Origin of the sequence: Bacteroides propionicifaciens DSM 19291 = JCM 14649, assembly GCF_000375405.1 — a bacterium.
In the GTDB taxonomy this organism is placed as follows: domain Bacteria; phylum Bacteroidota; class Bacteroidia; order Bacteroidales; family Bacteroidaceae; genus Bacteroides_E; species Bacteroides_E propionicifaciens.
This window is the reverse complement of sequence record NZ_AQWS01000016.1, coordinates 1-57,671: the sequence shown is the minus strand read 5'-3', so window position 1 is coordinate 57,671 and position 57,671 is coordinate 1. Positions and strand designations below refer to the sequence as shown.

At 37.9% G+C, this 57,671-nt stretch carries 53 protein-coding genes, 2 tRNA genes and 1 pseudogene (1 of these 56 running past the window's edge); 21 read left to right on the top strand and 35 right to left on the bottom strand.

All coding sequences use genetic code 11. From position 1 onward, the window contains the following. The 12 genes from rplV to B091_RS0106400 form a co-directional block, all read right to left on the bottom strand. Positions 1–86, bottom strand: the 5' end (the start) of a protein-coding gene (gene rplV, locus B091_RS0106455) for a 50S ribosomal protein L22 (RefSeq protein WP_018109195.1). 325 nt of this gene lie to the left of the window's left edge; the window shows 86 of its 411 coding nt (coding positions 1–86); the start codon lies at positions 84–86; its stop codon lies off the left edge, out of view. 39 nt (positions 87–125) lie between these two features. After that, positions 126–392, bottom strand: coding sequence for a 30S ribosomal protein S19 (gene rpsS, locus B091_RS0106450; RefSeq protein WP_018109194.1), 267 nt, complete (start codon positions 390–392; stop codon positions 126–128). Between the two features lie 23 nt (positions 393–415). Beyond that, on the bottom strand, positions 416–1,237 hold the full coding sequence (gene rplB / locus B091_RS0106445; protein ID WP_018109193.1) for a 50S ribosomal protein L2: 822 nt from the start codon (positions 1,235–1,237) through the stop codon (positions 416–418). Between the two features lie 5 nt (positions 1,238–1,242). Further along, the gene (gene rplW, locus B091_RS0106440) at positions 1,243–1,533 is read right to left on the bottom strand and encodes a 50S ribosomal protein L23 (RefSeq protein WP_018109192.1); all 291 of its coding nucleotides are present in this window, start codon (positions 1,531–1,533) and stop codon (positions 1,243–1,245) included. Between the two features lie 14 nt (positions 1,534–1,547). Next, positions 1,548–2,174 carry a 50S ribosomal protein L4 gene (rplD, locus tag B091_RS0106435; protein WP_018109191.1) on the bottom strand — a complete coding sequence of 209 codons (627 nt, stop codon included), beginning with the start codon at positions 2,172–2,174 and terminating at the stop codon, positions 1,548–1,550. After that, positions 2,174–2,791, bottom strand: a complete 618-nt coding sequence (gene rplC / locus B091_RS0106430) for a 50S ribosomal protein L3 (RefSeq protein ID WP_018109190.1) — start codon at positions 2,789–2,791, stop codon at positions 2,174–2,176. The genes rplD and rplC overlap by 1 nt, the downstream gene beginning before the upstream one ends. Before the next feature lie 20 nt (positions 2,792–2,811). Next, positions 2,812–3,117, bottom strand: coding sequence for a 30S ribosomal protein S10 (gene rpsJ / locus B091_RS0106425; RefSeq protein WP_006743617.1), 306 nt, complete (start codon positions 3,115–3,117; stop codon positions 2,812–2,814). Positions 3,118–3,216: 99 nt separating this feature from the next. Continuing rightward, positions 3,217–5,334 (bottom strand): elongation factor G, encoded by a 2,118-nt coding sequence (fusA, locus tag B091_RS0106420; RefSeq protein ID WP_018109189.1) that lies wholly within the window; start codon positions 5,332–5,334, stop codon positions 3,217–3,219. Between the two features lie 56 nt (positions 5,335–5,390). Continuing rightward, complete coding sequence (gene rpsG, locus B091_RS0106415; protein WP_018109188.1) at positions 5,391–5,867, bottom strand: 30S ribosomal protein S7; 477 nt, start codon at positions 5,865–5,867, stop codon at positions 5,391–5,393. Between the two features lie 169 nt (positions 5,868–6,036). Then, positions 6,037–6,420 (bottom strand): 30S ribosomal protein S12, encoded by a 384-nt coding sequence (gene rpsL / locus B091_RS0106410; RefSeq protein WP_018109187.1) that lies wholly within the window; start codon positions 6,418–6,420, stop codon positions 6,037–6,039. A gap of 118 nt (positions 6,421–6,538) precedes the next feature. Continuing rightward, positions 6,539–6,844: a DUF3467 domain-containing protein gene (locus B091_RS0106405; protein ID WP_018109186.1), complete on the bottom strand. Its 306-nt coding sequence runs from the start codon at positions 6,842–6,844 to the stop codon at positions 6,539–6,541. 133 nt (positions 6,845–6,977) lie between these two features. Beyond that, on the bottom strand, positions 6,978–8,780 hold the full coding sequence (locus B091_RS0106400) for an AMP-dependent synthetase/ligase (RefSeq protein WP_018109185.1): 1,803 nt from the start codon (positions 8,778–8,780) through the stop codon (positions 6,978–6,980). Between the two features lie 162 nt (positions 8,781–8,942). Between B091_RS0106400 and B091_RS0106395 the strand changes: the two genes are divergently transcribed. Next, positions 8,943–10,001 carry a M20/M25/M40 family metallo-hydrolase gene (locus tag B091_RS0106395; protein WP_018109184.1) on the top strand — a complete coding sequence of 353 codons (1,059 nt, stop codon included), beginning with the start codon at positions 8,943–8,945 and terminating at the stop codon, positions 9,999–10,001. A 116-nt stretch (positions 10,002–10,117) separates the two neighbouring features. Here B091_RS0106395 and B091_RS11855 read toward each other — a convergent pair whose 3' ends face one another. From B091_RS11855 to dut, 3 genes are read right to left on the bottom strand one after another with little or no spacing between them, the layout of a single operon-like run. Further along, positions 10,118–10,663 (bottom strand): DUF4292 domain-containing protein, encoded by a 546-nt coding sequence (locus tag B091_RS11855; RefSeq protein WP_025069490.1) that lies wholly within the window; start codon positions 10,661–10,663, stop codon positions 10,118–10,120. 5 nt (positions 10,664–10,668) lie between these two features. Continuing rightward, on the bottom strand, positions 10,669–12,435 hold the full coding sequence (locus B091_RS0106385) for a tetratricopeptide repeat protein (RefSeq protein WP_034525053.1): 1,767 nt from the start codon (positions 12,433–12,435) through the stop codon (positions 10,669–10,671). Between the two features lie 6 nt (positions 12,436–12,441). After that, positions 12,442–12,876, bottom strand: coding sequence for a dUTP diphosphatase (dut, locus tag B091_RS0106380; RefSeq protein WP_018109181.1), 435 nt, complete (start codon positions 12,874–12,876; stop codon positions 12,442–12,444). Positions 12,877–13,001: 125 nt separating this feature from the next. On the opposite strand from dut, the gene B091_RS0106375 reads away from it, so the two are divergent. Next, a complete protein-coding gene (locus B091_RS0106375; RefSeq protein WP_025069489.1) occupies positions 13,002–14,330 on the top strand; it encodes a deoxyguanosinetriphosphate triphosphohydrolase in 1,329 nt (442 codons plus the stop codon). 19 nt (positions 14,331–14,349) lie between these two features. On the opposite strand, the gene glsB is transcribed toward B091_RS0106375, so the two are convergent. After that, positions 14,350–15,336 carry a glycine N(alpha)-acyltransferase GlsB gene (glsB, locus tag B091_RS0106370; protein WP_018109179.1) on the bottom strand — a complete coding sequence of 329 codons (987 nt, stop codon included), beginning with the start codon at positions 15,334–15,336 and terminating at the stop codon, positions 14,350–14,352. 21 nt (positions 15,337–15,357) lie between these two features. Beyond that, positions 15,358–16,179, bottom strand: a complete 822-nt coding sequence (gene glsA, locus B091_RS0106365; RefSeq protein ID WP_018109178.1) for a lyso-glycine lipid O-acyltransferase GlsA — start codon at positions 16,177–16,179, stop codon at positions 15,358–15,360. 365 nt (positions 16,180–16,544) lie between these two features. Here glsA and B091_RS0106360 point away from each other — a divergent pair, with 365 nt between their 5' ends. From B091_RS0106360 to B091_RS0106295, 14 genes are read left to right on the top strand one after another with little or no spacing between them, the layout of a single operon-like run. Beyond that, positions 16,545–17,006 carry a division/cell wall cluster transcriptional repressor MraZ gene (locus tag B091_RS0106360; RefSeq protein ID WP_026166331.1) on the top strand — a complete coding sequence of 154 codons (462 nt, stop codon included), beginning with the start codon at positions 16,545–16,547 and terminating at the stop codon, positions 17,004–17,006. After that, positions 16,999–17,907: a 16S rRNA (cytosine(1402)-N(4))-methyltransferase RsmH gene (gene rsmH / locus B091_RS0106355; protein ID WP_018109176.1), complete on the top strand. Its 909-nt coding sequence runs from the start codon at positions 16,999–17,001 to the stop codon at positions 17,905–17,907. The genes B091_RS0106360 and rsmH overlap by 8 nt, the downstream gene beginning before the upstream one ends. A gap of 5 nt (positions 17,908–17,912) precedes the next feature. Further along, the gene (locus B091_RS0106350) at positions 17,913–18,275 is read left to right on the top strand and encodes an FtsL-like putative cell division protein (RefSeq protein WP_018109175.1); all 363 of its coding nucleotides are present in this window, start codon (positions 17,913–17,915) and stop codon (positions 18,273–18,275) included. Positions 18,276–18,286: 11 nt separating this feature from the next. Then, on the top strand, positions 18,287–20,422 hold the full coding sequence (locus B091_RS0106345; RefSeq protein ID WP_025069488.1) for a penicillin-binding protein: 2,136 nt from the start codon (positions 18,287–18,289) through the stop codon (positions 20,420–20,422). A 14-nt stretch (positions 20,423–20,436) separates the two neighbouring features. Then, complete coding sequence (locus B091_RS0106340) at positions 20,437–21,897, top strand: UDP-N-acetylmuramoyl-L-alanyl-D-glutamate--2,6-diaminopimelate ligase (protein ID WP_018109173.1); 1,461 nt, start codon at positions 20,437–20,439, stop codon at positions 21,895–21,897. 6 nt (positions 21,898–21,903) lie between these two features. Continuing rightward, positions 21,904–23,172 (top strand): phospho-N-acetylmuramoyl-pentapeptide-transferase, encoded by a 1,269-nt coding sequence (gene mraY, locus B091_RS0106335; protein ID WP_018109172.1) that lies wholly within the window; start codon positions 21,904–21,906, stop codon positions 23,170–23,172. Positions 23,173–23,174: 2 nt separating this feature from the next. After that, positions 23,175–24,500 carry a UDP-N-acetylmuramoyl-L-alanine--D-glutamate ligase gene (gene murD, locus B091_RS0106330; protein WP_018109171.1) on the top strand — a complete coding sequence of 442 codons (1,326 nt, stop codon included), beginning with the start codon at positions 23,175–23,177 and terminating at the stop codon, positions 24,498–24,500. Positions 24,501–24,502: 2 nt separating this feature from the next. Beyond that, complete coding sequence (locus B091_RS0106325; RefSeq protein WP_018109170.1) at positions 24,503–25,822, top strand: FtsW/RodA/SpoVE family cell cycle protein; 1,320 nt, start codon at positions 24,503–24,505, stop codon at positions 25,820–25,822. A gap of 4 nt (positions 25,823–25,826) precedes the next feature. Then, positions 25,827–26,933, top strand: coding sequence for an undecaprenyldiphospho-muramoylpentapeptide beta-N-acetylglucosaminyltransferase (murG, locus tag B091_RS0106320; RefSeq protein WP_025069487.1), 1,107 nt, complete (start codon positions 25,827–25,829; stop codon positions 26,931–26,933). A 13-nt stretch (positions 26,934–26,946) separates the two neighbouring features. Further along, a complete protein-coding gene (gene murC / locus B091_RS0106315) occupies positions 26,947–28,323 on the top strand; it encodes a UDP-N-acetylmuramate--L-alanine ligase (RefSeq protein ID WP_018109168.1) in 1,377 nt (458 codons plus the stop codon). Positions 28,324–28,331: 8 nt separating this feature from the next. Further along, entirely contained in the window at positions 28,332–29,075 is a 744-nt protein-coding gene (locus B091_RS0106310) for a cell division protein FtsQ/DivIB (RefSeq protein ID WP_018109167.1), read from the top strand. An 8-nt stretch (positions 29,076–29,083) separates the two neighbouring features. Beyond that, positions 29,084–30,568, top strand: a complete 1,485-nt coding sequence (ftsA, locus tag B091_RS0106305; RefSeq protein WP_018109166.1) for a cell division protein FtsA — start codon at positions 29,084–29,086, stop codon at positions 30,566–30,568. A gap of 11 nt (positions 30,569–30,579) precedes the next feature. Next, a complete protein-coding gene (gene ftsZ, locus B091_RS11850; RefSeq protein WP_034525057.1) occupies positions 30,580–31,914 on the top strand; it encodes a cell division protein FtsZ in 1,335 nt (444 codons plus the stop codon). A gap of 13 nt (positions 31,915–31,927) precedes the next feature. Further along, positions 31,928–32,377, top strand: coding sequence for a GatB/YqeY domain-containing protein (locus B091_RS0106295; RefSeq protein WP_018109164.1), 450 nt, complete (start codon positions 31,928–31,930; stop codon positions 32,375–32,377). A gap of 188 nt (positions 32,378–32,565) precedes the next feature. Here B091_RS0106295 and recO read toward each other — a convergent pair whose 3' ends face one another. Then, positions 32,566–33,294 (bottom strand): DNA repair protein RecO, encoded by a 729-nt coding sequence (gene recO, locus B091_RS0106290; RefSeq protein WP_018109163.1) that lies wholly within the window; start codon positions 33,292–33,294, stop codon positions 32,566–32,568. 285 nt (positions 33,295–33,579) lie between these two features. Here recO and B091_RS0106285 point away from each other — a divergent pair. The 5 genes from B091_RS0106285 (at position 33,580) to gyrB (ending at position 36,708) form a co-directional block, all read left to right on the top strand. After that, positions 33,580–33,651 (top strand) — tRNA-Glu (locus B091_RS0106285). Between the two features lie 37 nt (positions 33,652–33,688). Further along, positions 33,689–33,940 carry a 30S ribosomal protein S20 gene (gene rpsT / locus B091_RS0106280; RefSeq protein ID WP_018109162.1) on the top strand — a complete coding sequence of 84 codons (252 nt, stop codon included), beginning with the start codon at positions 33,689–33,691 and terminating at the stop codon, positions 33,938–33,940. A gap of 196 nt (positions 33,941–34,136) precedes the next feature. Further along, positions 34,137–34,208: transfer RNA gene (locus B091_RS0106275), tRNA-Glu, on the top strand. A 35-nt stretch (positions 34,209–34,243) separates the two neighbouring features. Continuing rightward, on the top strand, positions 34,244–34,501 hold the full coding sequence (gene rpsT, locus B091_RS0106270; RefSeq protein ID WP_018109161.1) for a 30S ribosomal protein S20: 258 nt from the start codon (positions 34,244–34,246) through the stop codon (positions 34,499–34,501). 248 nt (positions 34,502–34,749) lie between these two features. After that, entirely contained in the window at positions 34,750–36,708 is a 1,959-nt protein-coding gene (gene gyrB, locus B091_RS0106265) for a DNA topoisomerase (ATP-hydrolyzing) subunit B (protein ID WP_018109160.1), read from the top strand. A gap of 96 nt (positions 36,709–36,804) precedes the next feature. On the opposite strand, the gene B091_RS0106260 is transcribed toward gyrB, so the two are convergent. The 17 genes and pseudogenes from B091_RS0106260 to B091_RS12760 all read right to left on the bottom strand — a co-directional run. Next, positions 36,805–37,395 carry a DUF3109 family protein gene (locus B091_RS0106260; protein WP_018109159.1) on the bottom strand — a complete coding sequence of 197 codons (591 nt, stop codon included), beginning with the start codon at positions 37,393–37,395 and terminating at the stop codon, positions 36,805–36,807. Between the two features lie 77 nt (positions 37,396–37,472). Then, a complete protein-coding gene (gpmI, locus tag B091_RS0106255; protein ID WP_018109158.1) occupies positions 37,473–38,990 on the bottom strand; it encodes a 2,3-bisphosphoglycerate-independent phosphoglycerate mutase in 1,518 nt (505 codons plus the stop codon). Positions 38,991–39,220: 230 nt separating this feature from the next. Continuing rightward, positions 39,221–40,567, bottom strand: coding sequence for a Fe-S cluster assembly protein SufD (sufD, locus tag B091_RS0106250; RefSeq protein ID WP_018109157.1), 1,347 nt, complete (start codon positions 40,565–40,567; stop codon positions 39,221–39,223). Beyond that, positions 40,567–41,319, bottom strand: coding sequence for a Fe-S cluster assembly ATPase SufC (gene sufC / locus B091_RS0106245; RefSeq protein ID WP_018109156.1), 753 nt, complete (start codon positions 41,317–41,319; stop codon positions 40,567–40,569). Before sufC (B091_RS0106245) ends, sufD (B091_RS0106250) begins: the two co-directional genes overlap by 1 nt. Before the next feature lie 56 nt (positions 41,320–41,375). Further along, positions 41,376–42,812, bottom strand: a complete 1,437-nt coding sequence (sufB, locus tag B091_RS0106240; protein WP_018109155.1) for a Fe-S cluster assembly protein SufB — start codon at positions 42,810–42,812, stop codon at positions 41,376–41,378. A 219-nt stretch (positions 42,813–43,031) separates the two neighbouring features. Beyond that, positions 43,032–43,634 carry a ribonuclease HII gene (locus tag B091_RS0106235; protein WP_018109154.1) on the bottom strand — a complete coding sequence of 201 codons (603 nt, stop codon included), beginning with the start codon at positions 43,632–43,634 and terminating at the stop codon, positions 43,032–43,034. Positions 43,635–43,753: 119 nt separating this feature from the next. Further along, positions 43,754–44,965: an aminotransferase class V-fold PLP-dependent enzyme gene (locus tag B091_RS0106230; RefSeq protein ID WP_018109153.1), complete on the bottom strand. Its 1,212-nt coding sequence runs from the start codon at positions 44,963–44,965 to the stop codon at positions 43,754–43,756. Positions 44,966–44,972: 7 nt separating this feature from the next. Then, complete coding sequence (sufD, locus tag B091_RS0106225; protein WP_025069485.1) at positions 44,973–46,310, bottom strand: Fe-S cluster assembly protein SufD; 1,338 nt, start codon at positions 46,308–46,310, stop codon at positions 44,973–44,975. A gap of 2 nt (positions 46,311–46,312) precedes the next feature. After that, the gene (sufC, locus tag B091_RS0106220; RefSeq protein ID WP_018109151.1) at positions 46,313–47,065 is read right to left on the bottom strand and encodes a Fe-S cluster assembly ATPase SufC; all 753 of its coding nucleotides are present in this window, start codon (positions 47,063–47,065) and stop codon (positions 46,313–46,315) included. A gap of 66 nt (positions 47,066–47,131) precedes the next feature. After that, a complete protein-coding gene (gene sufB, locus B091_RS0106215) occupies positions 47,132–48,580 on the bottom strand; it encodes a Fe-S cluster assembly protein SufB (protein ID WP_018109150.1) in 1,449 nt (482 codons plus the stop codon). A 61-nt stretch (positions 48,581–48,641) separates the two neighbouring features. After that, positions 48,642–49,136, bottom strand: coding sequence for a CvpA family protein (locus B091_RS11845; RefSeq protein WP_018109149.1), 495 nt, complete (start codon positions 49,134–49,136; stop codon positions 48,642–48,644). 111 nt (positions 49,137–49,247) lie between these two features. Next, positions 49,248–52,190, bottom strand: a complete 2,943-nt coding sequence (infB, locus tag B091_RS0106205) for a translation initiation factor IF-2 (RefSeq protein ID WP_018109148.1) — start codon at positions 52,188–52,190, stop codon at positions 49,248–49,250. A 113-nt stretch (positions 52,191–52,303) separates the two neighbouring features. After that, the gene (gene nusA, locus B091_RS0106200) at positions 52,304–53,566 is read right to left on the bottom strand and encodes a transcription termination factor NusA (protein WP_018109147.1); all 1,263 of its coding nucleotides are present in this window, start codon (positions 53,564–53,566) and stop codon (positions 52,304–52,306) included. Positions 53,567–53,568: 2 nt separating this feature from the next. Next, a complete protein-coding gene (gene rimP / locus B091_RS0106195) occupies positions 53,569–54,036 on the bottom strand; it encodes a ribosome assembly cofactor RimP (protein ID WP_018109146.1) in 468 nt (155 codons plus the stop codon). A 185-nt stretch (positions 54,037–54,221) separates the two neighbouring features. After that, complete coding sequence (locus B091_RS0106190) at positions 54,222–55,262, bottom strand: lactonase family protein (RefSeq protein WP_202898301.1); 1,041 nt, start codon at positions 55,260–55,262, stop codon at positions 54,222–54,224. Between the two features lie 90 nt (positions 55,263–55,352). Further along, a complete protein-coding gene (locus tag B091_RS0106185) occupies positions 55,353–56,948 on the bottom strand; it encodes a YfcC family protein (RefSeq protein WP_018109144.1) in 1,596 nt (531 codons plus the stop codon). A gap of 518 nt (positions 56,949–57,466) precedes the next feature. Further along, a pseudogene (locus B091_RS12760) lies at positions 57,467–57,671 on the bottom strand (hypothetical protein); the annotation flags it as partial.

Genomic DNA, 57,671 nt, shown 5'->3' with positions numbered 1-57,671 from the left:
GTAGGAACATTGTTCATCTTCGCAAAATACGTGGTTTTAAGGGCTTCTTTTCTTTTTTCAGCCGATATTCTTTTTCTTGCTCCCATTATAATTTATTACTTTTTTGTTCGATAATAAGAACCTGCTTATCTTCTATTACCTGAGTGGCCTTTGAAGGTACGAGTTGGTGAAAATTCACCAAGCTTGTGCCCAACCATATTCTCAGTAACATAAACAGGAATAAATTTATTTCCATTGTGAACCGCAACAGTATGTCCAACAAAATCTGGAGATATCATTGAGGCTCTAGCCCAGGTTTTCACAACATTCTTCTTGCCTTCTTCATTCATAGCAAGAATCTTTTTTTCAAGTTTAATGTCGATATATGGACCTTTTTTTAATGAACGACTCATAAATTCTTCAATTAATCAGTTTATTACTTTCTTCTCTCGATGATGTACTTAGATGAATGCTTCTTAGGAGCTCTAGTCTTAAGACCTTTAGCATAAAGTCCCTTACGAGATCTTGGATGCCCTCCTGAAGCTTTACCTTCACCACCACCCATTGGGTGATCCACAGGATTCATTACAACACCTCTAGTACGTGGTCTACGTCCCAACCATCTTGAACGACCAGCTTTACCCGATCTCTCAAGAGCGTGATCTGAATTACCAACACTACCAATAGTAGCTTTACAAGCACTCAAGATTTGACGAACCTCGCCTGAAGGCATTTTAATTACACAGTACTTGCCTTCACGAGAAGTAAGCTGAGCATAATTACCTGCTGAACGAGCGAAAGCAGCACCTTGACCTGGACGTAATTCAATGTTATGAATTACAGTACCCACAGGGATATTTGCTAGAGGTAATGCATTACCAACTTCTGGTGCAGCATTCTCGCCTGATAATAGAGTCGCTCCAACTTCTAATCCATTGGGAGCAATAATGTATCTTTTCTCACCATCAGCATAGTATAACAATGCGATACGAGCCGAACGATTTGGATCGTACTCAATTGATTTTACAACTGCTGGAACACCGTCCTTATTTCTCTTGAAGTCGATAAAACGGAGTTTCTGGCGGTGACCGCCTCCGATATAACGCATAGTCATACGACCAATTGCATTTCTACCACCCGATTTTCTCTTACCTGTTACAAGAGATTTTTCTGGTACACGTGCAGTAATCTCCTCGAAAGTACCAATAATTTTATGTCTTTGCCCCGGTGTAGTGGGCTTCATTTTACGTACTGCCATTTTTATTAAATATTGCTATAAAAGTCTATAGTATCTCCTTCTTTCAATGTAACAATAGCTTTCTTAAAAGCATTTGTTTTTCCACTGATAATACCTGCTCTTGTATAACGAGTTTTAGACTTACCCTTATACTTCATTGTATTAACATCAGCTACTGTAACATTGTAAAGGGCTTCAATTTCTCTCTTTATTTGTAGCTTGTTAGCCTCAGGACGAACAACAAAACCAAAACGATTGCTTGTTTCAGTGATGTCTGTCATTTTCTCTGTAACTAACGGTCTAATAATAATTCCCATTATAAGCCTCCTTTTTACATTAAAATATTGTCAATAGCCGACAAAGCGCTTTCAGTAACCACAAGAATTCCAGCATTCAAAACACCATAAGTGTTTAAATGAGAAACTGCGTTCACTTCAGCACCCTTAATATTACGAGCTGACAAATATACATTTTTATTTGCTTCTGTTAAAATCATAAGTAGCTTTTTATCAGAAACTTTAAGATTATTAGTGATTGAGATAAACTCCTTTGTTTTAGGTGTTTCAAAAGCGAAGTCTTCAACAACAATAATCGATAAACCTTGTGCCTTGTAAGACAAAGCCGATCTTCTTGCTAAAGCTTTTGTTTTTTTATTCACTTTGAAAGAGTAATCTCTTGGAGTTGGACCAAATACACGGCCACCACCAACTAATAGTGGAGATTTAATATCACCACGACGAGCACCACCACCACCTTTTTGGCGGCCTAGTTTACGTCTTGAACCGGCGATTTCATTTCTCTCTTTAGTTTTGTGAGTACCTTGACGTTTGTTAGCCATGTGCTGCTTAACATCTAGATAAATAGCATGGTCGTTTGGCTCAATACCGAAGATAGATTCGTTTAACGTAACCTTTCTTCCAGTGTCTTCACCCTTTATGTTTAATACGTTAACTTCCATTATTTTTCAATTAAAACGATTGAACCTTTGCAACCTGGAACCGAACCTTTTACTAATAGTAAATTGTGTTCCGCGATTACTTTTAATACTTGTAAGTTTTGAACAGTAACTCTGTCGCCACCCATTTGGCCACCCATTCTCATTCCTTTGAATACTTTCGCAGGGTAAGAAGCAGCACCAATAGAACCTGGCTTACGTTGTCTGTTATGTTGACCGTGAGTTGATTGTCCAACACCACCGAAGTTGTGTCTTTTAACAACACCTTGGAAGCCCTTACCTTTGGAAGTACCTACAACGTCTACATAAACGGTATCACTTAGGAAATCCACTGTTATAGCATCACCTAAATTCAACTCTTGATTAAAACCCTTGAACTCGGCCAAGTGTCTCTTTGGCGCTACTCCAGCTCTTTTAAAGTGTCCCATCAATGGTTTTGAAGTATGCTTGTCCTTTTGATCCATAAAACCAATTTGAACAGCCTCATAACCATCTTTTTCAAGAGACTTAACCTGAGTAACGACACAAGGACCTACTTCGATAACAGTGCATGGTACATTTTTACCCTCGGCACTGAATACGGATGTCATTCCGATTTTTTTTCCTATTAATCCTGGCATTTCAGTAAATTTTTAATTTATCAAACCTTAATTTCAACCTCAACTCCACTTGGTAACTCTAATTTCATTAAAGCATCAACAGTTTTAGCAGTAGAGCTATAGATGTCGATTAGACGCTTAAATGAACTAAGCTGAAATTGTTCTCTCGATTTTTTATTAACGAAAGTTGAACGGTTAACAGTAAAAATACGCTTGTGAGTTGGTAATGGAATTGGTCCACTAACAATAGCACCAGTCGCCTTCACTGTCTTAACGATCTTCTCAGCTGATTTATCAACTAAGTTGTGGTCGTAAGATTTGAGTTTAATTCTGATTCTTTGACTCATAAATAATTATATAATAAATAAATAAATTTATATTGCATAATATAGAACTACAGAAATTAAGAGTCATTCGCTAATTTCCGTAGTTCTATAGTTTTATAGTTATACTAAATCAACACGACCGTCACACTCTTCTAGTACTTGTTTAGCAATAGAAGAAGACAATGCTGCGTGGTGAGAGTAAACCATTGATGATGTTGCACGTCCTGAAGATATAGTACGTAAAGATGTTACGTAACCAAACATTTCAGCTAGTGGAACAAGAGCTTTAACGATACGAGCACCTGAACGGCTAGACTCCATACCCTCAACTTGACCACGACGTTTATTTAAGTCTCCGATAATATCACCCATGTTTTCTTCAGGTGTTACTACCTCTAATCTCATGATAGGCTCCATCAACACAGGACCTGCTTGAGCAGAAGCTTTTCTATAAGCTTGCATAGCACAAATCTCGAAAGATAATTGGTCAGAGTCAACAGGGTGGAAAGAACCATCAGTAAGAACAACTTTTAATGAATCTAATGGATAACCTGCAAGGACACCATTTTTCATAGCTGTTTGGAAACCTTTTTGAACTGAAGGGATAAATTCTTTAGGAATATTACCACCTTTCACTTCATCTACGAATTGTAAACCACCTAGTGTGAAGTCTTCATCAACTGGTCCCATCTTAACAATGATATCAGCAAATTTACCACGACCACCAGTTTGTTTTTTGTAAGTTTCACGTAAATCAACAGTCTTTGTAATAGCCTCTTTGTAGTTAACTTGAGGACGACCTTGATTACATTCTACTTTAAACTCAGTACGAAGACGCTCAATAAGTACTTCAAGGTGTAACTCACCCATACCCGAGATAACTGTTTGACCAGTTTCTTCGTTAGTTTTAACAGTAAACGTTGGATCTTCTTCAGATAGTTTAGCCAAACCTGTACCAAGCTTATCCATATCTTTTTGAGTTTTAGGCTCAATAGCAATACCGATTACTGGTTCTGGGAAGTCCATTGATTCAAGTACGATTGGGAAATCTTCATCACAAAGTGTATCACCTGTGTGAATATCTTTAAATCCTACTCCTGCACCAATATCACCTGCACCAATTACATCAACTGGATTTTGTTTATTAGAGTGCATTTGGAATAGACGTGAAACACGTTCTTTTTTGTCTGAACGAGTGTTGTAGATATAAGATCCAGCAGCAATTTTACCTGAGTAAACACGGAAGAAAGTCAAACGACCAACATAAGGGTCAGTTGCGATCTTAAATGCTAAAGCACAAGTTTTTTCGCTTTCTGAAGGCTGTCTATCTTCTTCTTCACCAGTTTCTGGATTAGTACCAACAATAGTACCTGTATCAACAGGAGATGGTAAAAATGCACAAGCATAGTCAAGAAGTGTTTGAACACCTTTGTTTTTGAAAGAAGAACCACAAAGCATAGGAACGATATCCATAGTCAAAGTAGCCGCACGAAGTGCACGCATAAGGTCTTCTTCAGTAATTGTAGATGGATCTTCAAAATACTTTTCCATTAAAGCTTCATCAAAGCTAGAAACGTTTTCAAGCATTTTATCTCTCCACTCTTGAGCTTCATCCATAAGATCTGCTGGAATTTCAGCAACATCAAAGTCAGCACCCATAGTTTCATCGTGCCAGTAGATAGCTTTCATTTTGATAAGGTCTACTAAACCTACGAAAGTTTCTTCAGCACCGATAGGAATAACCACTGGACAAGGATTAGATCCAAGAACAGTTTGCATTTGGCGAACAACTTCGAAGAAGTTTGCACCAGAACGGTCCATTTTGTTTACGTAACCAATACGTGGAACGTTATATTTGTCAGCCTGTCTCCAAACTGTTTCTGATTGAGGCTCAACACCACCAACAGCACAATAAGTAGCAACAGCACCATCAAGCACACGAAGAGAACGCTCTACCTCTACAGTAAAGTCAACGTGCCCTGGAGTATCAATCAAGTTGATTTTATACATCTGGTTGTCATACTTCCAAAAAGTAGTAGTAGCAGCAGATGTAATAGTGATACCACGATCTTGTTCTTGTTGCATCCAGTCCATGGTTGCACTACCGTCGTGAGTTTCACCGATTTTGTGAGTTAATCCTGTGTAATACAGAATACGCTCAGAAGTTGTGGTCTTTCCGGCATCAATGTGAGCCATGATACCAATATTTCTTGTAAAGTGTAAATCTTTTTGTGACATTTTCTAATTCTAATTTTTAGGTTTTAAATATATAAAGTAAATCTAGAATGATTGAATTAGAAACGGAAGTGAGCGAATGCTCTGTTGGCTTCAGCCATTCTATGAACTTCTTCTTTACGTTTAAAAGATCCACCTTGCTCGTTATAAGCATCTTGAATTTCAGAAGCAAGCTTTTCAGCCATAGATTTACCTGCTCTTTTACGTGCAAATAGAATCAAGTTTTTCATTGAAATTGACTCTTTTCTAGCAGGGATGATTTCTGTAGGAACTTGGAAAGTAGCACCACCAATACGACGAGATTTAACCTCAACCAAAGGAGTAACATTTTCCAAAGCTTTTTTCCAGATATCCAACGCTGATTTCTCTTCGTTAGTCATTTTTTCAGTAATGATATCTAGTGCAGTGTAAAAAATCTCATAAGAGATATTTTTCTTACCATCATACATTAAGTGGTTAACAAATTTTGTAACCTTACGATCATTAAAACGTGGATCTGGAAGTACAACACGTTTTTTTGGTTTAGCTTTTCTCATTTTTGATGAAATAGTGTTTTGTTTTTGGTTGTATCAATTTGTCTTCAAAACCCACTCTTGGGCATTTACTCAACCTTGAGCTATCCAATAAACTAAAACGATAGTTATTATTATTATAAAATCAAAACAAGAGTCTCTTTAATAAAATAAAGAGGCTCTTAAGTTTTTGTTATTTTTTTCCTGCTTTAGGGCGTTTTGTTCCGTATTTAGAACGTCTTTGCTTACGATCAGCAACACCTGCTGTATCTAAAGTTCCACGTACAATATGGTAACGTACACCTGGAAGGTCTTTTACACGACCACCACGAACTAAAACAATAGAGTGTTCCTGTAAGTTGTGACCTTCACCTGGAATGTAAGAGTTCACCTCTTTTTGGTTAGTCAAACGAACACGAGCCACTTTACGCATCGCAGAGTTTGGTTTTTTAGGAGTAGTAGTATATACTCTCACACAAACGCCACGTCTTTGAGGGCAAGATTCTAGTGCAGGAGAATGACTTTTCTCTTTAAGCACTGAACGACCCTTTCTAACTAATTGTTGAATTGTAGGCATTTCTTAATTTGTTTTTATTATTTATATATTGTTGTTATTGATTTCTAATCAAGTATAATCGGGGTGCAAAATTACAAATAATATTTTAATTATCCACAACCTTATACTTTTTTCTTTATCATGCCTCTCCCCTAACATTTCCTATTGGAGGTAACTGCATTTCTTCCAGAACAATCTCACCACACTCTTGTTCGTATCGGACTATATTATCACGAAGCGTAAACAACAGCCTTTTGGCATGTTCTGGTGCTAAAATAACTCTTGAGTTAACTTTAGCTCTATCCATACCAGGTAAAAGAGAGATAAAATCCATAACAAACTCTGAAGAGGAGTGCGCCACAGATACAAGATTTGCGTAATTACCTACAGCGATATCTTCGGGCAACTGAATCTCTATTTTGGGTTCTTTATCTCTATTACTCATGTTGGGGTATAAATCTTAAACTGGTTCTGATTATCAATTTGCTAAGATAGTAATTTATCTTCTAGCTCATTAGCTTTAAAAGCATAAAAAACATAAGAGGGAGAAATATTTAACTTCTCCCTCTTATTTGAGCTTATTTATACATTTTATCTATGATTTCTTTATAGTTTTTAGCAACTACATTTCTCTTTATTTTCAACGTATTAGTGAGTTCTCCCTTCTGCATACTGAAGGGTTCTTTGAGCAATGTAAAGCTCTTTATTTGCTCGTAAGAAGCAAATTGTTGCTGAAGAGTGTGAATTCGTTTTTTGTACATGGCCAGAATAGCTGGATCAGTAAGAAGCTCTCCAACATCATTATAAGGGATATCATGCTCCTTAGCATATTCTTCGACTTTGCTATAGACCGGAACAATCAGAGCTGACACAAATTTACGAGCATCAGCAATAAGCGATACCTGATCAATAAACTGATCAATCACCAACTTAGTCTCCAAAGCCTGAGGCGCAATGTATTTTCCGTTGGAGGTTTTAAACAGATCTTTCAGTCGACCCGTCATGTACAACTCTCCATCTTTAAAGTGCCCCGTATCACCGGTATGAAACCAACCATCAGCATCAAAAGCCTTAGCAGTTGCCTCTGCATTTTTGTAGTAGCCTTTAGTTATCGTTTTACCTTTAAGAAGAATTTCTTCTTTCTCGCCAATTTTCACTTGAACATCATCCATAGGAAAGCCTACAGAATGGAAATCAAAATGAGTTTTGCTTGTACAAGATACCGTCGCAGTAGATTCTGTTAAACCATAGCCAGTAATGACATTTATACCGACTGCATATACAAATTCGGCAACTTCGGCTGGCAAAGCAGCTCCAGCAGCAGGGAAAAAGTTTCCGTTTTCTAATCCGATAGTTTTCTTGAGCACCTGCATAACAGTCTTTTCGTAGAACTTATATTTCAGGTGTAACATTCTAGGCGGTTTCTTACCCAGACGTATATAATGATTATTATGCTCTCGCCCCACTTTAACAGCATTGAGCATAAGTTGCTTAACAACACCCTTAGAACCTTCGATTTTCTCAATAACACCCAAATATACTTTCTCCCAAAAACGAGGTACGCTACACATAACAGTAGGGCGAAGCTCCCTCATAGAGGTCTGGATATCTTGAGGAACCAAGTTAACGCAAACTTGTACACCCTTACTAAAGCAGATATAAACCCAACCACGTTCAAAGACATGAGTAAGGGGTAAAAAGTTTAGAGAAACGTCTTTATCCGTTAGATCAACTAATCGCAAGTGATGCAAACGAGTAGCCTCTATAAAGTTGGAGTGATGGAGCATCACACCTTTGGGCTCACCCGTAGTACCTGAGGTATAAAGAATATTTGCTAAATCGTCACCAGAAGCCTTACTTGTTCGCTCTTGAACAACATCAGCATAAGAACGAGACTCACCAAGCTTTAAAAACTCATCAAAATAAATCGAAGAGGTATCTCTAGGATCTCTAACGACTTTTTTATCGAATATTATAATTTGCTTCAACGTGTGGCAATGACCAATAACACGTATAGCAGCTTCATATTGAAATTGCTCACCCACGAACAAAAATCGAATCTGAGCATCATTAATCATATACTGAGCTTGAGCAGGAGAACTTGTTGCATAAAAAGGAATAACAACAGCCCTATTGGCATATGCCCCAAAATCGCAGTAAAGACACTCAGGCTTATTCTGAGAGAAGACTCCGATATTCTCAGTTTCTTCAATCCCCAAAGCAACCATTGCATTAGCTACTTTATGAACAGTATCAGAATATTGATTCCAGCTAATAGGGATCCATTGAGCCAAATCATAGTCACGATACTTCATTGCTATTCGATCGCCATATTTTTCAGCTTGACGATGAATTAAAACAGATAAATGATGGTATATCATATCTTATATTTTGAAATTCAGCTACAAAGGTATAGGATAATTATTAATTTCATCATTTTAGGCAGAGAATAATTGTAAATACAACTATTATTTAGGCTGTTATATCTTCTCAAAGGCCTAAATTTGGAAAGCTTAAAGACTAGAACAATAAAACATACAGACATGAAAAAACTAAGCCTTACAGAACAAGCTATAAATTTACTTCAGTCAATTATAAAAACTGCTTCGTTCAGTCGACAAGAAGACTCTGTTGCCGACATGTTGGAAAAATTCATCAAAGATCAGGGACTGCCTTTAGAAAGAATTGGGAATAACTTACTAATACTTGATAAGAAGCGCTACCTCAAAGAACCCACACTACTCTTGAACTCTCACATAGATACGGTCAAGCCAGTTAGCTCCTGGAGCGAAGACCCTTTCGGCGCTGAACTCAAAAAGGGCATATTATATGGACTGGGTAGTAACGATGCTGGAGCAAGTTTAATCTGCCTTCTCCTGACGACCATAGAGCTATACGATAAACTCCCTTTTAATCTCGCATTTTGTGCCTCAGCAGAAGAAGAGGTTAGTGGAAAAAACGGGATATCATTGGTTTTAAAGCAGTACGATAAATTCGATCTTGCTATAGTTGGAGAACCCACAGGGATGCAACCTGCCGTAGCAGAAAAAGGATTAATGGTTTTGGATTGTCTGACAACAGGAGTTGCAGGTCATGCGGCACGGAAAGAGGGAGTAAATGCTATCTATAAAGCAATTAACGAAATTACATGGTTTAAAGACTTCTATTTCCCTAAAGTTTCTTCTTTTCTAGGACCTGTACAGATGAGCGTAACACAAGTTGAAGCTGGCTCACAACACAATGTAGTGCCAGATAAATGTTCATTCGTAGTGGATATCAGAGGAAATGGATGCTACACAAATGAAGAACTATTAGAAATAATAGAAACAAACACCAGTTGCGAAGTAAAAGCCAGATCAACACGCTTAAACTCCTCGCAGCTTCATATAGAACACCCTTTCTACAAACATCTCATCAGCCAGGGGTATAAACCTTTTGGCTCACCTACTCTCTCAGATCAAGCACTCATGGGGTTTCCCTCAATTAAACTTGGCCCAGGAGAGTCTGCTCGCTCACACACGGCAAATGAGTACATTAAGGTTTCCGAAATTGAACACGCACTCTTAAGCTACAAGAAACTAATCGAAAGCTTTAGATTCTAAAAGTAGCAAGAGAGTACCTAGGATAGCTATGGACAGATAGTAAGTCACACCATACAAACCAGTAGGTGGTTTGACTACAACGAGTAAGTCATTTTTTAAACCCAACAACTCAATGCTCAAAGGCCCATTGACCCAAGCAACTCATTCAGAGTAGATGAAACATAACGCCTAGAGAGTTTAGTGGGGCGAACCTCGAAGGGAGAGTCCGAAAACTTATAAAGCTGAATTGTAGCCTCCCCAAATGCAGTCCACCCAAAATCTGAGGCAAAAAAGAAGGAGGGCTTTTTGCGCTTCGATGCATTAATTATTCGATTTTGAAAAGTATCAAAAGAGTCGACATGTATTCCATAAGCGGGATCAATGGGATATGCCTCACTAACATAAAGCTTATTAGTTCTATCTACTACCAACAGCTCTGTTGGACTATAGACTAATAAGGCGAGTTCGGAACGTACCATAGGTGCTCTAAAAGAGATACGAATCACGCTATCCTTGTAGAGTTGTAACACTCCATTAATCTTCTCGTGTGCCTGGGAGGGCATAATAACCTCAAATCGACAAGTCAAATAAGGCTTCTCAGAAGCAGAATGAAACCTTGATGTAGAACAAGAGGACACGAATAAGACAATCAATAATAGAGGCCAGAATAGTCTTTGCTTCATAATGATTACTCACTAATGTATTTTCTCTTCTTTATCTTCTCTTTAATTTTGGGTCCAGCACCAAGCTTATCAGCTTGTAACCAAAGTTCAATAGCTTTATCCTTCTGACCAACTTTCCAGTAGATATCACCAGCGTGTTCAACCACCACTCCACTCTCCTGTCCTCCATGTTGCAGAGCAGTATCAATAAACACTTTGGCCTGAGTAAATCGGTTCAACTCAAAAAGAATCCAAGCATAAGTATCCAAAAATGTAGCATTTGAAGGTTCGGCATCAACCGTTTTTTTGCTCATTTGTTCGGCTTTATCAAGTTGACGTTTTTCAACCGAAAGGTAATAAGCATAATTATTGAGTACCCCTAGGTTTTCAGGATTTAACTCAAGCGCTTTTTCATAAGCCTGATATAACTCCTTAGTTTTACCCAGAGAATGATAAGCATCACCCATTATGGCATAAAAATCTGAAATCAACTCTTTGGGAGTGGTCTCATCAACCACATTAAGAGCAGATTCAACCACTTCAATTAGCTTATCATAAGACTCTGCCTGATTATAAGCAATTGCCAAATAGTAATAGAATTCCAGAGTCGAAGGACTAGCCAATATACCACCTTGACAAAGTGTAATAACCTCTTTATAATCGTCAGCTTTTATAGCTAACCCTAAAAGCATTAATCTTGAGGGAGTATTGGAGGGATCAATTTTAATCACACGTTCTAGAACAGGCTTAGCTTGATCTTGCATGTTTTGTGTGTAGAGATATTGAGCATAGAGCATCGGAATTTGATCGTCTTCAACATCCAATTCTAAAGCTTTGTCAAACAATGCAATAACATCCAAGCTATCAACCTTGGGGTTTGAGATATATTGTCTGATAAGATTCAGACGAAGCTCATCCTCAGCTTTGGGATTAAATATTATCTTTTGCACCTGATCGAGATACTCTTTGTCTTGATTGGTCTGTTGGTAATAACTAGCTAAAGCATAAACAGCCATTGGGAAATCGGGTTCTTGCTCCAATACTTTTTTGAGTAAAGAGTAAGCCTGTTTCTTTTTTCCGTTAGTCAAGTATAGATCTGCTAGGACAACACGGTAACGCAAATCGTTGGGACAAGCCTCTACTAGAGCTAGCATTTCAGCATAGGCTTTATCTTCTTCGCCCTTCATCAAATAAACTCGGAATTTCTGCATACTTAGCTGCTCACTCTTGCCCATTTTGCTCTCGAGCTGGTCGAGTACAGAAATCATCTTATCGTACTCTCTACTTTGAGAGTAAAGCTCAAAGAGTTGAAACTGAAGTTGAGTCTTATTGGGGAATCGTCTGGTCATCGCTTCGAGCTGAGCAATAGCTGGAGCCATATCCTTTGCCGATGCATTGTAAAGCGAAATAAAGTAAGATTCATTATACCAGTAGTTAAGACTATCAATAGCTATAGATTTGCGAAAAGAATTAAGTGCTTTATCAGCCTGATTGAGTTGCATATACATTGAACCCAACTGATAATATGCATCAGCCTGAGTACTATCTATTGCGATGCAGTGGTTAAATAGCTGAAAAGCATCGTCTAGATCACCCGTATTTTTTTTAAGAACCCCCTCGAGATAATAGTAAGAATATTTACGGTCAAGATTATCACTTAGCACGTTTGCTAGCAAAGTATCCTTAGACAGCTCTTGCGCTTGACTTATATTTTGCCCCATCGCAGGAGTCAGACTAAGTCCACCAAGCAAAAGAGCCAGCAGAACGTAGCATAGTTTATTTAATTTAATCATTGCATCTTATTTTTTACCTGTATGGCCAAATCCTCCTGTACCTCTTTCAGTATCGTCTAATGTTTCAACTAGCTCCCAGCCGATTTGTTCATACTTGGCAATTACCATTTGAGCAATTCGCTCACCATCATTTACAACAAAAACCTCTTTAGATAGGTTTACCATAATGATTCCTATTTCGCCTCTATAGTCAGCATCGATAGTACCAGGAGTATTGAGCAAACTAATACCATGCTTGAGAGCCAAACCACTTCTGGGGCGAATTTGAGCTTCGTAACCCGCAGGAAGTGCCATAAACAAGCCCGTAGGAATAAGCCTTCTCTCCATAGGTTGAAGCGCGATTGCTTCTTCAAGATTGGCCCTAATATCCATGCCGGCAGACAAAAGAGTTGAATAGTTCGGTAATTGATGTTTTGAACGATTTATTATTTTAATTTTCATACCTTCATAATTAAATTGAGTGACGAAATTAGATAATTTCGAGAGATAATCATTACTTTTCTGATAAAATAACCTTCCAAAGCATTTGTTGAGGGGGATATAAAGTCCTAATTAAAAACATCATGATGAATTGGCAACAACTTCTTTCTACCAAACGATTCGGTTTAGAAGAGAGGTACAAAATAGCAGAACATAACCGCACAGAGTTTCAGCGAGATTTCGACCGCTTAATTTTTTCGAATCCTTTCCGACGTCTACAAAACAAGACTCAAGTGTTTCCTCTTCCAGGAAGCGTTTTTGTACACAATAGGCTCACACATAGTTTAGAGGTTTCATGTGTAGGCCGTTCACTAGGTAACAGTGTTAGCCACCTATTAATAGAGAAGCATCCCGAGCTAGCAAACAACACATTAATCGGGGAGATAGGATCTATCGTATCAGCAGCTTGTCTTGCCCACGATTTGGGTAACCCACCTTTTGGTCATTCAGGCGAATCGGCTATTTCAACCTATTTTTCAGAAGGAGCAGGTAAGAGTCTAGAGGGTATAATAAAGGATAAACTTTGGTCTGACATCGTACACTTTGAAGGCAATGCCAATGCATTCCGATTGCTAACACATCAGTTTAAGGGACGTCGCAAAGGTGGCTTCGCATTAACTTATAGCACCTTGGCTTCGATTGTCAAGTATCCATACGAATCAAAGCTAGCAGGGAGCAAATCAAAATTCGGCTTCTTTGCAACCGAAAAGGATAATTTTGAAAGAATAGCCTCTGAGTTGGGTATAATTAAGCACGATGGAGAAGCGGTACACTACGCAAGACACCCTTTGGTCTATTTAGTCGAAGCGGCAGATGATATCTGCTACCAGCTCATGGATATAGAGGATGCTCACAAACTCAGAATATTAAACTCGAGTGAGGTCTTTGAACTTCTTAATGCTTACTTAAATGAGGAACAGCTTTCTAGTGCTCAAGAGGTATTTAAGACAGTTACCGATGCAAATGAACAAATCGGCTACTTAAGATCAATTATCATTGGGCTACTAGTCCAACAAGCCTCTAGTACATTCATAGCTAATGAAGAAGAAATCTTGAGGGGTGAATTTACTGAGGATTTGATTTCATGTCTCCCCGATAAGACGAAGTCGGCCTATGAGGCATGTAAAAAGACAGCATACAAAAAGATTTATCGATCCAAAGAGGTTGCTGATATTGAGTTGGCTGGATATAAAATTATTAGAACCCTACTTGACTACTATATTGAAGCAGTACAATCGCCCGAAAAAATTTATTCAAGACTTCTTATAGATAAGGTACCTACTCAATACGACATGCTAGCGGACGACTTAAATATAAGAGTTCAGGCAGTGCTCGACTTTATCTCAGGCATGACCGATATCTACGCCTTAGATTTATTCAGAAAGATTAATGGACATAGTTTACCAGCCATTTAAAATGGCTGGTAGTAAGAGTTTATTTTATAGGGAAAATAACATTATTGGCACCAGAGGTCAAGTCGCCATAATCTCCGTTGCGCTCGTCGACAAAAGATTGGATGTGACGGACTCTTTTATCTTCAAGAATCTCATCCACAGCAATAAGAATTCCTGTTTCTTCAACATCTCCAAATCCATAATTAACGGCAGTTCCAAACATTTTCATAGTTGGGCTTAATCCCATATATGCATTAACAAGAGGTGGAATATTAAAACCTAGCTGACGGATTTCTTTATTTAGGATGCGATAATCTTCACTAAAGCTATCTTTATTGAATAGTTCGACCAAAGCCTGCTCATCCGATTCAATTTCGAGTGGCTTAATGGGAGTAATTAAATTCTCTTTATCAGCAAAATGCTTTTTAAGGAAATATAAAATCATATCTCGTCCCTGCTTATGGTAGCTCGGATACATAGTTACTTTACCAAAGAAATACTTCACTGTAGGCATGATTACAGTCAAAGCTCCAAGCCCATCCCATAAATTATCCAAAGCAAATAGACCTTTTCTGCCAGCACGAGTTGACTGATATTCTAGAGTAACAAAAGAACGTCCTAGCTCTATGGTAGTCGGAAGATATTCAGAAATAAACTGCGAAGAGAAATTAAAAAGATGAGAAGTAGCAATTTGAGGAACGCCGTTTTCAATGCGCACATCAGTGCCCAAGATATAACGATATCCACCCAAAATTTCTTCTGATTCAGGATCCCATACAAGCAGTTGCTTATAAGCATTCTCCATCTCATCGAACTCATCAATATCAACAGCTTTACCAGTACCACCACCAGCAGCTCTAAATGCTATTTCACGCAAACGGCCAATCTCACGCATAACATTAGGTGAATCTTGGTAGGTAATGATATAGATTTGATTCTGACTTTTATTAGTCATCCTCAACCTTTTATCTTCTGTCAGTTCTGCCTTTATGAGGTTCTTATCAACCGCATCAATAATTTTTTCCATAAATATAATAGTGGTGTTTCTTTATAATTTATAAACAATATCTCGTACATAAGCTGCCCACTGGTTTGCAGACTTACTTTTGTCAAAGGTTTGCCATGGAATAGGCTTACCTATTTTAACAGTAAATGTTTTGTGTCTGTTTTTAAACATCTCATCGGCTAGATAAAGCATCGCAATATTAAATTTAATACCCAAAACCTTACAAGCTTTCGATAAGTTATAAAAAAAGTTTGAATTTCGTCCTTCGAAGAATATAGGAATCACATCTCGTTTAGTCTCAACACTCTTAACAATGAAGGTTTTCTTCCAAGGTAAATCTTGGATTATACCATCAATCTTTCGTGAACATAAACCTGCGGGAAACATGATTAGCTGATTATCGGACTCAAATCCAGCCTTTATCATTTTGGGGAAATCCCTAGATTGGTTTCCAGTTTTATTGATTGGAATACATAAAGGAGCTAATCCGCTAAGGTTCATTAGTAAATCATTAACTAAGTACTTCACCTTACCATCGTAGCGCTTTCCTAAAATATAACCCAATGCGACACCATCTTGTCCTCCTAAGGGATGATTAGAAACAAAAGTATACAATCCACCCGAAGGAAGATTTTCTATTCCTTGAACATCTAAACTAGTATCCAAAAATTCAAGACAGGCCTCTAAAAAGTCAACCCCCTCTTTCCCCTTTCCTCCGTTGAGTAAAAACTCATTCAATTCCTCTTGATGAACAATTCTCTTGAGGTAACGGATAAAGCTCTTTGGTACATATTTATAATACTTCGACATTTTATTGCGAAGTATTCCTTCAACATCAATTAAGAATAAGTCATTCTTACCCATAATAACGAAAAATGAATTACAATCGCAAATTTAGCTTATCTTTTGAGAACTATGTAATTATTTAAATAAAATATGACTAATCAAGCTGCAACAGTCTTAAAACTCAGGTAAAAAAACCTTTTGAAACCTACTTGATCTAAGTTAACTGGAGGTATAGCTAAGCCTTTAGGTTAAATTAAAGCTAGAGCACACCCAAGGAAAGTAGGGCAAGAAACTAGCCGAGCAAATATTCTTTTACACTTCAGCACAGCATAAAACTATAGCTATACATATATGGCAAATATTCAATCGAAAAAGAGTGGGGAATTGTGGAGAATTGTGTACTTTTACAAATCAAATTGTGTGTTTTATATAAATAAGGTGATATTTTGAGCTTTTTAGGAAACATCGAAGCCAAACTAGACAGTAAAGGACGTTTTTTTATGCCTATGCCGTTTAGGAAACTTCTGCAAGAAAATGCAGAAGAGCGGATGATATTAAAAAAAGACCTCTATCAAACCTGCCTCGTTCTATATCCTGAATCGATCTGGAATAATGAACTTCAAGAGCTCAAGTCCAGACTCAATAAGTGGGATCCCAAGCATCAACTTATTCTTAGACAATATGTCAGCGATGTAGAGATACTCAGCATTGACATAAACGGAAGAATGCTCATCCCAAAGCGATATCTTGAAATGGCAAGCATACAAAATGACATTCGTTTTATAGGAATGGACGACAAAATTGAAGTTTGGGCAAAAAACTTAACTGACCAACCTTTTATGCATCCAAAGGACTTTAGCGAAGCTTTAAAAAACGTCATGACTAAAGAAAACAATTATGAATAATGATACTTACCATATACCCGTATTGCTCGAAGAGAGCATTGCAGGACTAAACATAAACCCTCAGGGAAACTATGTAGATGTTACCTTTGGCGGTGGAGGGCATTCCAAAGAAATTCTCAAAAATCTTGTTACTCCAGGACACCTCTATGCTTTTGACCAAGATGCAGATGCAGAAAGAAATATAATAGACGATGAATGCTTTACATTCGTCCGTTCAAACTTTAGATACATCAAGAACTTCTTACGCTACCACAACGTAGAAGAGGTCGATGGTATTTTGGCTGATCTAGGTGTATCATCACATCACTTCGACGAAGAAGAGAGAGGATTCTCTTTCCGATTTGATGCTCCACTAGATATGCGTATGAATACGCGTGCCACAAAAACTGCAGCCGATATCATCAACAACTATACACAAGATGATTTGGCGGATGTATTTTATCTCTATGGTGAATTTAGAAATAGCAGACAGATTGCATCAAAGATTGTTCGTGCTAGAGCTGAAAGCCCTATCCTAACCATTTCTCAATTCATCGAATTGACTACTCCCCTTTTCAAGCCTCAACGACTAAAAAAAGAGTTAGCTAAAGCCTTCCAAGCCTTACGCATTGAGGTTAATCAAGAGATGCAAGCGCTTAAAGAGATGCTTGAAGGAGCAATAAAGGTATTAAAACCAGGCGGAAGATTAGTTGTTATTACCTACCACTCGCTTGAAGATAGAATGGTAAAAAACCTCTTTAAGACTGGTAATATTGAAGGGAAATTAGAAAAGGATTTTTACGGAAAAGTCATCAGCCCAATTAAGGCGATCAATAATAAAGTTATTATACCATCGGATACAGAGCTCAATCGAAATCCACGATCCCGAAGTGCTAAATTGCGTATCGCAGAAAAACTTTAAAAGCCATGAAAACCTCTAACCTAAACGCTCCCAATGACGACAAGAAAAACAACATAAGCAAGACTAAAAAGTTTGCTCAATTTCTTGGTGGCGACATTTTACTAGAAAAGACAATACAGAAGAATATACCCATTATATTTTTGAGTATTATTCTTATTATTGTCTATGTGAGCAATAGGTATCAGTACCAACAAGATCTCATTGAGAAAAATAGGCTAGAAATCATCCTTAAAGACATTAAATACCGCGCTTTAACACGCACAGCAGATCTTATGGACAAAAGTCGTCAATCAAAAATAGAAGAGCATATAACTAGAAAAGGGAGTGAACTTGAGATCCCCACAAATCCACCATACATTATTAAATAATTTAGATAGCCGTGTCAATAAAGAAGAGTAGCATATTAAATAAATATTTCTTTGTTGTAATCATTTTAGTACTCTGTGGCGTCTCCATTATCGTAAAAGCTTCACTAGTCATGTTTGTAGAAAAAGACTACTGGATGGAGGGCAAAAAGATGTATACTAAAGAGAACGTAACAATACCTGCCAACCGTGGGAAAATATTTTCCAGCGACAATAAGTTGCTGGCTAGCTCGTTACCTCAGTACCGGATCTATATGGATTATAAATCAAATCATAAAATTAAAAAAGAGCTATTTAAAACTTCAATAGACTCTGTCGCACGTGGTTTGCACAAAATAATGCCAGATAAAAGTGTATCCTATTTTAAGAGCAAAATTAACAACGGACTCCGTGCAAAAAAGCTTAGTGCCCACGCATCATTATACCCCAATCGAATCAGCTACTTACAATACCAAGACATATTACAATTACCCGTATTTAGAAGCGGACCAAATAAAAGTGGACTTCATGCAACTGAATCAAATCATAGGGAAAAACCTTTTGGCACATTGGCATCTAGGACCATTGGAAGCCTCTTTCTGGACAAAGGTAAAGGGGCTAAAAACGGTTTAGAAAAATCCTTTGATGACATTCTTAGCGGTAAAGAAGGCTTAGCGCATCGAATAAAAATTCAAAACAAATACTTATCAATCTTAGATGTCAGGCCAGTCAATGGGGACGATATACTAACCACGCTCAATGTCGACATTCAAGATATAAGCGAGAAAGCCATTGTTGATATGCTCAAAGAGGTCAACGGTGCACTTGGAGTAGTAATTGTCATGGAAGTAAAAACTGGTGATATTAAGGCAATTGTTAATATGTCGCGCGGATCAGATGGTCAATACCGTGAAGAGAAAAACAATGCCGTTATCGATCTATATGAACCTGGCTCAACTTTTAAAACTGCAGCCATACTAACAGCTCTAAACGATCAGAAGATCACTAGAGATCGTAAGCAATTTCTTGGAGATGGAACGTATAACATGCACGGCCGTCTTATCCGTGATCACAACTGGCGAAACGGAGGATTCAAAGAGGACAAGAAATACCAAAACATTGATGAGATCATGATGAACTCGTCGAACATTGGTGTGGGTGTAACTATCGAAGAAGCCTATTACGGCAATAAGCAACAGTTTATCGATGGGATACGTAAACTTGTAGGTATGAACCTAGACCTCCAACTTGAAGGAGTCGCTAAGCCAATCATCAAAGACACAAAAGACCCTGGTTTCTCAAAGCTAACCATCCCCTGGATGAGCTTTGGTTACGAAACACTTTTACCACCCATCAATATGGTCACTTTTTATAATGCCATTGCTAATAATGGAGAAATGGTAAAGCCTCGTTTTGTTCAAGCCGCTACTAGAGAAGGATCTGTAATAAAGAAATATCCTGTAGAGGTTATAAACCCAAAAATAGCCTCTAGCGAAGCCATAAAAGACATCCAAGAAATTCTTGAAAGAGTAGTTTCTGAAGGTACGGGTAAAAGAGCTGCCTCAAACCAGTTTCGAGTGGCAGGAAAAACAGGTACAGCACAATTATCACAAGGAACAAGTGGTTATGGAGGCGGACAACAACATATTCTGAGTTTCTGTGGATACTTCCCCGCAGAGCAACCCGAATACACAATACTGGTAAATATCAAATCTGCCCGAGGAGGCGGTGGTGGTGGTGGACGTGAGTGTGCTATAGTTTTCAATCAAATTGCAGAACACATTTATGCCATGAACTTGAAACAGTATTTTCATGTTGAAGCGGCTAAAGATACAATCAACCCAACAGCTCCATACATCAAAAAAGGCCTCATCAATAAAAGCATTAAAGTTCTAAAAGAACTGGACATAGATTACGATAAAAACATTGAAGAAGAAGGCCTTTGGGCTTCATTCAATACTAAAGATAATCAAGTTGAAATTGTAGATGCAAAGGTATCAACACAACTGGTGCCCTCGGTTTATGGCATGGGAGCAAGAGATGCAGTCTTTGCCCTGCAATCAGTAGGGCTAGATGTCAATATTATTGGCAGAGGAAAAGTATACCGCCAATCAATACCAAATGGTTCAAAAGCAAGACAGGGTGCAAGAATAACAATAGAACTGAGATAAATAAAATTCAGGTTATGGAAATAAGAAAATTGTTAACAGATGTAGTAACTAAACAGTTAATAGGTTCTACAGAGAATAATATAGATAAAGTCTGTATCGACTCAAGACAAATCGATACAAATAGTATGTTTGTTGCTATAAAAGGAACACAAACAGATGGCCATCAATACATAGATCAAGCTATACATAAAGGTGCTACAGCCATAGTCTGTGAAACCTTACCCACAGAGTTAAAACCCGAGATAACCTATATTCAGGTTATACACTCAGAAGACTCACTTGGCCAGATTGCATCTAATTTTTATAGTAGCCCCTCTTCTAAACTAAAGTTAGTGGGCATAACAGGCACCAACGGAAAGACAACTGTAGCTACAATCCTTTACGAGACCTTTAGAAAACTAGGTTATAAGGTTGGCTTGATATCAACAGTATGCAACTATGTAGACACTACAGAAGTTCCTGCCGACCACACCACACCCGATATTATCACAACCAACCAATTATTAGTTGAGATGGTGGATGCGGGCTGTGAATATGCTTTCATGGAGGTAAGTTCACATGCTGTAGACCAAAAGAGAATCGCTAATCTTACATTTGAAGGAGGCATATTTACCAACCTTACACGTGACCACCTTGATTACCATAAAACTGTAGCAAACTACCTGAAAGCCAAGAAAACTTTCTTTGATAATCTACCCAATACTGCATTTAGTTTGGTCAATACCGACGACAAGAACGGACTTGTCATGCAACAAAATACAAAAGCCAAAACCTATACCTACTCCCTAAGAAGTATGGCTGATTTTAAAGCTAAGATATTGGAACTCCATTTCAATGGGATGGATTTGGAAATCGACAACAAAGAGGTTATCATGCAGCTTACTGGCCGCTTTAATGCTTCAAACCTACTCGCAGTATATGGTGCAGCCGTATTGCTAAAACAAGATCCCGACGAGGTGTTAATCGCTATGAGTAGCCTAAAACCCGTAACTGGTCGTTTCCAAACACTCATATCACCTTCGGGCTACACCGTTATTGTTGATTATGCACACACCCCCGATGCATTAGTCAATGTATTGACTACCATACATGATATCTTGAACAACGACGGAGCTGTAATAACTGTTGTTGGAGCTGGTGGAAATCGAGACAAAGGCAAACGCCCACTAATGGCACAAGAGTCCGTTAAACACAGCGATAGAGTTATTATCACCTCGGATAATCCTAGATTTGAGAAACCTCAAGATATCATAGCAGATATGCTAGAGGGATTGACCAATGCCGAAAAAAACTCAGTCCTAGCAATAGAGAGCCGAAGAGATGCCATCAAAACTGCATGTATGCTTGCAAAGCCAGGAGATGTGATACTCATCGCTGGCAAGGGACATGAAACTTATCAGGATATCGAAGGAATCAAACACCACTTCGATGATCGTGAAGAAGTTTATAATATATTCAAAACACAAAACAACTAAAAAGATATGCTTTATTACCTATTCGAATGGCTACAAAAATACGATATACCTGGAGCAGGACTATTTAATTACACTTCATTTAGGGCTATACTGACTATTATATTGGCTCTATTGATATCGACCATATTTGGAGATAAATTTATAGATCGCCTAAAAGCAAAACAAATCACAGAAACACAAAGAGACGCCAGTATTGACCCTTTTGGAGTGAATAAGATTGGTGTTCCTAGCATGGGAGGTGTTATTATAATCACCTCAATCCTTATCCCCTGTTTACTGCTGGGGAAGCTTACCAATATCTATATGATTCTCATGCTCATCACCACTGTGTGGCTTGGAGTTATTGGCTTTGCTGACGACTACATCAAGGTAATGAAGAAAAACAAGGATGGACTGAAAGGCCGATACAAAATTGTCGGTCAAGTTGGTCTTGGCCTAATTGTTGGGCTTAGCCTCTACCTCAGCCCCAATGCTGTGATCAGAGAAAACATGGAGGTTAAAATCCCAGGACAAGAGATCGAAGTCATCCATGCAAAGAAAAACACGAAGTCAACACAAACAACCATTCCTTTTTTCAAAAACAACAACCTCGACTATGCTGATATTATGAGCTTTATGGGTGAACACAAACAAGCTGCGGGCTGGGTACTCTTTGTTTTTGTTACCATATTTGTTGTTGCAGCCGTATCTAACGGTGCCAACCTCAACGATGGCATGGATGGAATGGCTGCAGGAAACTCTGCCATAATCGGGGTTGTCTTGGGTATATTTGCCTATTTAGGTAGCCATGCCGAATTAGCTCAATATCTGAATATCATGTTTATTCCTGGTAGTGAGGAGCTAGTTATTTTCATTTGTGCATTTGTTGGAGCTCTTATAGGTTTCTTATGGTACAACGCCTACCCTGCTCAAGTATTTATGGGTGACACAGGTAGTCTAACCATCGGAGGTATAATCGCAGTATTTGCCATTTTGATCCGTAAAGAGCTTTTAATACCTATTCTTTGTGGTGTATTCCTTGTGGAAACACTTTCGGTCATTCTTCAAGTGCAATATTATAAAAGAGGAAAAAGAAAAGGCATAAAACAACGCGTATTCAAACGTACACCCATTCATGATCATTTTAGAACAACGCTAGCACAACTTGATGCTAACTGTACATATTTGATCACCAAACCAAAGAAAATAATTCATGAGTCCAAAATAACAATACGTTTTTGGATTATAACTATTCTCTTGGCTGCCATAACTATTATCACCTTAAAAATCAGATAAAAGTGAATAAGAAAGTTGTCATACTAGGCGCTGGAGAAAGCGGTACAGGCGCAGCCCTACTGGCTAAAACCAAAGGGTATCACGTTTTTGTTTCGGACTCAGCCCAAATCAAAGAGAAGTTTAAAACTGAACTCGACAAGATACAAGTTGAGTGGGAAGAGGGATCACATACTTGGGATAAAGTGCTGAGCGCAGACCTTATCATCAAAAGTCCTGGAATCCCTGATACTGCACCAATCATAGAAGCCTCAATAACTAAGGCTATTCCTGTGATTTCTGAAATAGAATTTGCTGGAAGGTTTAGTGATGCCAAAATGATTTGCATTACTGGCTCAAACGGTAAGACAACAACAACGAGCCTACTCTACCATATCTTCAAACAAGCGGGTAAGAACGTTGGAGTAGCGGGTAACATTGGAGCTAGTTTAGCACGTCAAGTTGCCACAGTTGAGCACGATTATTATATAGTAGAGTTGAGTTCTTTTCAGCTCGACAACATGTACGATTTCAAAGCAGACATTGCTATCTTACTCAATATTACACCAGATCATTTGGATAGATATGAGTATAAAATGGGCAACTACATTGATGCTAAGTTTCGGATTATACAAAACCAAACACCAAAAGATCACTTCATCTATTGGGTTGACGATGCGATCATTAGCAAACAGGTTGAGCAAAGAGAGATTATTGCGCAGTGTAACCCTTTCAGCCTTGAATATCCCTCGTACACTACAGCCGACCAAACAAATATTAAAGTAGATAACGGTAGTTTTATTGTAAAGAGAGAACATCTAAAGCTCTTAGGAACACATAATCTACTCAATGCAATGGCAGCCACTACGGCAGCACAGCTATCTGGACTAACTGTAGAACAGATAGAGCAAGGGATGGAAAGCTTTGAGGGCGTGGAACACCGATTAGAATATGTTACCACTATAGACCAGATAACTTATATAAACGACTCCAAAGCTACTAATGTAGATTCTTGCTATTACGCACTCCAAGCTATGCATAAACCCACAGTCCTGATTTTGGGTGGAAAAGACAAAGGCAATAACTACGACGAAATTAGCCAGCTTGTCAAAGATAAATGTGTGGGACTCGTATTCATGGGTATTGACAACAGTAAACTTCAATCCTATTTTAAAGATTTTGGTATTCCTATTTCAGATACTTGTAGCATAGAAGATGCAGTCAAAGCAGCTAAAGCATTGGCTCCTAAAGACTCTATTGTACTGCTGAGCCCTTGCTGTGCTTCGTTCGATTTATTTAGTAGCTACGAGAATAGAGGTGAGTTATTCAAACAGACCATAAACAAGCTATAACTATGGATTTAATAAGTAAGATATTTAAGGGAGACAAAGTAATCTGGATGATTTTTGCTTTGCTCTGTGTTGTTTCAGTTATTGAAGTATTCAGTGCTGCAAGTATACTTACATACAAGTCGGGAAACCATTGGGCTCCTATTATGCAACACTCTAAATACTTACTTATCGGACTGCTTACCATGCTATTTGTCCAGAATGTGAGATATCAATGGTTCAAGGTATTTGCTTTTTTAATTGTACCTGTGTCATTTCTCTTACTACTATGGGCAAGTGCTAAAGGTTACGTTTCAGGTGAACGAGTAAATGGTGCCGCACGTTGGTTAGAGTTTTTCGGAATAAGATTTCAACCCTCAGAGGTAGCTAAGCTTGGATTGGTTTGCATTATAGCTTATGTCCTTTCAATATATCAAAAAGAAGATCACGCTGATAATAAAGCTTTTTATTGGATTATCGGTGTAACCACTCCTATCATACTCCTTATTGGTCTGGAGAACTTTTCTACAGCTGCGCTACTGCTCGTAGTTATATTTATTATGCTATTTATTGGACGAGTTAAGATTTTAACGCTAATTAAAGGAGTAGGATCTGGGATAATTATATTAACAGCAATAGTTGGCATTGCCTTCTTATTTAGCACTTTCGATAAAAGTGAAAAAAAAGGTCCTACAATTTTCCATCGAGCTACGACTTGGGTTAATCGTATTACTAACCACATCAGTGATGCAGAAGACTCTTTACCTGTGGCAAAATACTTAGAAGAGTATGGACAAAGAGGACATGCAAATATTGCCATAGCCTCAAGTAATATCATGGGAGTTGGTCCGGGAAACTCTATACAGAGAGACTTTTTAAGTCAAGCTTTTTCGGATTTCATTTATGCTATCATTATTGAAGAGTTGGGGCTTATAGGTGGTATTGGAGTCACACTCTTATATATATGGCTACTGATGCGAATAGGGAAAATAGCCAAGAAATGCAGAGATCGGTTTAGTATGTTTCTCGTATTGGGCATAGGGCTCATGCTCGTAATACAGGCTATGATCAATATGATGGTTGCTGTAGGCTTACTCCCCATAACGGGTCAACCTCTACCACTAATTAGTAAAGGGGGATCTAGTGGTGTCATAAATTGTGTGCTTTTGGGCATGGTACTTAGCGTGAGCTACTATACCGATTTACAAATTGAGCGAGAGCAAAAGATAAAGGAAGCTACAACAAAAGATGAATTGGAAGAACTCAACCAAGAAGATATTGGGCAAATCCCAAACTCTCCGATGCTGAAAGAAGATAGTGGCTTTATCGATGAAAAAAACATTTAAGATTATGAAAGAGACAAAGCTTAAAGTCATCATTAGCGGTGGCGGAACAGGCGGACATATATTTCCAGCAATATCAATTGCGAATGCACTTAGAGAGGTTGCACCTACTTGCGAGATTTTGTTTATTGGAGCTCAAGACCGCATGGAGATGCAACGCGTTCCACAAGCTGGTTATGAGATAGTAGGTTTACCTATCAAGGGGTTTAACAGAGCTCAGGTTTGGAAAAACATATCAGTTGTAAGTCTACTCATCAAGAGCCTTTTTAAAGCTCGCAAAACAATTAAGGAGTTCAGCCCCGATGTAGTTGTGGGTGTGGGAGGCTTTGCTAGTGGTCCAACACTAAAAATGGCTGAGATGCTAGGAATTCCAACACTCATTCAGGAGCAAAACTCTTATGCGGGTGTTACCAATAAACTACTGGCAAAGGGAGCAAGTAAAATATGTGTCGCCTATCCTAAAATGGAGCAATTCTTTAAGGCCGATAAGATAGTTCTAACAGGAAATCCTGTGCGCCAAGATATACTGACTAATACGATGAGTCAAGAAGACGCTAAACAGACTTTAAAATTTGACCCAAAGAGACCTGTAGTACTAATTCTTGGAGGAAGCTTAGGTGCTCAATCCATCAATAATGCCTTATTAGGGATGATTGATGAGCTGGGTAAAAGCCCCATTCAATTTATATGGCAAACAGGCAAACTCTATATTGATAGGGTACGCACAGCATTAGAGGGAAAAGAACTAAACAACATCATCGTGACCGACTTTATCACCGACATGTCTATGGCCTATCGGGCAGTAGATTTGATCGTATCTAGAGCAGGCGCGAGTTCTATATCTGAATTTTCACTACTTGGGAAACCCGTATTACTTATTCCCTCGCCTAACGTAGCTGAAGATCACCAAACTAAAAATGCACTCGCCTTGGTCGATAACCAAGCAGCATTATGGCTGAAAGACAATGAACTTAAGGATCAATTATATCCTTTAATCAACGAGACAATAAACAACAAAGCTCTTCTGAACAGACTGAGCGAAAACATAAAAAGAATGGCTTTACCGAACTCGGCAGATAATATCGCAGCTGAAGTATTAAAGCTTGTAAAATAGATCAAATACCCTTATGAAAATAGAAGATTTCAACTCTATATATTTTGTAGGTGCAGGTGGTATTGGAATGAGTGCCCTAGTACGCTACTTTTTGGCGAAGAATCTACCTGTTGGTGGATACGATAAAACCCCAAGTAAACTCACAGAGCAACTGATCGTAGAGGGTGCACAAATCCACTACGAAGATAACCCTAAGTTAATACCTGATGTATTTAAAGATAAGGGTAATACATTGGTTATCTACACACCAGCTATACCTGAGTCACACAAGGAGCTTGCTTTTTTTAAAGAAAATGAGTTTACCATCATGAAGAGAGCTCAGGTTTTGGGGCTCATCACCCGATCAAGCAAAGGTTTATGTATTGCTGGAACACATGGTAAAACCACCACTTCAACGATGCTCGCCCATCTACTGCATGAATCAAGTGTGGGCTGTACTGCTTTTCTGGGCGGAATATCTGAGAATTACCATACCAATTTACTGGTAGACAAGAACAGCCCATACACCGTAATTGAAGCCGACGAGTTTGATCGCTCATTCCATCAGCTCCATCCGTATATTTCAGTTATTACATCGGCTGAACCCGACCACTTAGATATTTATGGAACTAAAGAAGCCTACCTAAAAAGCTTTGTCGATTATACATCACTAACGGCTTCAGATGGAGTACTACTTATTCGTCAAGGGCTTGAGATTACTCCTGAGCTACCAAAGGGAACATCCTGCTTCACTTATTCAAGAGATAGTGGGGATTATCACGCTAAGAACATTCGTATTGAAGATGGTGAGGTATATTTCGACTTCGTTGGGCCAGAAATTGAAATAGCCAACGTTAAGCTCGGTGTTCCTGTAGCAATCAACATCGAAAATGGGATTGCTGCAATGGCCGTAGCCCATCTATGTGGAGCTACTCCTAAGGAGATAAAACAAGCCATGGGTACTTTTAAAGGAGTTGAGAGACGATTTGAGTTCTTGGTAAAAAACCAGAAGCACGTCTTTATTAACGATTATGCACACCATCCTGCAGAAATCAAACAAAGCATTCTTTCGGTCAAAGAACTATACCCTTCAAGAAAAGTAACTGTGGTTTTTCAACCTCATCTCTTCTCTAGAACTAAAGACTTTTACCAAGACTTTGCACAGAGTTTAGCTCTAGCAGACTGCGTAATCTTGCTAGACATCTATCCGGCAAGGGAAGAACCTATTGAAGGAGTTACAAGTGACTTAATTTACCAAGAAATCTCTCTACCTAAAGGTAAAAAAGAAATGAGCAGTACGAAAGATATTATTTCACTGCTATCAACACTAGATACAGATATTATTTTAACTTTGGGTGCAGGTGATATTAACTTATTAACACCGCAAATCAAAGCGTTACTTGATGTATGATATAAACTATGATTAAGAGAATCTTCATATTGTTTTTCGTCATTTCAGTGGTAGTTTATCTATTACTAGCTGTTACGGTACTTAACTCTTCTGATCCAGAAAGAGTTTGTACTGATATAGAGCTAACAATCAAAGATTCTGAACACGGAGACTTCATTTCCAAGAATGAAGTATTCGCCATACTAAAACGTCATAAGATGTACCCCATCGATACAAAGATGGAGCAAATATCTACAAAGAAAATAGAGAATCAGCTACAGAAGCACCCACTGATCGATCAAGTACAGTGTTATAAAACGCCAAGCAATAAAATAGGTATAGATATTCATCAAAAAATCCCTGTACTGAGGGTCTCATCGAACACACTTGGTTCATTTCTTGTTGACAATAAACGTGGAATAATGCCCTCAAACACAAGGTGTGTAGCTGACTTACCTGTAGTAACAGGAAACATAACAAAAGAGCATCTTCAGGGGGAACTTTATGATTTTATTAATTATATTGATGAAGATGACTTTTGGAACAACCAAATCAGTCAGGTACATGTTGTTAAAAAGAATCAGATCGAAATAATCCCTCGAGTTGGAGAACATATCGTTATTCTTGGTGATTTGAGTGATTACAAAGACAAATTAAAGCGTCTAAAAATATTTTATGATAAAGTTCTCAACCAAGTGGGTTGGAACAAATACAAAGTGATAAACATTGAGATAAGCAATCAAGTCATTTGTACGAAAGCAAATAATAATTAACTATATATATGGCAATGACAGAATTTATAGCAGCAGTTGAGTTAAGTTCAACAAGAATTTCTGGAATAGCAGGAAAGAAGAATGAGGATGGCACACTTCAAGTGCTAGCCTATGCTCAAGAAGAAGCTACCTCTTACATGAGAAAAGGACTTGTTTATAATATCGATAAAACTAGCCAAAGTCTTATCGACATTATAAAAAATCTAGAAGAGACCCTAGACAGCAAAATAGCGAAGGTGTATGTGGGTATTAGCGGCCAATCGGTCCATACCATAAAAAGTGTAATCAATCGCTCCTTGGGTAAAATAGAAATAATTTCACAGAGTCTTATTGATTCGATATCAGATGAAAACATTGGACTGCCTGTGGATAATAAAGTAATACTCGAAGTTGTTCCACAAGAGTTTAAAATTGGAGATAACTTCCAGAAAGACCCCGTAGGAGTTGCTAGTGATCATATAGAAGGTCATTACCTCAATATTGTAGCACGTGAAGATGCTCGAAAAAACTTATTACACTCATTCGAGAAAGCAAATATTGAAATTGCTGACTTACTTGTATCACCACTAGCCGCTGCTAAGCTATTGGTACCCGAGGCCGACAAAAGAGCAGGATGTGCCTTTGTCGATTTTGGGGCTGAAACAACTACCGTTGCCATATACAAAAATGAGATATTACGCTTTTTAACTGTAATCCCATTGGGAGCCAATAATATCACAAAAGATTTGGCTTCATTAAAGATCGAAGAGAGCCGAGCAGAATATCTAAAACTACGCCTAGCCGATTTAAACTATAAGGATGAGGATGATGAAGTCATCGAGACATTCTTCTTAGACGAAGAAAAGACACGTGAGATATCAATCTTTAAGGTTAATGAAATGATCCACGCACGAGCCGAAGAAATCATAGCTAACGTGTGGAATCAAATTCAACTCTCTGGTTATGACGATCAACTTCTAGCAGGATTTGTTATTACTGGAGGAGGAGCCAATTTAGTAGGACTAAAAGAGCTAATTCGAAAAATTACGCGCATCGAAAGAATTAAGCTAGCCAAACCTTGTATTGATATTATACATTCAAAGCGTATTGCCGAGATCAAGGAAAAAGCTGCACCTCATAGTCTAAATACAGTTTTAGGATTACTGGCTGCAAGTGAGATGAACTGTGCTAAAATTGAGGCTCCAACAACAGGCAAAATATTCGAAGCAGAAAATCTTATCGAAGATCAAGAGACAACTAAGCAAGATTTACCAGAAACTAAAACTCCCGAGCAACTTCTAGCAGAACAGAAACTCATTCAAGAGCAAGAAGAGGCTAAGAAAAAAGCTGAGAAGGAAAAGCTAGAAAAACTAGAACTACAAAAAGCCAAAGAAAAAGACTTAGAGCAAGAGAGAAGCAAAAAGAAAAAGAAAAAGTCTTGGAAACAATCACTCTTCAGCACATTCGAAGATTTACAAAAGAACATCTTTGACGAAAATGACGAGTTAAAATAATGATTAATGCCATGGATACTATAGATAAAGAATTGAAAGATTTACAAAGTTTTGATATCCCCACAAGCGCCCCCAAAATAATTAAAGTTATTGGTGTTGGTGGTGGAGGTGGTAATGCGGTTAGTCATATGTTTAAAGAAGGCATTCACGATGTTTCTTTTGTACTTTGCAATACAGATAATCAAGCCCTTCTAGAATCGCCCGTACCTCTTAGAATCCAATTAGGGAAAGAGACTACTCGAGGTTTAGGCGCTGGTAATAAACCCGAAAGAGCCAAAGATGCGGCACAAGAGAGCATCGAAGAGATTGAACAAATGCTTCACGATGGCACTAAGATGGTCTTTATAACCGCTGGCATGGGTGGTGGAACAGGTACTGGAGCTGCCCCTGTTATCGCAAGCACAGCCAAAGAGATGGGAATATTGACTGTGGGTATCGTAACCATACCTTTCTTGTTTGAAGGTGAGAAAAAAATCATTCAAGCCCTTGACGGTGTGGAGAGACTTGCCAACAGCGTTGATGCATTATTGGTTATCAATAACGAAAGACTTAGAGAGATCTATTCGGATCTTACCTTAATGAATGCCTTTGCCAAGGCCGACGACACACTCTCTATTGCTGCAAAAAGTATTGCGGAACTGATCACGAAGAAAGGAAAAATCAACTTAGACTTTGCCGATGTCAACACCATCCTTAAAGATGGTGGAGTAGCCATTATGAGCACTGGATTTGGTGGAGGAGACAATCGTCTTTCCAAAGCTATTAACGATGCACTTCACTCTCCCTTACTCAATAATAATGACATCTTTAACGCAAAGAAAGTGATGTTAAACATCTACTGTTCGGACGATGTAATGATGGATGAGTTTAATGAAGTTCACGAATTCATGAGCAAATTCAAAGAAGAGGTCGAAGTTATCTGGGGTATGGCAATAGATGAAACTTTGGGCAAAGAGGTTAAGGTAACTATTCTGGCTACAGGTTTTGGTGTCGAAGATGTACCAGGCATGAGTGATAGACGTAAAGAACGCACTCGTGACGAAGAAGATGCCCTAATGATAGAGGAAGAGAGAAAGAGAGAAATCATAGTCAGAAGAATAAAGGCTGCATATGGTGAGGGTGCAATCAATGCAAGAAACAGAGCACTTAAGAAACAGAATAATATCTATCTCTTTACTTCCGAAGACTTAGATAATAATAAAGTAATTGCTGAGGTGGAAAATACACCAACCTACGAAAGGACAAAAAGCAAACTTAACATCATAGCAAACCTAACAACATCGCAAGGACTTCCCGAAACAAAAGTTGATAAGGAAGATACAACCAACCGAGTGATTAATTTTTAATAATAAATATATTATGAGTTTATTTGAACAGATCAACGAGGACCTTAAGGCTGCAATGAAAGCCAAAGACAAGCTATCCTTACAAGTACTACGCACAATTAAGAAGAATTTTCTGGAGGCAAAAACAGCACCTGGAGCACACAACGAGCTTAGCGATGCCGATGCCCTGAGAATCATTCAGAAGTTAATTAAGCAAGGGAAAGATTCTGCTTCAATCTATGCCGAGCAGAACAGACAAGATCTAGCGGATGAAGAATTAGCTCAAGTAGAAGTTTTAGAGAAATACCAACCTCAACAACTCAGCCAAGAGGAACTTACCTCAAAAATAAAAGAAATTGTAGAGCGTGTAGGCGCTTCGACAATGAAGGACATGGGTAAAGTCATGGGGCTTGCCACTACAGAGCTAGCAGGCAAAGCTGAAGGAAAAGCTATTTCGAATAAGGTTAAAGAGTTATTGGGATAAGACCCAAGAAGAATATTTTAAAAGGCGTACCAAACTAAACAGGTACGCTTTTTTTATGTCCTAACCCCAAGTCATAAATTAAAATGAGTTATTCGCAGCCATATAACCACTAGCTTGCCTCTAGCCAACCACCTACTCACATAAACCCCAAAAAACAACTCAAGAGTTTAGCCGTTAACCTAAAAGGCTTAATCCTCAAATAGCTCTTTTAAAACATCGAGTGACTTTAGATCTGGAAAGTTAGGAATATGTATTTTGTAGAAATCATTTAGGATATGAAGAATTCGAGCACGATCGTGTCGTGAGAATTTGAATAAGTGCATAGAATCGTAATTCATACGCATGAGTTTGAGTATGAAGACAGATTCATCACCCTTTAAGAAGCGAGGATGCAGAGGCTGAGAAGAGCAAAAACAAGCATTAAGCAAGTCAAAATAATCCCCTCTATGATAATCGGAGTAATTGGGATAAAGACCTAAAAACCGAGATAACCTTATCAAAAAGACCAAATGGAAATTTGCGTAACCTACCTCACAGCTATCTAGCCAACGCATAGAATGGTCTAAATAATCGAACAAGGGCTTATTAATGTTTTCATCACGCACGGCATAGTATAAGAATTCAGCAATGTAAAAGGCCAATGCGGACTTTACAGGGTGAAAAGGTATGGACTGAAACGTATAGCTCAACTTGACATCTTTGAGCCTATATAGCGAGGACTTATTTGTTTTGGATAAGTTCAAATCCAAAATCGACAGGGGTTGAAAAAGATTACTTTTAAGCTTAGACTTGGTTGATTTGGAGATATTAACCAACACAGCACACCGTCCAAGCTCTTGAGAGTATAGATCTACAATATGAGAACGGTCGTTATATTTAATAATACGTAGTACTATTCCGTCAGTTTTTATATCCATAAAGAGTCAATAAAAGTAACCATATTTAAGGTTGCAAAAGTTTATCCAAAGATAAAGATTAATCCCATACAAGGATATTAAGTAATAAAAACTTTATTATTGCAATCTATGCATTAAAGCAACAACCATTTGTTTATAAGCCAATTATGCATAGACTCAAAAATAAAACCACAAAAACGACAATATATTTTACATAAAATGTTTTGAAGTTTAAAAACTTTGTGATACATTTGCATCGCATTAGAGCGAAACAGATAAGAAAAGCGAAAGCAACTCTGTTTTAATGGCCCGTTCGTCTATCGGTTAGGACGCCAGGTTTTCATCCTGGAAAGAGGAGTTCGACTCTCCTACGGGCTACATTTTAAAGATAACTTAAATTAAAAGATTAGTCAAAATGGCAAATCATAAATCATCAATAAAGAGAATCCGTCAGGATCAAAAGAAAAGACTTCAAAACAGATATTATGGTAGAACCATGAGAAATGCTGTTAGAACAATTCGCTTGACTACGGATAAAAAGGAAGCTGAAGAAATGTTTCCAAAGGTTGCAAAGATGGTTGATAAGTTAGCTAAGAAAAACTTTATCCACTGGAAAAAAGCAGCTAATTTAAAATCAAAGATTGCTAAGCACATCAATAGCCTTTAATTAATTTCTTTTAAAAAGAAATACAAAATATTTAATGGCTGGACTTTAAATTGTTCAGCCTTTATTATGTAAAGCAAAAGCCTATTGAGAGATAAGCATTTTTAGTGAAAACATTTCATCTGATTTGTTTTGTAGTCTAAAAAAAACACTTTACATTTGCAAAAGATACTAGCGAAAGTTAGGCAATGCATAAAATGGCCCGTTCGTCTATCGGTTAGGACGCCAGGTTTTCATCCTGGAAAGAGGAGTTCGACTCTCCTACGGGCTACATTATAAACAAAATTAAAAGATTAGTCTAAAAAGATGGCAAATCATAAATCATCAATAAAAAGAATCCGTCAGGATCAAAAGAAAAGACTTCAGAATAGATATTATGGTAGAACCATGAGAAATTCTGTTAGAACAATTCGTACTACTACTAACAAGCAAGAAGCAGAAGAGCTATTTCCTCGTGTTGCTAAGATGATTGATAAGCTAGCTAAGAAGAATTTTATCCACTGGAAAAAAGCAGCTAATCTTAAATCAAAGATTGCGAAACACATCAACGCTCTAGAAGCATAAGATCAAAATCGTGATCGTTTAAGAAACGATACAAACATAAGTCAATATAGATTAAAACTCAAACTATTTATTAGTTTGAGTTTTTTTGTCATTACGCCCCTCACTAAACGTTCCAGAGTCGCATAAGACCATTTAAAATAACAGGCAACAAATCCAATCATTAGACAGTAGATAATAAGCGAATTAGACCCCAAATATGGAGTATTTTCACTATCTTTGTTTAGATAAATACAAGAGAATTTATAATTATGACCGAAGAACAGATTCAAGCTAATAAGGGTTCCTACCAAGCGGATAGTATTCAGGTACTAGAAGGACTTGAAGCAGTTAGGAAACGCCCTGCGATGTATATTGGTGACATTAGTGTTAAAGGTTTACATCACTTGGTATATGAAGTGGTGGATAACTCTATTGATGAAGCCTTAGCTGGGTATTGCGACCATATAGAGGTTACTATAAACGAAGATAATTCTATTACCGTAAGCGACAACGGACGTGGTATCCCCACAGATTTTCATGAGAAAGAACAACGCTCAGCACTAGAAGTTGTAATGACTGTACTACATGCTGGCGGTAAGTTCGATAAGGGCTCATACAAGGTTTCGGGTGGACTACACGGTGTAGGTGTATCGTGTGTGAATGCACTTTCATCTAAAATGATTACAGAGGTAAGCCGTAACGGCATTATATACCGTCAAGAATACGCTTGTGGTAAACCTCAGTACGATGTTAAAGAAGTTGGTACAACTCAAGAAACAGGTACACAACAAACATTTTGGCCAGACCTAAGCATTTTTACCGTATCTGAGTATAAGTATGAAATACTTGCCACTCGTATGCGCGAATTAGCTTTCTTAAATGCAGGTATTAGAATTACCTTGACCGACATGCGTGTCAAAAACGAAGACAACTCGTTTAAGAGCGAAGTTTTCGAATCTAAAGATGGACTAAGAGAGTTCGTTAGATACGTCGATTCTGCTAGAGAAAGCTTAGTGAACGACGTAATATATCTAAACACTGAAAAACAAGGCATCCCGATTGAGGTTGCTATTATGTATAACACTTCTTATGCTGAAAACATTCACTCCTATGTGAATAACATCAACACCATTGAAGGAGGTACTCACTTGGCGGGTTTTAGACGTGCACTTACACGTACACTCAAAAAATACGCTGAAGACAATAGCCTTTTTGGTAAAGTTAAGATAGAAGTTGCTGGTGACGACTTTAGAGAGGGTTTAACGGCTGTTATCTCAATAAAGGTAGCTGAGCCTCAATTTGAGGGTCAAACTAAAACTAAGCTGGGTAACAGTGAAGTTATGGGCGCCGTAGACCAAGCTGTAGGTGAAGCTTTAAATAACTACCTCGAAGAACATCCTAAAGAGGCTAAAATCATTGTTGATAAGGTTATCCTTGCTGCCACGGCGCGTCATGCTGCACGTAAAGCAAGAGAGCTTGTTCAACGTAAATCACCACTTTCGGGTGGCGGATTACCTGGTAAATTAGCAGACTGCTCTGAAAAAAACCCTGAGATCTGTGAGCTATTCCTTGTCGAAGGGGATTCGGCGGGTGGTACTGCAAAACAAGGACGTGATCGTGCTTTCCAAGCTATTTTGCCACTACGTGGTAAGATTCTAAACGTGGAAAAAGCCATGTATCACAAGGCTTTCGAAAGCGATGAAATTCGCAATATCTATACTGCACTAGGTGTTACTATCGGTATGGAAGAAGACAGCAAAGCAGCTAACCTTGATAAGCTACGTTATCACAAGATTATAATCATGACCGATGCTGACGTCGATGGATCACATATCGACACACTTATCATGACTTTCTTCTTTAGATATATGCCTCAGATTATCCAAAACGGATATTTATATATTGCTACTCCACCTTTATACCTCTGCAAAAAAGGTAAAGTTGAGGAGTACTGTTGGACAGAAGAACAACGCTTATTATTTATTGATAAATATGGAGGCGGTTCTGAAAATGCTGTACATATCCAACGTTATAAAGGTCTTGGAGAGATGAACGCACATCAGCTATGGGATACAACTATGAATCCTGAGCACAGATTGCTTAAACAAATTACAATAGATAGTCTATCGGATACAGACCGTACGTTCTCCATGCTAATGGGTGAAGATGTTGCTCCGAGAAGACAATTTATCGAAGACAATGCTACTTATGCAAATATTGATGCATAAGAGCCTTTATTTATAAATCCGACCTCTCATCTTACAAAAGAGAAAGCGGGTAATGAGACAAACTCATTACCCGCTTATTATTTATATCAATAGTGGTTATTTTTGCGGAATATAACCTGCATTCTTCAACTCCTCAACAGCAACTTCTAGTTGCTCGTACCAAGCTTCACCAAATTTGCGAATGAGTGGTGTCTTAAGAAATTTATAAATGGGTAGATTCTCTTTTTCTCCCAAAAGAACTGCCGCCTTACATATTTCCCAGCGATGGTAGCCCACCGACTTATAGGTACCATAGTTCCCAACCCTAATGGGATAGAGATGACAAGAGATCGGTTTATAGAAATCAGTTTTACCCTCACGGTGCGCTTTTTCGATAGCACAAGAACAAAGTCCACTCTGGTCATAACAAGTAAAGACACAGTCTTTACCATTAACGATAGAAGTAACAATGTCACCATCTTCATCGGTATAAACCACACCTTGCTGGTCAATTACGGCTTTAGCCGAATCGGATAAGTCATCCCAAACAATAGGTAAAACCTCTTGAAGTTTACTAACCTCATCATTTTCGACAGGAGCTCCTGCGTCACCTTCAATACAGCAAGCACCTTTACAAACGCCTAAATCGCAAATAAACTTATCACGCAGAACATCTAGCGAAATAACTACATCATCAATTTGAATCATAAATACACTACTTTATCTTATAAAAATACCCTTGCTCAGCACAAGGGTATTTCCTATTAAGACTTATCAAATTAAGATTAGTCTTTAATTAATATTTTACCATTCATCTCCTTAGGAGCTTCTAGACCCATAATATGAAGCATGGTTGGAGCTACGTCAGCTAAGATACCATCAGCAACCTTCGCGTCTTTGTTTTCAGTAACGTAAATACAAGGAACTGGGTTAAGTGAGTGAGCAGTGTTTGGTGAATTGTCTTCATTCATTGCGTGATCGGCATTACCGTGATCAGCAATAATTATTGACTCATAGCCAGCTGCATTAGCTGCTTCAATAGTCTCTTTGAGGCACTCATCAACTGCTACGATAGCCTTTTGGATAGCCTTATAAACACCAGTATGACCTACCATATCGCCATTAGCATAGTTAACAACAATAAAGTCATATTTATCTTCTTTGATAGCTGCAACTAATTTATCCTTAATCTCGTATGCACTCATTTCAGGCTTAAGATCATAAGTAGCCACCTTGGGAGAAGGTACTAATATTCTATCTTCAGCACTGTAAGGTTGTTCACGACCACCGTTAAAGAAGAAGGTAACGTGAGCATATTTTTCTGTTTCAGCAATATGTAGTTGAGTTAGACCCTTCGCATCGATATATTCACCCAATGTATTTTCAACATTGTCTTTATCGAATAATATACTTACATTTTTGAATGAAGCATCGTAAGGAGTCATACAGAAGTACTGAAGATTAGGAACTGTTTTCATTCCAGCCTCTGGCATATCTGTTTGAGAAAGAACGATAGTCAACTCTTTAGCCCTATCGTTACGATAGTTAAAGAAGATAACAACATCACCCTCATTGATTTTACCGTCAACATTAGCATTAACGATTGGCTTAATGAATTCGTCAGTTACACCCTCATCGTACGAAGCTTGCACAGCATCAGAGAGAGAAGTAACTTTTTCGCCTTTTCCGTCAACAAGCAGGTCATAAGCCTCTTTTACTCTTTCCCAACGTTTGTCACGGTCCATCGCATAGTAGCGTCCGATAAGCGTAGCTATTTTACCTGTAGTTTTAGCACACTCAGCTTCTATAGCCTCAATGAAGCCCTTTCCACTCTTAGGATCAGTATCACGACCGTCCATAAAGCAATGAATTAGCGTATCTTGAACACCGTAATCGTTAGCAGTTTCGCAAAGTTTATAAAGGTGATCTAAAGAACTATGAACTCCACCATCTGAAGCCAATCCCATAAGATGAACACGTTTATTGTTCTCTTTAGCATAAGTAAATGCTTTTTTTACTGCAGGGTTTTCTTTGATGCTATTGTCAGCACAAGCACGATTAATCTTAACCAAGTCTTGAAAAACAATTCTACCAGCACCAATATTAAGGTGACCTACCTCAGAATTACCCATCTGACCTTTTGGTAAACCAACGTCCTCGCCACTAGCTTGAAGCTGAGAATGTGGGTAAGTTTTTACTAACTCATCCCAATAAGGAGTTGGTGTATTAGATATAACATCTGCTTTACCTTTATTACCTATACCCCATCCATCAAGGATTACCAATAGAGCTTTCTTTCTCATAAGAATATTTTTTAATTATTTTGTTATCCATTATTTCAATGCACCACAAAGGTACAAAAAACAGAATTTATTAAATACTTCTTTATCATCAATTAATAGTAAAAGAGGTATGTTCTAAAGAGTTTACTCATTTTTATAATATCGACATCTACAATGTCTTAGCGGAGTAGGCATGAAAATTAAGGGCCCTTAATTAATAAAGACCCTTATACTTAATTTTGATTATAAATCTATTTATTCAATGCCGATCCTGCACAATTGCATAGCTCACCACGGAAACGACGTTCCACCAATTGGTGTAAATGCTCCTTGAGTGGATCAATATTAATTTTGTCAATCACTTCGTTTACAAAGGCAAACATCAGAAGTAAACGAGCCTCATCCCTATTTATACCACGTGCCTGCATATAAAACAATGCCTTTTCGTCTAGTTGGCCTACAGTTGCACCGTGCCCACAACGCACATCATCAGCATAAATTTCGAGCTGGGGCCGAGCATACATACGTGCCTCTTTGGTAAGGCAAATGCTTCTGTTAGTCTGCTCCGAGTTGGTATGTTGTGCATCAGGGCGTACTAAAATCATTCCTGTAAATGCTCCAACTGCCTTATCGTCTAAAACATATTTAAAAAGCTCATGACTTGTACAATGAGGTACGGCATGATCAATGAGTGTGATATTGTCGATATGTTGCTCTTTGTCAGAGATTGTCATTCCGTTACAATCGGCATGTGCACCCTGACCTGCCAAGTGGAAGTTCGTATTATTGCACGATACCCCATTCATGAGTGTCATCGTATTCACTTGAACCACACTATTGGCTGCCTGATGTACAAACGTACTATTAAAACGATGTGTACGACTATGAGTCTCTTCAATTTCATAGAAATTGATATGCGCATTCTCACCTGCAAATATTTCGGTAACACCTGTCTGCAGAAAATCCACAGCCGAGACTGCGTGATTACACATCAAGATATTTACTTGCGCATTTTCTTCGGCCATAATCAGAAGCCTACGATTAACTAAGGTGGATTGATCTCCTGATAATATATTAATTAGCTGAATAGGTACATCAACAACCGTGTTCTTTGGTATATAGATAAATACACCGTCTTGAACTAAAGCTGTATTGAGGGCAACTAAGGCATCTTCTCGGGTATTGGCTATCTTGCCGTAATACTTAGCAAACCACTCAATAAAACGATCTGCCATCTGGCTTAAACTACCCACAGTAACTCCCTTAGGCAATAGCTCTTTTTTGTCAATAGTGGGATAGAAAGAGTCATTAAGCAAAAAAGCTTGAACTGTATTCAGATTAGGAACCTCACACTTGAAAACCTCACTTGGCTCGTAGTTGATTGGTTTCCGATCGAAATTGGTCAAGAAGTCGCCTTCAAAATATTTTTGAACATCAGTATATTTATACTTCTCGAGCTTTCGGCTAGGAAGTCCTAGCTTCTTAAAGTTAAGCATAGCGTCGGTTCGGAGCCCATTAATGATTTCCGAACTGTTACTCTGAATAACCTCTCTTTCCCGAGTATATAGATCAATGAAATTTTTAGTCGCTGTATTCATTATTTACCTCCCTCTTGTTTAATCCAGTCGTATCCTCTAGATTCTAGTTCCAAGGCCAATTCTGGACCACCAGACTTGACAATTCTTCCACCTAGAAGCACATGCACAAAGTCGGGCTTAATATAATCGAGCAGTCGTTGATAATGTGTAATGATAATTTGACTTCTTTCGGGTGAGCTCAATTGATTGACTCCATCGGCTACAATGCGCAAAGCATCAATATCAAGACCCGAGTCGGTCTCGTCCATAATGGCTAAGGTTGGTTCTAAAACAGCCATTTGAAATATCTCATTACGTTTTTTCTCACCACCTGAGAATCCTTCATTCACCGAACGACTCAGCAGTTTAGAGTCAAGCTTTACCATTTCTCTTTTTTCTTTGACAAGCTTCAAGAAGTCACTGGCTGACAAGGGCTCTAACCCCTTATAAGTACGGTGTTGATTTAAGGCTGCACGCATAAATTTAGTCATGCTTACACCAGGAATTTCAACAGGATATTGAAAGCTCAAGAATAGCCCTTCACACGAACGTGCCTCAGGGTCGAGTTCCAAAAGATTCTTTCCCAGATACTCAACACTTCCTTGAGTAACTTCATAATTGGGGTTGCCAACTAGAACATTGCCCAATGTACTCTTACCCGAGCCATTTGGCCCCATAATAGCATGTGTCTCACCTTTCTTAATTTCTAAATTGATACCTTTTAGTATCTCATGCCCATCAACATTAGCATGTAAGTCTTTTATCTTTAGCATAGTAATAATCTTTATTAAATTTGAGATAATCTGCACTGCAAACTAGATATCAGTATCTAGCCCACACTACCTTCAAGAGTTATGGCCAATAGTTTTTGAGCTTCAACAGCAAACTCCATAGGAAGTTTATTGAGGACTTCTTTGGCATACCCGTTGACAATTAAACTTATAGCTTCCTCCGTATCAAGTCCACGTTGGTTACAATAGAAAATCTGATCCTCATTAATTTTGCTGGTAGTAGCTTCATGCTCAATAACAGCAGTATTATTGTGAACATCCATATAGGGGAATGTATGGGCTCCACATTTATCACCGATCAATAGTGAGTCGCACTCACTAAAGTTTCGGGCATTATCGGCATTGGGTGTTATACGCACCAAACCACGATAGGAGTTTTCACTTTTACCCGCAGAAATCCCTTTACTTATAATAGTACTACTTGTGTTCTTACCAAGATGTATCATTTTAGTTCCAGTATCGGCTTGTTGGTGGTGATTGGTTACGGCTACACTGTAGAATTCAGCGGTTGAATTATCTCCCTTAAGTATACAAGAAGGATATTTCCATGTGATTGCTGAACCAGTCTCAACTTGAGTCCAAGAGAGCTTACTACCCTCACCCTCACAGATACCTCGCTTAGTTACAAAGTTAAATACCCCTCCTTTTCCTTCGGAATCTCCAGGGAACCAGTTTTGAACGGTACTGTATTTTACTTCAGCTCTATTCTTTACGATAATCTCTACAATAGCGGCATGCAGTTGGTTTTCATCACGCATAGGCGCTGTACAACCCTCTAGATAAGAAACATAAGAGTCATCTTCAGCTACGATAAGCGTTCTTTCGAACTGGCCCGTATTGATCGCATTAATTCTAAAATAAGTAGATAACTCCATAGGGCATCGAACACCCTTTGGAATATAGACAAATGAGCCATCGGAAAAGACAGCTGAGTTTAGCGCAGCAAAGAAATTATCTTTATAACCTACCACACTCCCCATATATTTTTTGATAAGCTCGGGATGTTCCTGAACAGCTTCACTGAAAGAACAAAATATAATGCCCTTCTCGCGCAAAGTCTCCTTAAAAGTAGTCTTCACCGACACAGAGTCCATCACTGCATCAACGGCAAAACCAGCTAAAGCATTGTGCTCGTTTAAGGGAATCCCTAAGCGCTCAAATGTCTTCAACAGCTCTGGATCTATTTCACCATCTTTTTTCTTAGCAGTAGGATCTGCATAATAGGAAATTCCTTGAAAGTCAATTTCAGGAATTCGCAGATGTGCCCAAGTTGGTATTGACAAAGTTAACCAATGTCTAAAAGCACCTAATCTATATTCTAGTAGCCACTCGGGCTCATTCTTTTTAGCAGATATTAAACGAACAACATCTTCGTTCAATCCTTTCTCGATTACCTCAGTATGTACGTCGGTTGTAAAACCAAACTTATACTTTTCCTGGGTAAATTCTTTTACGTATTTATTCGCCTCTTCCATTCTTCATTATAATCAATTAATAACACAAAGTTGACCACCACAAAAGTAGCAGTCAAAACTTACTCATAATCAATTGACTGATATACAAATCAGCACTAAGACTATAACCTTTAGTAAGAATGAAATACAGGGCTAGATTGTTCTAGCTATTTAGAATAAATCTATATAAAATTGCCTAAAAGATATTTTAGTGAGGTAAGAGATGCGTGTAAGGACAGATTAATCAAAAATAGATAACTGTTTGTCTGCAATCAACCGAAAACTAAGCCTATGTATAGGAGTTACACCATGCGCTTGGATAGCATCACGATGCTTGGCCGTAGGATAGCCTTTATTATGATCCCAATCGTATTGCGGGAACAGTTTATGTTGCTCAAGCATATAATCATCCCGATAGGTTTTAGCCAAAATAGAGGCTGCGGCGATAGACAGATAAGTCGCATCACCTTTAATAATTGTAGTATGAGGTATCCCAGGATAGGGAGTGAATCGATTCCCATCGATTAAAAGATGTTCAGGTTGGATATTTAGCCCATCAACCGCACGATGCATAGCCAAAAATGAAGCATTAAGAATATTTATCTTATCTATTTCGGAGGCAATAACTATGCCTACAGCAAAAGCTAAGGCTTGCTCCTGAATAATATCTCGCAGCTTATACCGCTTGGTCTCAGATAATTGTTTGGAGTCATTGAGTATCTCATTTTCGAAATCGGATGGTAAGATTACAGCAGCAGCAAAAACAGGTCCTGCCAAACATCCTCGTCCAGCTTCATCACATCCAGCTTCCACTCTACCCTTTTCTAAATACGGCTTAAGCATAACTATTATTTAAATTCCTCCAAAGTTATAAATATTAGTCGACTCTGAAGGCATAAAAAAACCTTAGTAAGTCTAAATTCAACTTACTAAGGTCATATTAATTTAATTGGAATCACTTATTAGAACATCGATTTCACACGATCAATTCCTTTTACAAGTATATCAACTTCTTCTTTGGTGTTGTACATACCAAACGAAGCTCTGACTGTACCCTCAATACCAAGTCTATTCATCAAGGGCTGAGCACAGTGGTGACCAGTACGCACCGCAATACCTAGACGATCGAGCAAGGTACCCATATCAAAGTGATGGATATCACCCACAAGGAAAGAGATAACACTCGTCTTATTTTCAGCTACACCAAAGAATCGTATGTCTTCTACCTGTGCCAACTGATTCATAGCATAGATCGTTAACTCACGTTCATGAGCTTCAATCTCATGCATGCCTATAGCATTCATGTAGTCGAGTGCAGCAGCAAATCCTGTTGTTCCTACAAAATCAGGTGTACCTGCTTCAAACTTGAAGGGTAGCTCATTGAAAGTAGTTTTCTCAAAGCTAACCGACTTAATCATTTCACCACCGCCTTGATAAGGAGGCATGCGATCAAGCCATTTTTCTTTGCCATACAAAACACCAAGACCCGTAGGTCCATAAGCTTTATGAGCTGAGAACACATAGAAATCAACATCTAAATCTTGAACATCAACTTTCATGTGAGGAACAGACTGAGCTCCATCAAGCAATACAGGAATATCTAAATCGTGAGCAGCTTTGATGATATCTTTAACGGGATTGACTGTTCCTAGAACATTGGATACATGAGTAATGCTTACTAGCTTAGTTTTACTCGACAACATCTCTTTATAGCTATCCATACAGAGTTCACCTGAATCGGTAATCGGTACGACCTTAAGGACAATACCTTTTCGTTCAGCTAAAAGTTGCCAAGGCACGATATTACTATGATGCTCCATCTCAGAAATAATTACTTCGTCACCTTGAGATAGAAAAGCTTCTCCAAAACTAAAAGCTACTAAGTTTATAGACTCCGTAGTACCCTTAGTGAAAATGACTTCATTGATAGAAGCTGCATTTATATGGTTGCAGACTGTCATACGAGCAGCCTCATGCAGCTCTGTAGCTTGCTGCGACAAATAATGAACTCCACGATGCACATTGGCATTGACCGTGAAATATTCGTCAGCCATAGCATCAACCATACATTTTGGTTTCTGTACAGTTGCACCATTATCTAGATAAACGAGTGGCTTGCCATATACTTCACGTGAAAGTATTGGAAAATCAGCACGTATTTTATTCATATCCATATCAAAATCATTTACAAATCGAACACTCAGAACATTTTTGAACCTCGCCTCTGAACCTTTGTTCTACAAGGGTATGCAAACGCTCTTTTAATGCATCAATTGAAATAGTATCTATCACTTCATTAACAAAGGCAAACATCAGAAGTAAACGAGCTTCACGCTCAGATATACCTCGTGCTTGCATATAGAATAAAGCTGTTTCGTCTAATTGCCCTACCGTAGCACCATGACCACAACGAACATCATCAGCATAAATCTCAAGTTGAGGTCTAGCATACATCTTCGCATCACGAGTTACACATAGAGCACGATTAGTCTGTTGAGAATTGGTTTGCTGAGCATCAGGACGAACTAAAATCATCCCAGTGAATGCTCCAACAGAGTGATCGTCTAAGACATATTTGAATAGCTCATTACTAGTACAATGGGCAACAGTGTGATCAATAAGCGTAGTGTTGTCTACATGCTGATTTTGATCTTCAACAGCCATACCATGGCAATCAATATGAGCCCCTTTACCTTTTAAAACAACTTCGGTTGAATTACGAGTTACACCATTATGCAATGTCATATTATTCAAGAGCACATTGCTATCGGCCTGCTGATGAACTGTTAGATTATTAAATCTTACGGTTTGTGTATGCGTTTCCTCAAGCTCATAAAAATCAAGCTGAGCATTAGCACCAACAAAGACCTCAGTTACACCTGTTTGAATAAAATTAACCTGATCAATAGTGTGATTACAAATCAACACTTTAGCTTGGGCACCCTCTTCTAAAACAATTAAGATACGACGGTTCGACATTAAGTCAACATCAGATCTCAATAAGTTAATAAGCTGAATAGGTTGCTCTATTATTGTATTCTTGGGTACGTAGAGTAATAAGCCATCTTGAGCAAAGGCTGTATTAAAAGAAACAATCGCATCTTTAGAATGGTTTGCTATTTTAGCATAATACTTCTCAACTAGCTCTGGGTGTGTTTCAGCTAGCTCTTTTAAACTACCCAATAGTACACCTTTTGGTAAGCCTTTTACTGCCTCTTGATGAAACAGATCATTCACAAGAAAAGCCTGTATCGAATCCATACCAGGAACATCGCAACTAAATAAGTCTCTAGGTTTAGATGGAATATCTAACCGGCTAAGATTTAGACCATACTCCTGTTCGAAGTATTTACTCACAGGAGTATATTTATATTCTTCTACCTTTTTTGAAGGGAACCCCAATCTCTCAAAGTTATCAAATGCTTCTTGACGATATTTATTCATCACTGGAGCACTGTTATTATCCAGTAGATCGCGAGACTCTTTAAATAGTGTTATATATTGCTGCTCAACCTTCATATTCATTCTCCCATCTCTTTCTTGATCCAGTCATAGCCTCTTTCTTCTAGTTCGAGAGCCAATTCAGGACCTGCAGTTTTTACAATTTTACCTTTGTAAAGTACATGCACAACGTCGGGTTTAATATAATCGAGCAAACGTTGGTAGTGAGTAATAAGAATATTGCTAGTCTCAGGTGTCTTTAGTTTGTTAACTCCATCTGCAACAATGCGTAATGCATCAATATCAAGACCTGAATCTGTTTCGTCTAGAATACTTAGTTTAGGCTCTAACATAGCCATCTGGAATATCTCGTTACGTTTCTTTTCACCACCAGAGAAACCTTCATTTACTGCTCTACTAGCCAACTTATTGTCAAGTTCAACTAGTTTTCTCTTTTCGCGCATCAACTTCAAAAAATCACTAGCCGATAATGCTGGTAAATTGTGGTATTTTCGCTTTTCGTTTACTGCTGCACGCATAAAGTTAACCATGCTTACACCAGGAATTTCTACTGGGTATTGGAAGCTTAAAAAAACTCCTTCATGACTTCTATCTTCGGGAGCTAAAGCCAATAAGTCCTTACCCATAAACTCAACACTGCCTTGAGTCACTTCAAACGAAGGGTTTCCAACTAGCACACTACTCAATGTACTTTTACCTGAACCATTTGGACCCATTATCGCATGGGTTTCTCCTGGTTTAACTGTCAAGTTAATGCCTTTTAATATTTCTTTACCATCAATGCTGGCGTGTAGGTCTTTTATTTTTAACATAGTCGTTGTTTTGAGTTTCTACTCTCTGCTCTAAAGAGAGTCTATCAAAATTATATATTAATTAATCTATCCAACACTTCCTTCGAGTGAAATAGATAGAAGTTTTTGTGCTTCAACAGCAAACTCCATAGGAAGTTTATTAATTACATCTTTTGCGTAACCATTGACAATTAAGCCAATTGCATCTTCGGTACTAATACCTCTCTGATTGCAATAAAATATCTGATCTTCATTAATTTTACTAGTCGTTGCCTCATGTTCAACAACTGCAGTATTATTATGAATATCAATATATGGGAAAGTATGAGCCCCACACTTGTCACCCAAAAGCAAAGAGTCACACTCACTATAATTACGAGCATTCTCAGCTTTCTCAGCAACTTTAACAAGCCCTCTATAAGAGTTCTGGCTAAATCCTGCCGAAATACCTTTGCTGATAATTGTGCTACTGGTATTTTTGCCAAGATGAATCATCTTAGTACCTGTATCAGCTTGTTGATAATTATTAGTTACGGCAACGCTATAAAATTCAGCAGTAGAATTATCACCACTTAAGATACACGAGGGGTATTTCCAAGTAATTGCTGAACCTGTTTCGACTTGAGTCCAAGACAACTTACTACTCTCACCTTTACAGATACCTCTTTTTGTTACGAAATTATAAACCCCACCCTTACCATTAGCATCTCCAGGATACCAATTTTGAACAGTGCTATATTTAACTTCAGCACGATCATTGACAATGATTTCGACTATAGCAGCATGAAGCTGATTTTCGTCTCGTTGAGGAGCTGTACAACCCTCAAGATAAGAAACGTACGAATCGTCTTCGGCAACAATAAGAGTTCTTTCAAACTGACCTGTATTAATTGCATTTATTCTAAAGTAAGTTGATAACTCCATAGGACATCTAACACCCTTAGGGATATAGACAAACGATCCATCAGAGAAAACAGCCGAATTTAGTGCAGCATAAAAGTTGTCTCTATAGCCAACCACAGAACCCATATATTTACGAACAAGTTCGGGATGTTCTCTGACAGCTTCACTAAACGAACAGAAGATAATTCCCTTTTCTCTAAGGCTCTCCTTGAAAGTGGTTTTAACAGAGACAGAGTCCATGACAGCATCAACAGCAATTCCACTTAACGCCAAACGCTCCTGAAGGGGAATACCCAATTTATCAAAAGTTTTGATGAGCTCTGGATCAACTTCATCCAAACTTTTGGGTCCATCCTTTTTCTTTGTAGGATCAGCATAGTAAGATATCGCCTGATAATCAATTTCAGGGATTCTTAGATGTGGCCAAGTTGGCATCTCTAATGTAAGCCAATGTCTAAAAGCTTTTAAACGAAACTCTAACATCCACTCTGGTTCTTCTTTCTTTTCAGAAATCAAGCGCACTACATCCTCATTTAGACCTTTTTCTATTACTTCTGTATGGATATCGGTCGTAAACCCATATTTATATTTCTCTTGGGTGAGCTGCTTTACATATTTATTAGCTTCTTCCATTATTTAATAACTCATTAAGTTTGATTATCAAAATTGATAATACATATATATAATGACCTACTTATGAAGATAAATAGGCTCCTTTAACCGTAAAAAACAAGAGTTTACCTACAACCATAATTGGTTTATAGAGCATTGACTCATTTTTGATTTCTTCACTCAACCACTTATGGTCGGCATCGAAATAATCAAGTGAACAAAGTAAAATACTCAGAAGTATAAAATATTTAATAGCTCCTAGTATTGCACCTAACAACTGATTTATGACACCTAAATAGATAGCATCAAAAAACCGAGTTAGCATTGACGATAAGATACCTAACACGATAAGTAGAATAAACCAAATACCAACGAAAGAAATGATATTTGCCAAAGACTGAGACTCCATATATACTGGATACAGTTTTTCTGCAAACTCAATATAGTAAGTCTTAGCAAGATAGAACCCCACTAAAATTCCTATTAAGGAGGCTATTTGGTTGAAAAATCCTTTCCTATACCCTGCAAATATACCTATTCCTATAAACAAAAGGATAAGAATATCTAATGGTTGCATTATTTTATATTTAAAAAATAAAAATGTGCCAATGAATCACCACAAAAAGCATCTAAACAATTTGTAAAAATTCATTGGCACATTCATTTTGGAATGCCGGTTAGGGCACTATTATAATTTTTGTTTTACCTCAATTTCCTCGTATGATTCAATTGTATCACCTGGTTGGATATCGGTGCAGTTTGTTAAACTCAAACCACATTCGAAGTTTGCTCCTACCTCTTTCACATCATCTTTAAATCGCTTTAGAGCAGTTATGTGACCAGAGTAGATTACAATACCATCACGTATCAAACGTACTTTATCGGCACGTTTGATCTTACCAGATTTCACCAAACAACCAGCAACAAGTCCTACTTTGGTAATATTGAATACCTCACGTACATCAACATTAGCAGTCACTTGTTCCTTAACTATAGGCTCAAGCATACCTTCCATTGCAGATTTAACCTCCTCGATAGCATCGTAGATAATTGAATATTTGCGGATATCAACTCCTTCTGCTTCAGCCATTCTCTCAGCTGTGGTAGATGGACGAACTTGGAAACCAATAATAATAGCATCCGAAGCTGCTGCAAGCGAAACATCAGATTCTGATATTTGTCCTACACCCTTATGGATTACATTTACTTGGATTTGCTCAGTTGAAAGCTTGATTAATGAGTCTGATAGTGCCTCTACAGAACCATCAAAGTCACCCTTAACAATGATATTCAATTCTTGGAAGTTACCAAGAGCAATACGTCTACCCACCTCATCAAGAGTTAATAGTTTCTGAGTACGGATACCTTGCTCTCTTTGAAGCTGTTTACGTTTTGTTGCAATTTCTCTAGCTTCTTGTTCTGTTTCTAAAACGTGGAAGCTATCACCTGCAGCAGGAGCACCGTCAAGACCAAGAATCAATACGGGTTCCGAAGGACCTGCTGATTCAATTCGCTGATTACGCTCGTTAAACATCGCTTTAATTCTACCAAAACTAGTTCCTGCTAGAACAATATCACCCATTTTAAGTGTACCGTTAGATACAAGTAATGTAGATACGAAACCACGACCTTTATCAAGAGTAGACTCAATTACAGATCCTGTTCCTGGTCGATCAGGGTTAGCTTGTAGGTCAAGAACCTCAGCTTCAAGAAGTACTTTTTCAAGCAATTCCGAAACGCCTAGACCTTGTTTAGCTGAAATATCTTGAGATTGGTATTTACCACCCCACTCTTCAACTAAATAGTTCATCTCAGCAAGTTCAGTTTTAACTTTGTCTGGGTTTGCTGTTGGTTTATCTATTTTATTAATTGCAAAAACAATAGGTACGCCTGCTGCCATAGCATGGTTTACAGCTTCCTTAGTTTGTGGCATGACGTTATCGTCAGCAGCAACAATAATAATAGCAATATCGGTAACCTTAGCTCCACGCGCACGCATCGCTGTAAAAGCCTCGTGACCTGGAGTATCTAAGAATGTTATTTTTTTGCCTTCTGGAAGAGTAACGTGATAAGCACCAATATGCTGAGTAATACCTCCAGCTTCACCAGCGATCACATTCTCCTTACGAATCCAGTCTAATAATGAAGTTTTACCGTGGTCAACGTGTCCCATAACGGTAATAATCGGAGCACGAGGTTCTAGATCCTCAACTGCATCTTCTACTTCCTCAATAGCTTGTGAAACATCTGCACTAACGTATTCAGTCTTAAAGCCAAATTCCTCAGCTACTAAGTTAATAGTTTCAGCATCCAAACGTTGATTAATCGAAACCATGATACCTACACTCATACAAGTTGAGATAACATTGATTGGTGCGATATCCATTAAACTAGCCAACTCACTAACGGTTACAAACTCTGTTAGCTTAATTGTCTTTTGTTCTGCTTGCTCTAGTTGCTCTTTTTGCTGAGCACGTACGTTAGCTTGCTCACGTTTATCTTTTCTATATCGAGACGAATTATTTCTTCCTTTAGAAGTTAGCCTTGCTAAAGTTTCTTTTACTTGACGTGCAACATCTTCTTCAGTAACCTCTTGTTTAAGAATAGGTTTTTTGATTCTCTTAGCTTTGAGTGTTTTTTTACGCTCAGGTCTAGCTATAGCCCCTGGTCTTGCAGCAGCTGGTGATTGATTAGACGCTTTGTCGATATCAACTTTTTCTTTAGTTATACGACGACGCTTTTTGATCTTCTTAGGGTCAGTTGATGTAGCTGTAGGGGTAGTACGGCCTTTATCCTCACGCTCTTTTTTGCGCTCTTCTTTACTCTTCTTTTTAGGACGAGTAGATTGATTTATTGCTTCTAAATCAATATGTCCTACAACGTTAATCTTTGTTTTTAACTCAGAAGAACTTAAAGTGAAGACTCCATCTTCTGATGACTCGGCTTCATTATCTTTATTTACTTCTTCAATAGCACCTTTAACCTCTTGTTTTGCAGTTGTTTTCGTGCTTGCCTTTTCGGATATTACATCCTTTGACTCCTGTTTTTTCACCTCTTTCACGTTCTCGCTCTCTTTCGCAGTTTTCTTTTCAGACTCCTTTTGACTCACTTGTAAGGGAGCTTCAATTGCTACTTCTTCTGGGGTAGTTTCTTGTGTAGCTACTGCTTTCTTTTTTTCTAAATTAGACTTTATGTTCTCTGAATTTGTTTCTGCATTTGCAGCAGTAGTAGATTTCACTTCTTTTTTCTCATCTACCTGACGACGAGGTTTGTCCAAATCAATTTTACCAACAGCTTTCACCTTAGGTCGCACCTCTTCTGGTACAACCGTTTCAATTACATCACTATTTTCAGCCTTTTCTACTGGTTGTTGGTCGGACTCGTAACCATCAATCGCAACAGAAGCCTTGTTGCGTTTCTTATCTTCTTGTCGTTCTTGAATAAAACGCTCAGATTTTATTCGAAGACTTTTGTCTGTACTAAACTCATCAACGAGCATATTATATTGCTCCTTTGAAATTTTTGAATTAGGGTTTTCGTCGATGTCGACACCCTTCTTTTTCAAAAAGTCCACTACAGTTGCAATACCGACATTTAAGTCTCTTGTTACTTTATTTAACCTTATCGTCATACTTAAAATTTAATGAATAAATGGAGAGAGAATGAAAATCTCTAATTTAACTATCCGTACTAGACGATCAAAGATTGAAATCTACTGCCTATTATCGTCTATTCATAAGTCTATTAGTTTTCATCTTCTTCAAACTCCGCTTTTAATATATTTAATACCTCGTCAACTGTCTCTTCCTCTAAGTCAGCATCTTCAATCAGTCGATTACGAGGTACTTCTAACACAGCCTTAGCTGTGTCAAGGCCTAAGCCTTTGATTGCTTCGATAACCCATCCTTCAATCTCATCTTTGAATTCATCTAAATAGATATCTTCGCTATCGGTTTCAGCTAACTCACGGAATACATCAATCGTGTATTCAGAAAGCATACTAGCTAATTTAATATTCAAACCACCCTTACCAATTGCCAATGAAACCTCATCAGGTTGTAAGAATATTTCGGCCTTGCGATCTTTTTCATTCAAACGAATAGAAGAAACTGTAGCAGGGCTTAATGAACGTTGAATAAATAATTGAATGTTAGATGTATAATTAATTACATCAATATTTTCATTGCAAAGCTCACGTACAATACCGTGAATACGGCTACCTTTCACTCCAACACAAGCACCAACAGGATCAATACGCTCATCGTAAGACTCCACAGCAACTTTTGCTCTTTCTCCAGGTATACGTGCAACTTTTTTGATTGTTATAAGACCATCGGTAATCTCAGGGACTTCCAACTCAAAAAGTCTTTCTAAGAAAACTGGTGATGTTCTAGACAACACAATTTTCGGATTATTATTTTTATTATCAACACGAGCAACTACTGCACGGATTGACTCTCCTTTACGGAAGAAATCTCTTGGTATTTGCTCAGACTTAGGCAAGATTAACTCGTTACCTTCGTCGTCAACCAATAGAATTTCTTTTTTCCATATCTGATAAACCTCAGCAGAGATTATCGTCCCTACACGCTCAATATACTTATTGTAAAGACTATCTTTCTCTAGTTCTAAGATTTTAGAAGCTAGGGTTTGACGAAGATTCAGAATAGCACGACGACCAAAGCTTTCAAAGAAAACCTTGTCTGTTACTTCTTCACCTATTTCGTAAGACTCGTCGGTCTTTCTAGCCTCAGATAATGAAATCTGCATATAATCGTCAGTTACGTCACCATCGGCAACAACTTCACGATTTCTCCAAATCTCAAAATCTCCTTGATCAGGATTTACGATTACATCGTAATTCTCATCAGTACCTACAATTTTAGCAATAACACTACGAAAAGATTCTTCAAGAACGCTTATCATAGTGGTTTTATCGATTTTCTTGTTGTCCTTAAACTCAGAGAATGTATCAATTAGGCTAATGGTATCTTCTTTCTTCGCCATAATTATTTAAAAGTAATTAAGTATTTAGTGTATTTTATATTTTCAAATGGAATAACTTCCTCAACGCTTGCTAGCTTGGGGCGTTTTTCTCCTTCCACTTTTACTTTTTTATCACATATAATTTTTATCTCAGTCTCATTAACGTCAATTAACTCACCTGTAAGTTTTATTCCCTTACGAGTAAGCACTTCAACCTCACGACCAATATGATTATAATATTGCTGGAGGACCTTGAACGGCTGACCCACACCAGCTGAGCCAACTTCAAGCTCATAATCGTCTTCTTCTCGATTTAATTTAGACTCGATAAAGCGACTTAAATCAACACAATCCTCTATCCACACACCTTCGGCGTGATCTATTTCAACCACAATTTTGTCATCAGAAGTTACAGAAACTTCAACTAAAAAGTATTCTTTATCTTCTAGCCACTCTTCAACTATCTGACAAACAGATCTTTTATCTATCATTAATCAATTATTAAGAACAAAAAAAGGAGCTTCTAGTGCCCCTCCTCAATCATCCATATCGCTCACAAAGATACAAATAATCTATTCGAATACAAAATATAATATATAAAAATGCATCTACTTAACTCATAATGAATTATTGGCAGATGCATTTAATATTTATCATGCTATAAAGGTATTTATATTCAGTCCAAAGATGTAAACTTAACACAAACGGGCTGATTTACAGAAATAGATTCATGCAGATTCAAGAAGCCCGTATTATCGTCAATTTGATAAATCTCTATCTGATTCTCATCTCTACAAGCAGCTAAAATAAATTTGCCATTTGGAGTAATCGCTAAATTACGAGGGTGTTGCCCCGTTTGCTGATAACCTATTGCTGACAAAACCCCATTATCTTGATCGATAGAGAAAATAGCTATGCCATCTCCTTGAAGTCGGTTAGATGCATAAAGGTATTTTCCATTGGGGCTTATCTGAATATCGGCAGAACCTCCTGCATGAAATTTATCGGCTAGAATAGTTTGAAACTCTTCCAGCACACCGTCGGTATAATTATATGCAATAACCTCTCCAGACAACTCAGTAATAGTATAAACCCATTCACCACTAGGGTGAAAGGAACTATGACGAGGTCCCGATCCTGGTTTTACAGAAAACTCCACAACTGAACTGTTATCCAAATTATCAGAGTAATCCATACGATATATCTTATCGGCGCCAAGATCGTTAGCAAAAAGATAGAGGCTATCTGGTGAAGGATAGATACAATGCAGATGGGATTGTTGTTGTCGAGATTTGTTTGGTCCCTCTCCCTGAAACTGAATTACATGTACTGCATTCTCAAACATCCCAAAATCATTTGTCTTGACCATGCTCAAACTTCCTCCATTATAGTTAGCAGTAACAAGCCACTTACCATCAAAACTGCTTACAACATAACACGGAGCTGCACCTTCAGTCAATACAGAGTCTAGAAGAGATAATTTTCCATTCTTCTTATCAAGTTGATAAGAGAAAACACCATCAACATCTACATCATCATTTTCACTAACCGCATAAACAATTTTACCATTGGGTGAGAAGGTTAAGTAAGATGGGTTATCTACTTTGGTTGTACTCACAAGAGAATACTCTCCTGTGTCACTATTAAATTTATAAACATAGATACCTTCACTATCCTGAGAAGTATAAGTTCCCACTAACATATATAATTCCGACATATCCACTTGCTTTTCTTGATTACAGGAATATAAAAAACAGAACACACTGGCTACACCTATTAATATACTCAATATATAATTACCTCTCATCTAAAAACCATTTAAAGTTAGTGTTACAGTAGGAATCAACAATAGAAAGCCTAGAATTACAAATATAATTAAATACTTAAAAAACCACTTCAACCACACTCCATAAGGAATCTTAGCCACCCCCAACACACCTAACAAGACAGCTGAAGTTGGGGTTACCATATTGGTAAATCCGTCACCGAATTGAAAAGCCAAAACTGTTGCTTGACGAGAGATACCAATAACATCGGAAAATGGAGCCATGATGGGCATTGTGAGCGCTGCTTTAGCTGTACCCGATGGAATAATTAAGTTTATAAGTGTTTGAATAATATACATGATAGTCAAAGAGAATAGCTTTCCTGTTTCTCCCAGAAGAGAAGCTAGACCATGCAAAATTGGATCAATTACAGAACCATCTTCAAGTATCTGAATAATTCCTCCGGCAAGACCTACAACAATAGCTACCGACAACATATCCTTTGCACCTTCCTGAAACTGCTTTATTAGTTCATTAGTTTTCAGACCAAAGGCAAAGCCTGCAGCAACCCCCATAGCTAAGAATATACCAGATATCTCAGGTAAATACCAATCATGAGCAATAACACCTACAACTAAAAACAGAATAGTAAAAGCAAGAATAACTAAAACAAAAAAGTGATTCGACTTTTTAAGACTTAAAAAACCAGTTACAGAAAATAAAACCGTCAAAATAGGTAGTAAATAAACCGTATTCGTGGATTGACCTAAGCTAAAAGTACTGTATGGATAATAAAAGGAAAATAGAACTAAAGCAACCAAAATCAAACCATAGACAAGCCATGCTGACTTTGTTGTCTTATAGGCCACCTCTATATCGTTTCGTTGGATTTGTTCACGTAATACAGCATCTAGCTCATACATAGGAGAAGCTTTAGGATTCTTCTTTACTTTAGCAGCATAACGCAGCACAAAAACGAACATAACAAAAGTTAGAACCACCCAGCAAAGTGAACGATATTCAATTCCAGAAAATAGCGGCAAGTCAGAGAACCCTTGAGCTATTCCTACAGTAAAAGGGTTTAACATAGCTCCAGAAAAACCAACATGAGCAGCTACGTAGACCATACAAACACCAACAATAGAGTCATAACCCATAGATATCGCAAGGGGCAAAATTATTATAGTAAAAGCAATAGTCTCTTCCGACATACCAAAAACAGCCCCAAAGAGACTAAAAAGCAACATTACAGAAACCAGAATAATGTTATTGACCCCTATTTTTTTAAATAACCAATACTTCTCTAAGTTTCGACTTGAGTTCAAGAAAGAGACAATCCCCACATGAATAGCCTGAGTGACATTGAGTATCTGAAAAGCTCCACCCATAATTAGCAGGAAAGCAATAATACCCGCTTGTCTTTCTATACCATAGAAAAGAGAGGTAAATACCTGCCAAGTCTGCGGACTTCGCTCAACCAAGTGAAAAGAACCTTCGACGATGACAGTTTTCTCTACTCCGTTAATCAATACAGTTTCTCTTTCGTACTGCCCAGCAGGAATCACCAAAGATAGAATAGCACAAAATAGAATCGCAAATACTATTATCGTATAGGCATGTGGGATTCGTTTAGTCATGATTATTTATGTGTTTTAGCACAAAACTATGTAATATTTATGTAATATGATAAGAATTTCAGCCCAACCGAAATAAAATCGAGTATCAAAAGCGAAAATACATGTTATAAAACATGGGTATTACAAAATAAGTCTTATCTTTGTAATTGAATTAAAAGAATAAAAAACCAGCTCTTCAAAACGTGGAGAGCAACAAAAGATGTCAATTATGAAAAAGAACGAAAATGAAATCGTTATGCTACAGTATCGAATCAAAAGATACCAAGCAATGGGAAACGGAATTATGACCCAAAAGTTAAACGGACAGTTGCAAAAACTCTTATCAAATAGAGCGTAACTATTTAACAACAAACCGTTAGTTAAGTATTAAAATTGAGAGGTGTTTGGATTTTCCAAGCTCCTTTTTTTATTTATACACCTTCACCCAACTCTATCCGAATTAAACTTATACATTGAAAGCAGCTCAACATGACTAGTCCTAAATAAGCGTTACAGTTTATTTATCAAATATAGTTTAATTATCCTATAGGAAGGCTGGCCTTCCTATAGGATTTATTTTTATAAGTTCTCATCTGTGATATGCTTTGTTTGTGCATCTGTTCAGGTGTTTGCATATAACATGACCAATGAGGTCTTTTTGTATTATATATTTTAACTGCATTAGCTACTAAATCCTTCAGCATAGGTAAGCTAAGTTTATATTCCTCCAACAAGAACTCTTGC

Bases quoted from the DNA above. Each gene is read 5' to 3' on its own strand.
- rpsS (WP_018109194.1), bottom strand. From the start codon at position 392: ATGAGTCGTTCATTAAAAAAAGGTCCATATATCGACATTAAACTTGAA.
- rplB (WP_018109193.1), bottom strand. From the start codon at position 1,237: ATGGCAGTACGTAAAATGAAGCCCACTACACCGGGGCAAAGACATAAA.
- rplW (WP_018109192.1), bottom strand. From the start codon at position 1,533: ATGGGAATTATTATTAGACCGTTAGTTACAGAGAAAATGACAGACATC.
- rplD (WP_018109191.1), bottom strand. From the start codon at position 2,174: ATGGAAGTTAACGTATTAAACATAAAGGGTGAAGACACTGGAAGAAAG.
- rplC (WP_018109190.1), bottom strand. From the start codon at position 2,791: ATGCCAGGATTAATAGGAAAAAAAATCGGAATGACATCCGTATTCAGT.
- rpsJ (WP_006743617.1), bottom strand. From the start codon at position 3,117: ATGAGTCAAAGAATCAGAATTAAACTCAAATCTTACGACCACAACTTA.
- fusA (WP_018109189.1), bottom strand. From the start codon at position 5,334: ATGTCACAAAAAGATTTACACTTTACAAGAAATATTGGTATCATGGCT.
- rpsG (WP_018109188.1), bottom strand. From the start codon at position 5,867: ATGAGAAAAGCTAAACCAAAAAAACGTGTTGTACTTCCAGATCCACGT.
- rpsL (WP_018109187.1), bottom strand. From the start codon at position 6,420: ATGCCTACAATTCAACAATTAGTTAGAAAGGGTCGTTCAGTGCTTAAA.
- B091_RS0106405 (WP_018109186.1), bottom strand. From the start codon at position 6,844: ATGAGTAATAGAGATAAAGAACCCAAAATAGAGATTCAGTTGCCCGAA.
- B091_RS0106400 (WP_018109185.1), bottom strand. From the start codon at position 8,780: ATGATATACCATCATTTATCTGTTTTAATTCATCGTCAAGCTGAAAAA.
- B091_RS0106395 (WP_018109184.1), top strand. From the start codon at position 8,943: ATGAAAAAACTAAGCCTTACAGAACAAGCTATAAATTTACTTCAGTCA.
- B091_RS11855 (WP_025069490.1), bottom strand. From the start codon at position 10,663: ATGAAGCAAAGACTATTCTGGCCTCTATTATTGATTGTCTTATTCGTG.
- B091_RS0106385 (WP_034525053.1), bottom strand. From the start codon at position 12,435: ATGATTAAATTAAATAAACTATGCTACGTTCTGCTGGCTCTTTTGCTT.
- dut (WP_018109181.1), bottom strand. From the start codon at position 12,876: ATGAAAATTAAAATAATAAATCGTTCAAAACATCAATTACCGAACTAT.
- B091_RS0106375 (WP_025069489.1), top strand. From the start codon at position 13,002: ATGAATTGGCAACAACTTCTTTCTACCAAACGATTCGGTTTAGAAGAG.
- glsB (WP_018109179.1), bottom strand. From the start codon at position 15,336: ATGGAAAAAATTATTGATGCGGTTGATAAGAACCTCATAAAGGCAGAA.
- glsA (WP_018109178.1), bottom strand. From the start codon at position 16,179: ATGGGTAAGAATGACTTATTCTTAATTGATGTTGAAGGAATACTTCGC.
- rsmH (WP_018109176.1), top strand. From the start codon at position 16,999: ATGAATAATGATACTTACCATATACCCGTATTGCTCGAAGAGAGCATT.
- B091_RS0106350 (WP_018109175.1), top strand. From the start codon at position 17,913: ATGAAAACCTCTAACCTAAACGCTCCCAATGACGACAAGAAAAACAAC.
- B091_RS0106340 (WP_018109173.1), top strand. From the start codon at position 20,437: ATGGAAATAAGAAAATTGTTAACAGATGTAGTAACTAAACAGTTAATA.
- mraY (WP_018109172.1), top strand. From the start codon at position 21,904: ATGCTTTATTACCTATTCGAATGGCTACAAAAATACGATATACCTGGA.
- B091_RS0106325 (WP_018109170.1), top strand. From the start codon at position 24,503: ATGGATTTAATAAGTAAGATATTTAAGGGAGACAAAGTAATCTGGATG.
- murG (WP_025069487.1), top strand. From the start codon at position 25,827: ATGAAAGAGACAAAGCTTAAAGTCATCATTAGCGGTGGCGGAACAGGC.
- murC (WP_018109168.1), top strand. From the start codon at position 26,947: ATGAAAATAGAAGATTTCAACTCTATATATTTTGTAGGTGCAGGTGGT.
- B091_RS0106310 (WP_018109167.1), top strand. From the start codon at position 28,332: ATGATTAAGAGAATCTTCATATTGTTTTTCGTCATTTCAGTGGTAGTT.
- ftsA (WP_018109166.1), top strand. From the start codon at position 29,084: ATGGCAATGACAGAATTTATAGCAGCAGTTGAGTTAAGTTCAACAAGA.
- ftsZ (WP_034525057.1), top strand. From the start codon at position 30,580: ATGGATACTATAGATAAAGAATTGAAAGATTTACAAAGTTTTGATATC.
- B091_RS0106295 (WP_018109164.1), top strand. From the start codon at position 31,928: ATGAGTTTATTTGAACAGATCAACGAGGACCTTAAGGCTGCAATGAAA.
- recO (WP_018109163.1), bottom strand. From the start codon at position 33,294: ATGGATATAAAAACTGACGGAATAGTACTACGTATTATTAAATATAAC.
- rpsT (WP_018109162.1), top strand. From the start codon at position 33,689: ATGGCAAATCATAAATCATCAATAAAGAGAATCCGTCAGGATCAAAAG.
- rpsT (WP_018109161.1), top strand. From the start codon at position 34,244: ATGGCAAATCATAAATCATCAATAAAAAGAATCCGTCAGGATCAAAAG.
- gyrB (WP_018109160.1), top strand. From the start codon at position 34,750: ATGACCGAAGAACAGATTCAAGCTAATAAGGGTTCCTACCAAGCGGAT.
- B091_RS0106260 (WP_018109159.1), bottom strand. From the start codon at position 37,395: ATGATTCAAATTGATGATGTAGTTATTTCGCTAGATGTTCTGCGTGAT.
- gpmI (WP_018109158.1), bottom strand. From the start codon at position 38,990: ATGAGAAAGAAAGCTCTATTGGTAATCCTTGATGGATGGGGTATAGGT.
- sufD (WP_018109157.1), bottom strand. From the start codon at position 40,567: ATGAATACAGCGACTAAAAATTTCATTGATCTATATACTCGGGAAAGA.
- sufC (WP_018109156.1), bottom strand. From the start codon at position 41,319: ATGCTAAAGATAAAAGACTTACATGCTAATGTTGATGGGCATGAGATA.
- sufB (WP_018109155.1), bottom strand. From the start codon at position 42,812: ATGGAAGAGGCGAATAAATACGTAAAAGAATTTACCCAGGAAAAGTAT.
- B091_RS0106235 (WP_018109154.1), bottom strand. From the start codon at position 43,634: ATGCTTAAGCCGTATTTAGAAAAGGGTAGAGTGGAAGCTGGATGTGAT.
- B091_RS0106230 (WP_018109153.1), bottom strand. From the start codon at position 44,965: ATGGATATGAATAAAATACGTGCTGATTTTCCAATACTTTCACGTGAA.
- sufD (WP_025069485.1), bottom strand. From the start codon at position 46,310: ATGAAGGTTGAGCAGCAATATATAACACTATTTAAAGAGTCTCGCGAT.
- sufC (WP_018109151.1), bottom strand. From the start codon at position 47,065: ATGTTAAAAATAAAAGACCTACACGCCAGCATTGATGGTAAAGAAATA.
- sufB (WP_018109150.1), bottom strand. From the start codon at position 48,580: ATGGAAGAAGCTAATAAATATGTAAAGCAGCTCACCCAAGAGAAATAT.
- B091_RS11845 (WP_018109149.1), bottom strand. From the start codon at position 49,136: ATGCAACCATTAGATATTCTTATCCTTTTGTTTATAGGAATAGGTATA.
- infB (WP_018109148.1), bottom strand. From the start codon at position 52,190: ATGACGATAAGGTTAAATAAAGTAACAAGAGACTTAAATGTCGGTATT.
- nusA (WP_018109147.1), bottom strand. From the start codon at position 53,566: ATGGCGAAGAAAGAAGATACCATTAGCCTAATTGATACATTCTCTGAG.
- rimP (WP_018109146.1), bottom strand. From the start codon at position 54,036: ATGATAGATAAAAGATCTGTTTGTCAGATAGTTGAAGAGTGGCTAGAA.
- B091_RS0106190 (WP_202898301.1), bottom strand. From the start codon at position 55,262: ATGTCGGAATTATATATGTTAGTGGGAACTTATACTTCTCAGGATAGT.
- B091_RS0106185 (WP_018109144.1), bottom strand. From the start codon at position 56,948: ATGACTAAACGAATCCCACATGCCTATACGATAATAGTATTTGCGATT.